The organism is Pseudomonas fluorescens (genome assembly GCF_902497995.1).
In the GTDB taxonomy this organism is placed as follows: domain Bacteria; phylum Pseudomonadota; class Gammaproteobacteria; order Pseudomonadales; family Pseudomonadaceae; genus Aquipseudomonas; species Aquipseudomonas fluorescens_BK.
Genome location: NZ_CABVII010000032.1, coordinates 1 through 57,671 on the forward strand (window position 1 = coordinate 1; position 57,671 = coordinate 57,671).

A 57,671-nucleotide genomic window follows, 5' to 3' on the forward strand; every position below is an offset into this window, starting at 1 on the left:
CTCCTACTGGCCTTCGAGGCCTGACTGTAATCGGCATGCCACGAGCTCTTCCAATTTTGGCCAGAAGCCGATGACGGCTTCCTCGAATAGGCCTAATACATAGATGCAACGGGGCGGCAGTTTTTTTTGAAAGCGGGTAGACAGTGGGGGCGAGTCCATACATAGGAGCTGGCTCGCCAGCGAAGGCGGCCTCGAGCCTTGCAGTGCCCATGACGACGCCTTCGCCAGCAAGCCGGCTTCCTACACAGGGTCAGAGTTTGTTCAGGGGGATTTTCAGGTAGGTGACGCCGTTGTCTTCTGGCGGCGGCAAATTCCCCGCCCGCACATTCACCTGGATCGCCGGCAGCAACAGCGTCGGCATGCCCAGACCGGCATCGCGCCGGTTGCGCATGGTGACGAACGCGGCTTCGTCGATGCCGTCATGGACGTGGATATTGCTTTTGCGTTGCTCGCCCACCGTCGTCATGCACCGGGATTCGCGGCCCCCGGTGGGGTAATCGTGGCAAACGTAAAGACTGACGCTGGCGGGGAAGGCCAGCAGTTTGTGGATCGACGCGAACATCTGGTTGGCGTTGCCGCCAGGAAAGTCGCAGCGCGCGGTGCCCACGTCCGGCATGAACAGCGTATCGCCCACCAGAATCTGCTCGCCATCGACCAGATAGGCCATGTCCGCTGGCGTGTGGCCGGGTACGTGCAGGGCCGTGGCCTTGAGGTTGCCGATCATGAATGACTCGTCCGGGGCGAACAGGTGATCGAACTGCGAACCGTCGACCGAAAATTCGGGCTCAAGGTTGAACAGGGTCTTGAACACGTCCTGAACCTTGCCGATGGATTGTCCGATCGCGATCTTGCCACCCAATTCCCGACGCAGGTAGGGCGCGGCGGACAGGTGATCGGCGTGGGCATGGGTTTCCAGCAGCCATTGCACCTGCAACTGATGTTCACGCACAAAGGCGATGATTTTATCCGCCTGGGTGGACGCGGTGCGTCCGGCTGCCGGGTCATAGTCGAGCACCGGATCGACGATCGCGCATTGACCGCCGCAGGCTTCGTAGATGACGTAGCTGTAGGTGGACGAGGCGGGGTCGAGGAAGGCTTCAATCAAGGCGGGCATAATGGTTTTTTCTTTGGGACAGATCATGAGGGTAGTTTCATTTCCCCTGGGTTGACCACCTGCGTATTAATTCTGTTGATGAAAAAAGCGCTACGGGCTCTATCCTGTCACTCAATCGATACCGGGCGTTCCCGGCTTTTTTTTCGCGGATCATGAGTGTTTTATGTTGCTGGCAGGTTTTTTTGGCGTGGTGATGGGCCTGGTCCTCGGATTGACTGGCGCCGGTGGCGGGATTCTTGCGGTGCCGGCCCTGGTGCTGGGGTTGGGTCTGACCATGACCCAGGCGGCACCGGTCGCGCTGTTTGCGGTGGGCAGTGCCGCGGCGGTCGGGGCCATCGATGGTTTGCGTCACGGTCTGGTGCGCTATCGCGCGGCATTGTTGATCGCCTTGTTGGGGGCGATTTTTTCGCCGGTGGGCATCTTCTTCGCCCATCAGTTGCCCGAAAGCGTCCTGATGATCCTGTTCAGCCTGCTGATGGTCATGGTCGCCTGGCGCATGCTGCGCCGTGAGCGCCAGGAGCCAGGGCCGAGCGACCATGGCCACGCCAACTGGGGCCAGAAGAACTGCATGCTCGATCAGCAGACCGGGCGCTTTTCCTGGACCGCCAAATGCACCGCGACCCTGGCGGCACTCGGTGCGGTGACCGGGGTCGTCTCCGGGTTGCTCGGGGTGGGCGGCGGGTTCCTGATCGTCCCGGCTTTCAAGCAACTGACCGACGTGCAGATGCGCGGGATCGTCGCCACGTCCCTGATGGTGATCAGCCTGATCTCGGCGATCGGGGTCATCGGTGCGTTTCACGCCGGGGTGCGAATCGACGGTTTGGGCGTGGCGTTCATCGTCGCCAGCATCGTCGGCATGGTCATTGGCCGCAAGCTGTGTGCGCGCGTGCCGGCCCGGGCCTTGCAGATAGGCTTTGCCAGCATCTGTGTGGTGGTTGCCGCCTACATGCTGTACAGAGCGGGCGCCTAGCGGGTACCGGTTCCTGTGGATGCCAGTCGGTTCCACAGGCGTACACCCTAAGTGGCGAGCCTTGCCGATTGCCGGTCTTACACCGAATTTGCCGGGCATTACCCGCCACTCCAAAGCACCCGACAACCGCCTCCAAGGCAGCGTATGACGCCGCCGGTCCGCTTTCGATAATCGCCTCCGACATCAAGTCCCCGTTGCGGAGCGCGCCATGCACAACAATAAGAACTTCAAGCATCGTTACTTGCCTGCCTTTTTCGCCAGCCTGTCGACCCTCGGCTTGAGTTCCATGGCCGAGGCCGAGATCATGCTGTACGACAAGGACCAGACCACGTTTTCCACCGACGGCTACATCAACGCCTTCTACGTCAACAGCGATGTCGACCGTGCCGGCGAGCAGTACGACCGTCGGCAGTCGCGGGTCAAGATGGGCTTTCTGCCCAACTACCTGGGTTTCAACATGGGCAAGCAGGTCGATGACCTCAAGCTCGGCGCCCGTGCCTCGTTCTGGGTGACCATCAACGACAGCGAAACCAACGGCACCGACACCGCCATCGACGTGCGCCAGTTCTACGGCACGGTGGCCAATCCGCAATGGGGCGAAGTGTTGATCGGCAAGGACTTCGGCCTGTTTGCCCGCTCCAACATCCTGCTCGATGAATTGCTCGCCGGTTATGGCCAGGTCAGCGATACCCTGGGGCTGGTGGACGGTGGCGGGGTGTCGTTCGGCAACATCGGCACGGGGTATCCCTATCCGTTCCCCACTTCGCAGATCACTTATCGCACCCCGGTGATGGACGGCCTGCGGGTGGCGGTGGGGATCATGGACCCGGTGGACACCAACGACAGCAGCCCGACGGGCAAGGCGTACCAGGAAAACCCACGGACCGAGAGCGAGATCACCTACCAGTTCGACCTCGCCGGAGCCAAGATTTATAGCTGGGTCAACGGCAGCTACCAGACTTCGGACAATACCGATTCGAGCGTTGAATCGATCACCTCCAAAGGCGTCGGCTACGGCGTGCAGGCGAAAATGGGCGGGTTGTCGCTGACCGGTTCGGGCTTTCAGGCCAAGGGCATCAACCCGTTTTTCACCAACAACGCGGGCGAACCGACCCTGCGTAACGTCGACAGCGACGGCTACTTGCTACAAGGCTCGTACAAGCTGTGCAAGAACCGCCTGGCGTTGTCCTATGGCAAGACCGAGGACGACGGCAATGGCGTGGTCGGCAGCGGCGCGGATTACGAGACCCGCGGCATAGCGCTGTTCCATGACGTCAACGACAACCTCAAGCTGGTGGCCGAGTACAACCAGTTCGAAATCAATGGCCATGACACCAGTGCGCAGAACGAAGACACCGATACCTTTGCGGTGGGGGCGGTGTTGACCTGGTAACCGCTGGCGACTTAGATCCCCTGTAGGAGCGAGGCTTGCCCGCGAAAGCGGTGTGTCAGTCGACATTGATGTTGAATGTGACGGCCTCTTCGCGGGCAAGCCTCGCTCCTACAGGGGATCTGCTGTGCGTTGGAGATATCGTTTGGCTCTCATCCCATCGAACCGCCAGACCGCTACCCAAGTAGCATAGGTAGCCCCCCACACCCTTCGTACACTCATCCCTCATACACACGCACCCGCGGGAGGCGACGATGCAGCAGGTCCAGAGTGAAGGTGTGGTCAGTGCCATGTCCCAGGCCACCGATGCCGGGCAGGCGGCCCAGGAGCTGGCGCGGCAGTTGTTGCATCCCCATCTGGGCTTCGTGCTGTTCTTCTGCTCCGCCGCGTACGATTTGCAGGCGCTGGGCCAGGCCTTGCAGCAAAGCTTCGGCGGCATTCGCCTGGTGGGCTGCACCAGCGCCGGGGAAATCACCCCCTTGGGCTACGGTCGCAACTGCGTGACCGCGGTGGGCTTCGATCATCGACATTTTTCCATCGACGCCGAACTGATCTGCGAGATGGAACGCTTCAGCCTGATCGACGCCCAGCAGATGGTCGAGCGCCTGGTCAGTGGCTGTCGCAGCAACACCTTGGCGCCGATCAAGGGCAACAGTTTTGCCTTGACCTTGCTCGATGGCCTGTCCAGCCGCGAAGAAATGGTCCTCGCCGCCTTGAGCGCGGCCCTGGGCGACATCCCGCATTTCGGCGGCTCGGCCGGTGATGACAACTACCTGACCCACACCCACGTCTATTTCAATGGCGAGTTTCACAGCGGCGCGGCGGTGGTGGTGCTGGTCAACACCTGGCTCGATTTCGAGGTCTTCACCACTCACCACATCCTGCCCCGGGCGGAAAAACTGGTCGTCACCGGGGCCGACAGCGCCTCGCGCCGGGTCTTCGAACTCAATGCCGAACCCGCCGCCGAGGAGTACGCCCGGCACATCGGCGTACCGGTGGCCGAACTCGATCACCGGATCTTCGCCGCGCACCCGTTGGCGGTGCGGATCAACGATCAGTATTACGTGCGGGCGATCCAGCAGGTGCATCCGGACCTGAGCCTGAGTTTCTACTGCGCGGTGGAAAACGGCATCGTCCTCACGGTCATGACCCCGGGCCCGATACTGCCCAATCTGCAAAACCTGTTCGAGGGATTGCAGGAGCGTCTCGGCCAGCTGTTGCTGACCATCGGCTGCGACTGTTTTCTCAGGCGCCTGGAGCTGGAAGACGGCGGGCACCTGGAGCAGATCGGCGGCTTTTTGCGTGACCAGCGGGTGATGGGTTTCAACACCTACGGAGAACAGTTCAATGGCATGCACATCAACCAGACCTTCACCGGGGTTGCCATTGCCCGAGGCCGGTCCCCTGGACAGCGCTGACCTGCGGGCCGAACTCGCGAGCCTGCGCCACGACAATCACAAGTTGCAGCGGATCAATAGTGCGCTGATCGAGCGCATCGAGTCCGGCATCACCCGCGGCAACGACCCCTACGCGGCGTTCCAGCATTCGGTGGTGCTGGCCGAACAGGTCCGTGAGCGCACCGACGCCTTGAACCAGGCCATGGCCGAACTCAAGTCCGGTAATCACCTGCTCAGCGAAGCGCGCTTGCGTGCCGAAACCGCGCATCAGCATTTGATCGATGCCATCGAGAGCATTTCCGACGCCTTCGTGCTGTTCGATGCCGATCAGCGGATCGTGCTGTTCAACAGCCGCTTCAAGGCGTTCTGGGGCAACAGCCGGGTGCGGATCATCGCCGGCATGCGCCTGGCCGAGGTCAAGCGGCTGATGTCCGCCACCGGGCTGTTCATCGAAGAACCCCGCGGGCATGCCGACGAGAACCTGCTCTATCGCCTGCCGGACGGCCGTTGGCTGCAAGTCAGCGAACGGCCGACCCAGGAAGGTGGACGGGTGATCCTGTTCACCGACATTACCGACGTCAAGCTCAGCGAGACCGTGCGTCGCGAACAGGCGGTGGCACAGAAATCCCATCTGCTGCAACGGGCGGTCGATAACCTGTCCCAGGGCGTGGCCATGGTCAACGCCGAGGGCATTCTCGAACTGTGGAACCGACGTTTTCTTGAGCTGAGCGGCCTGGCCCCGGTGGCGGCCCATCGGCCGTTCGCCGAAGTGATCGCCGACAGCGAGCTGAACCTGCTGACCCCGGCCAGTCGTGATGGCAACGGGCGCCCGGTGCAGGAATGCGAGCAGCGCCTGTACGATGGCCGGGTCCTGGAAATCCGCACCCATCCATTGCCCACCGGCGGCTTCGTCAACACCTTCACCGACATCACCGAGCGCTACCAACATGCCGAAGCCCTCAGCGAAAGCGAGCGCTGGATTCGCCTGATCACCGACCATGTGCCAGCGTTGATTGCTTACCTCAATGCCGATCTGGTCTATGAGTTCACCAACAAGGTCTATGAAGAGTGGTATTGCTGGCCCCGGGGCGTGATGCTCGGCCAGAGCCTGCGCGAAGTGCACAGCGAGCAGCATTACCAGCGCCTGGAAGCCTACGTGGCCCGGGCCCTGGCCGGTGAGAGCGTGACCTTCGAATTTGCCGAAATCAACATCAACAATCAGGAGCGCTACATGCTGCGCTCCTACGTGCCCAATCGTTTGGCCAGCGGCGAAGTGGTGGGGATTTTCGTATTGATCCGCGACATCACCGAACGCCGGCGCACCGCCGAGGCCTTGCACCAGGCCTATCAGAATCTTGAGTTGCGGGTGCGCGAACGCACGGTGGAATTGACCACCCTCAATGATCAGTTGCTGCGGGAAATCGACGAGCGTCGGCGGGTGGAATCACGCCTGCGCGAGGCCAAACTCGACGCCGAACAGGCCAACCTGTCGAAGACCAAGTTTCTGGCCGCCGTCAGCCACGACCTGTTGCAACCGTTGAATGCCGCACGGCTGTTTACCAGTGCGCTACTGGAGCGCCGCGAACCGGTGGCCAACGCGGTTCTGGTGCGCAATGTCAGCAATTCCCTGGAAGACGTGGAAAATCTGCTGGGTACCCTGGTGGACATTTCCAAGCTGGATGCCGGGGTGATCAAGGCCGACATCGCCCCGTTCGCCCTGAGCGAGCTGCTGGAAAACCTCGCGGCCGAGTACACCCAGGTCGCCCGCAGTGAAGGCCTGGAGCTGCATTTCATCAGGTGTTCGGCGCTGGTGCGCAGCGACATTCAACTGCTGGCGCGGATCCTGCGCAATCTGCTGAGCAATGCCATTCGCTACACCTACAGTGGTCGGGTGGTGCTCGGATGCCGGCGTCATCAGCAACGGCTGTCGATCCAAGTCTGGGACAGCGGCATGGGCATTGCGGAAAATCGACTGGAGGAAATTTTCCAGGAGTTCAAGCGCGGCGATGTGCAGCGGCCCGATCAGGATCGCGGCCTGGGCCTGGGGCTGGCAATCGTCGAGAAGATTGCCGGGATACTCGGACACCGGATTCACGTGCGTTCGTGGCCGGGCAAGGGCTCGATGTTTTCGGTCGAGGTGCCTTTGAGCGCCACGGCCCCCAAGGCGCCGCCGAGCCTGCTGATGAGCGAGCCGATGCTGGAGCGTTTGCGCGGGGCGCGGGTGTGGGTGCTGGACAACGACGCGGCCATTTGCGCCGGCATGCGTACGTTGCTGGAAGGCTGGGGTTGCCTGGTGGTGACGGCGCTGTCGGAACAGGATCTGGCGCGGCAAGTGGACAACTATCACGCCGAAGCGGATTTGCTGATTGCCGACTATCACCTGGATGATGACCGCAACGGTGTGGATGCCGTGGCCCGGATCAATGCCCGGCGTGGCTCGGCGATCCCGGCGCTGATGATCACCGCCAACTACAGCAACGAACTCAAGCAGCAGATCCGCGAACTGGGGCATACCCTGATGCACAAGCCGGTGCGGCCAATGAAGCTCAAGACGGCGATGAGTCATTTGCTCGGTAGGCCCTGATTTTTCTGGTGGCGGTACCGCCCCCTTCGCGAGCAAGCCCGCTCCCACATTTGATCTCGAATGCCCACAAAATTTGTGTTCACTGGAGATCAAATGTGGGAGCGGGCTTGCTCGCGAAGGGGCCGATTCGGTCTTCCGGTTGCGCTGAAATCAGCGCCGCAGATAAGACCCGAAATCAATATCCCCGGCACTCAGGATCGCCTGTACCCGATTGTGCACATTGAGTTTGCGCAGAATCGCCGAGACATGGGCCTTGACCGTGGTTTCGGCGATTTCCAGGGTGTAGGCGATCTGCTTGTTCGACTCACCCTTGGTCATGCGTTCCAGTACCAGCAACTGCTTGCGGGTCAAGGCCTGGAGCAATTCGGGCGGGAAGCTGGGGGTATCGTTCATCCGGCGATGGGTGCCGCTTTTCTGCGTGCGGATGATGTCCGGCGGCAGATAGACGTTGCCGTTGAGGATCTGCTGGATGGCCTCGGTCATCTGCACCCGTGGCGAGGATTTGGTGATGAACCCCACCGCGCCATAGGTGATGGCTTGCAGCACGATCTGTTTGTCCTGCTCGGCGGAGACGATCACCACCGGAATGGTCGGCGCCTCGTTGCGCAGGTTGATCAGGCCGTTGAGCCCGTGCATGCCGGGCATGTTCAGGTCGAGCAGAATCAGGTCCAGGTCGTCGTGGTCCTGGGTCAGCGCCAGGGCGCTGTCGAGGTCGGCGGTTTCCATCACCTCGCTACCTGGGAAACCATCGCTGATGACGTTATGAATGGCTTCGCGAAACAGCGGGTGATCGTCGGCAATCAGAATTTTGTACATAGCCTTTCACCTCATTATTTTTTGTTTAGGGTGGGGCAACAACACGCAAGGGTAAGGGTCAGGGAAAGGGCTCGGGTTGGGCCGGCGTCAAGGGCAGGTTCGGTCGCGCACGGACACCGACGGTCAATGTATTCAGAGTACCCGCCAAATGGTCCTGCCGGGCAGGGTCATGCACCCATTACATGCCAGTCGCGGTGCGATTGGAATGCGACGATAGACAGGTAAAGCAGTACTAAAGTAGTAATTTTACCCTGTTTCGTACACCGTTCTCATGATCAATGAAGATCAAATTGTGTGCGAGCCTGTTCCGGGCGGCGTTCCGACGAAGGCGGCGTGTCAGGCAACATTTCTCTGACTGGGCGGCCGCTTTCGCGAGCAGGCTCGCACACAGGGGGGGTATCCCACATGGATTTGTGTGGTCAGGTGGATTTGCGCAAGGCGGCGTGTTGCGGGTTGAAGGTGAGTACGGCGAGCAGCGTGAACACCAGCGTCAGCCCCACGCATACCGCCAGCGCCAATGGATTGAAGCGCTCGTACAAGACAAACCGCACCAGCTCCACCGCATGGCTGAACGGATTCAACGCGCACAACCCATACAACCACTCACTCGACTCGCGCATCTTCCACAGCGGATACAGCGCCGACGACAGGAAAAACAGCGGGAAGATCACGAAATTCATCACCCCGGCAAAGTTCTCCAGCTGGCGGATCGCGTTGGACAGCAGCAAACCCAGCGCGCTGAGCATCAACGCCACCAGCAACAGCGCCGGTAAAGCGAGCAACAGCCCCATGGCCGGCGGTTGCACACCGTACACCCAGGCGATCGCCAGAAAGGCATACACCTGCAGCAGTGAAATCAGTGAAGTCGCCAGCAGCTTGCTGCACAGCACAAAGATCCGGGGCAGGGGGCTGGTCAGCAGCACCCGCATGCTGCCCATTTCCCGGTCATAGACCATCGACAGTGAGCCTTGCATGCCGTTGAACAGCAGGATCATGCAGGCAAGGCCAGGGATGATGTAGACCTCATAGGGGATGTAGGTGTCGTAGGGCTCGATGATCGCGATCCCGAGTGCGGCGCGAAAGCCGGCAGCGAACACCAGCAGCCACAGCAACGGCCGCACCAGCGCGCTGAGAAAGCGCGTGCGCTGCAACACAAAGCGCAGCCATTCGCGCAGCACGATGCCGCTCAAACATTGCCAGTAAGCGTTCATAGCACGACTCCCGAAGTGGCACTGGTGGTCAGGCGCGCGAAGGCCGAACCGAGGTCGCCGCCGTGCTCCACGCTCAGGACATCGGCCTGCCCGCTGGCCACCAGCCGACCCTGGTGGAGAATCAGCAAGTCGTCGCTGGCTTGCACTTCATCCAGCAAGTGGGTGGTCCAGAGCACACTGATGTGCTGCTCGTGGCACAGGCTGCGAATGTGCTGGCTGAGCGCCAGGCGGCTGGCCGGGTCGAGGCCGGCGCTGGCCTCATCGAGCAGCAGCAGGCGCGGCTCATGCAGCAAGGCCCGGGCGATTTCCACCCGGCGCCGATGGCCGCCATTGAGTTCGCGCACCCGTTCGCGACGGCGTTCGGTCAGGGCCTGCCGGGCCAGTTCGGCATCGACTCGCAGGCCGGTCTGACGCCGCGACATCCCATGCAACGCGGCGTGATAGCGCAAGTTCTGTTCGACGCTGAGGTCCAGGTCCAGGGTGCTTTGCTGAAACACCACGCCCAATTGCTTGAGCGCCGGGCGCGCTGCGTCGCGCAAGGAACAACCGCCAACCCGGATGTCGCCACGTTGCACATCATAGAGCCGGGTGAGCAGCGCAATCAGCGTCGATTTGCCCGCGCCGTTGGGTCCCAGCAACGCAGCGAAACGCCCGGGTGCCAGGTTGAAACTCACCTGGCGCAACGCCTCCCGCGCGCCGTAGGAAAAACTCAGGTCACTGACTTCCAGGGCGCTCATGGGGTCACCACCACGCCCCACGGATAACGGCCGACCTTGACCGACTTGACCACCTTGAGGCGGTCGACATCGATCACCGACACATCGCCGCTGACGCCGTTGGTGGCCAGCAACTGCTTCTGATCCGGGGTAAACGCCATCTGCCAGACCCGTCGACCGACCAGCAGGTAATCAAGAATCTCGAAGGTCCTGGCGTCGATCACCGCCACATGATTGGCCGGGCCGAGGGCGACGAAACCGTACTTGCCGTCGGCGCTGAGCTTGATGCCCACCGGCTGGACTTTATCCGGGTGCACGCCCTTGATCTGGAAGGTCAGCGTCTTGAGGACCTGGCGGCTGGCGACGTCGAGAATGGTCACGGTACCGCCGATTTCCGCCGAGGCCCAGAGTTTGCTGCCGTCCGGGGTGAACTCGACGAAGCGCGGCCGCTGATCCACCAGGGTGCTGTCGGCCAGGGTCTGGGTGCCGGTATCGATCCAGTGCAGCATGTTGGTGGTTTCGCTGGTGTTCACCGCCCACTTGCCGTCGGGGCTGACGGCCATGCCTTCGGGTTCGACGCCGACGCTGATCTGGCTCAGCACTCTGGAGGTTTCGGTGTCGATCACTGTCACCAGCGCGTCGTCTTCGTTGGAGACATACAGCCAGCGATTGTTCGGGTGCAGGGCGAATTGCTCGGGGTCCTTGCCGGACGGCAGTTCCTTGATGATCTTGCGCGTGGCGACGTCCATCACCTGGACCCGGTCCGAGTCGCTGGCACAGATGTACAGCAGCTTGTTGTCGTGGGACAGCAGCAAACCGCGCGGACGCTGGCCGACGGCCAGGGTGTCGGTGACTTGCAGGGTCTGCAGGTCGATCAGGCTCAGGCTGTTGTCTTTTTCGTTGGACACCCAGGCGGTAGTGGCGGCGGCGTGCCCGGCGGCGAGCAGCAGGGCCCAAGAAAACAGGGAACGGCAAAGCAGGGAGCGGCGCATGGCAAGATTCCTGTTGTTGTGGTTATCGATTCAGGGAAAGCGGCAGCTGACCTCGGGCTTGTCATAGCCGAGGCTGTCCATTTCGTTGAAGGGGTGCAGGAACCCGTCCTGGGGCGACGTGCTGACCAGCGCCCGGGGTTGCACGATGGGGATTGGCTGGCGCAATTGGCCGTTCCACGGGCGATAACTGAGCTTGCGACCCTTGAAGCCGTCCAGCGGCAACTGATCGCTGATCTCAAGCGTACGGATCGCCATCGGCTCGACCTGGCGCAGTTTGCTCACGGCGCTGGCAATGCTGCGCACGGCGATCCAGGCGGCGAAATCGCGATCGTTCATCCAGCGTCCGGCCAGGGCTTCGAAGCGTTTCTGCAACTGCGCGGCGCCGTAGGTTTCCACGGTCTTGTGCCAGCCCACCGGGGTCAGTCCCTGGGTGCCGGCGACCGGCCGTGGATACCAGGTCTGGTACGGCACGTATTCGCCAAAGTCGCCGCGTTCATCGGCCACCAGCACCACATCGTATTCGGCAGTCTGGGTGAACAGCGGCATGTCGGCCTGGGCGCTGCGGCGCTGATCGTTATCGAAGCTCCAGGCTTTTTCCGCCACCAGTTTGAGGCCCAAGCGCTTGGCGGCTCGGCGCAGGGCGGCGGCATAGGCCTGGTCGTCCGCGGTCGGGCCCACGATCAGCAGCGCTCGCTGCCACTTGCGCACCACCAGAAATTGCGCCAGCGCGTCGGCCAGCATCGCCCGGCTTGGCAGGCTGTGCAGCACGTTTGGCAGGCAGTCGGTGGTGCGCAAGCTGTCGTCAGGACTGCCGGCATTGAACAGCAGGCTGTCGGGCAGGGCGGCACTCAGTTGACGCAGGCTGACGGCGGGCGCGTTCACCACGAACAACCGCAGACCTTGCTCGTGCTGGGCTTTCGCCGCTTCGAGCAACGCCTCGGGGTTGTCGACATTGACGCTGATCAGGTTGTAACTGTGCTGGAGAAAACGTCCGGTGCTGTTGCTGTCGGTGATCGCCAGTTCCGCGCCCCGCAGCCCGGCGTCGACCGGCTCGGGAATGACGTTCGACAGCAGTGGACCGGGGTCGGGGCGATAGCCCAGGTAGCCGATCTGTACCTGCAACGGCGCGTCCGCGGCCTGGCTTTGGGTGGCCAGCCCGGCAGCGCAGGCAATCGCCAGCAGGTAGATCAGGGCGTAAGGGGCAAGCTGGCGCATGGGGCACTCCTTTACAGGTACCGCCAGCATAGGAACCCTTGGCCGGGGATGAAATATGCAGAAAGTACCAGTCAGCCAGTACCAAGGTAGTAACTCGCCCCGGACGGCGCGGTTTTAGCATGGCAACAACGGCCATCACCCTGGAGGCGATCGATCATGCGAGTTCTCAAAGCGCTGCTCCTGCCGTTGCTGCTGATCCTTACCCTGATCGGTGTCGACAAGCTTCACGGCCCGCGCCCGGCGCCGTTGCTGGTGATGCCCGCGACACCGGGGCGCTAGGCGTGTCGGCTCTGTGGCCGATGGGCGTGCGCCACAAGCCCTACTACCAAGGTACTGGGCGGCGGCCACCAAAGCAGCATGGGGCTGGCGCGACCCCTGTCCCAAGATGGGTGCCATAGCCTCTTCAAAGAGGTTTTGCGTGCAATCTCGAGGGCATAACAATGACAACAAAACGCAACGCCTTGCTCGTTGCCGGACTGCTGGCCGGTTTTATCAGTGCAGGTTCCGCTTGGTCCCACGGTAACGTGGTGCCCCAGGCCGTCGCAACCCAGGGCCTGACCCCGATCAAGGACGCCGGCGTGCAGGTCGATGCCGACGGCTGGGCGGCGGTGAACCCGTACCGCACCACCCCGGAACACGACAAAGCGGTGGAAATCGGCTCTTCGGCCTACAACCAGAACTGCGCGGCCTGTCATGGCCTGGAAGCCAAATCCGGCGGTATCGCCCCCGACCTGCGCATGCTCGATGTCGGCGAGGCCGGTGATGAATGGTTCGTCGAACGGGTCCGCCACGGTGCGGTGCGGGACGGTCGGGTGTACATGCCGAAGATGGCCGACTACCTGAGCCAGGAAGCCTTGTGGGCGGTGCGCACTTACCTGGACAGCGTTCACGTCGAGGAATGACCCATGCGCCTGCTCGCCGTGTTGATCAGCGCTGTGCTGCTGTGCTGCCAGGCGGCGCAGGCGCAGGTCCGTACTTATGACCAGATGATCGCCGCCGGGGAGCTGAAAGTGGCGGTCTACAAGGACTTCGCCCCCTACAGTTTTGAAGACGCCGGCCAGCCGCGAGGGGTCGACGTCGAACTCGCCCAGGCGCTGGCCAAGGCACTTGGCGTGCGTCTGACGTTGATGTGGGCACCTGCGGGCGAGAAGCTCGACGATGACCTGCGCGATTACATCTGGCGCGCCAGCCAGTTGCACGACCTGCAACTGGCCGACCTGATGATGCGCGTGCCCTATGACCAGGACTACGCGCGCAAGCGCAACGAACAGGGCGAACTGGAAAACGGCCATGTGGTGATGTTCGGGCCGTATCAGAACGAACAATGGCAAGTCGCCTATGACCGGCGGCGGCTGGACAAGGTGGGCAGTGTCGCGGTGTTCGAGCACCACCCGATCGGCGTCGAAGTCGACAGCGTGCCCTCGTTCTACCTGACCTCGGTGTTCAACGGCATGCTCGCCGGCAAGACTCATCACTATCCCGGCGTGCCTCAGGCTTTCGCTGCCATGAAGGTCGGTGAAGTCGACGCGGTCATGGCCATGCGTGGCGAGATCGACTGGCAGGTTCACCAGGCAGCGGACCCGCAGGTGGTGCTGGCGGAAAACGCCTACCCGAACATGGGCAGGCAGCTCTGGGAGATCGGCATGGCCGTGCACGAAAGCAACCGTCAGTTGGCCTATGCCGTGGAAGAGGCGCTGGAAGCGTTGATTCGCGAGGGCTCGGTGAACGCCATTTATGCCCGGTACGGCCTGCGCTATGACGTGCCTGAGATGTATCGATAGGGAGCCACACAAATGACGCGTGCCGATTCCACCCCAAACAAATGACCAACACAGATCCAATGTGGGAGCGGGCTTGCTCGCGAAGGCGGTGTGTCAGGCAACATCAATGGTGACTGTGAGGGCCTCTTCGCGAGCAAGCCCGCTCCCACATTGGATCTGTGTCTGGCACAAAATTTGGTGTCCATTCCCTCCGACCCGGTACTAAGGAACTAGCAATCTCAGCACTGCGGGCAATTGTTGCCAGGGCGGAGGCGCCCAAGAATCTGCACCAGACCGGGAAATTTTCCCGGGTATAACAAAAACCGCAGAGGCAGCCGTCATGACCCAACCCGCACGTCGCCAACCTTTCGTCTTGAGCCTGTTGCTCAGTGCCATGCTGTTGTCCGGCAGCGCCCTGGCCGGCGTCACCGACCAGGACATTCTCCAGGACCCCAAAAACCCGGAGCAGATCGTCACCAACGGTCTGGGCGTACAGGGGCAGCGCTACAGCCCGCTCGACACCCTCAACGTCAATAACGTGAAGGACTTGCGGCCGGTATGGGCGTTCTCCTTCGGTGGGGAAAAACAACGCGGCCAGCAAGCACAGCCGATGATCAAGGACGGCGTGATGTACATGACCGGCTCCTACTCGCGGGTGTTCGCGGTGGATGCGCGGACCGGCAAGAAACTCTGGCAATACGATGCGCGCCTGCCCGATGACATCCGTCCGTGCTGCGACGTGATCAACCGCGGTGTCGCGCTGTACGGCGACCTGGTGATCTTCGGCACCCTCGACGCCAAGCTCGTGGCCTTGAACAAGGACACTGGCAAAGTCGTCTGGAGCAAGAAAGTCGCCGACCACAAGGAAGGCTATTCGATCAGCGCCGCGCCGCTGGTGATCAACGGCAAACTGATTACCGGCGTGGCCGGTGGCGAGTTCGGGGTGGTCGGCAAGATCGAAGCCTATGACCCGAAAAACGGCAATCTGTTGTGGAGCCGCCCCACCGTCGAAGGTCATATGGGCTACGTCTACAAGGACGGCAAAGCCGTGGAAAACGGCATCTCCGGCGGTGAAGCGGGCAAGACCTGGCCCGGCGATCTGTGGAAAACCGGTGGCGCAGCGCCCTGGCTTGGCGGTTACTACGACCCTGAAACCAATCTGCTGCTGTTCGGCACCGGCAACCCGGCCCCGTGGAACTCGCACCTGCGTCCTGGCGACAACCTCTACTCGTCGTCGCGCCTGGCGCTCAACCCGGACGACGGCACCATCAAGTGGCACTTCCAGAGCACGCCCCACGACGGCTGGGACTATGACGGCGTCAACGAACTGGTCTCGTTCAACTACAGCGAAGGCGGCAAAGAGATAAAAGCTGCCGCCACTGCCGACCGTAACGGGTTCTTCTACGTGCTGGACCGCACCAACGGCAAATTCATCCGCGGCTTCCCGTTCGTGGACAAGATCACCTGGGCTAGCGGTCTGGATAAAGAGGGCCGGCCGATCTACAACGAAGCCAGCCGCCCAGGGGCACCGGGCAGCGAAGCCAAAGGCAGTTCGGTGTTCGTCGCCCCGGCGTTCCTCGGCGCGAAAAACTGGATGCCGATGGCCTACAACAAGGACACCGGGCTGTTCTACGTGCCGTCCAACGAGTGGGGCATGGACATCTGGAACGAAGGCATCGCCTACAAGAAAGGCGCGGCGTTCCTCGGTGCCGGGTTCACCATCAAGCCGTTGAATGAAGACTACATCGGTGTGCTGCGGGCCATTGACCCGAAAACCGGCAAGGAGGTCTGGCGGCACAAGAACTTCGCGCCGCTGTGGGGCGGGGTGCTGACCACCAAGGGCAACCTGGTGTTCACCGGCACGCCGGAAGGCTTCCTGCAGGCGTTCAATGCCAGGACCGGTGAAAAAGTCTGGGAATTCCAGACCGGTTCCGGCGTGCTCGGCTCCCCCGTAACCTGGGAAATGGACGGTGAACAATACGTCTCGGTGCTCTCCGGCTGGGGCGGTGCGGTACCGCTATGGGGTGGCGAGGTGGCCAAGCGGATCAAGGATTTCAACCAGGGCGGGATGCTCTGGACCTTCAAGTTGCCCAAAGACCTCGTGGCCAAGCACTGATCCCAATTTCACCGCTTAACCCCTCTGTGGGAGCGGGCTTGCTCGCGAAAGCGGTACGTCAGTCATATCAATGTTGGATGTGCCGCCGCCTTCGCGAGCAAGCCCGCTCCCACAGGGGGACATTTGCCACATGAAGATTTGGGCAAACCTACGACCAAATAACGAGAATCCCCCTGCCAACGGCGCATTCGTCTGGCACGCGGGGCTCTCTACTATCGCTCAATCGCCTGTTTGCCCAACAGGCATCGACCCAGACAGAGGCCCACCATGATCTACGCACAACCCGGAACACCAGGCGCCGTCGTGACGTTCAAGGCGCGCTACGGCAACTTCATCGGCGGCGAATTCGTTCCGCCGGTCAACGGTGAGTACTTCACCAACTCCTCACCGGTCACCGGAGAAGTGATCGCCGAATTCCCGCGCTCCAGTGCCGCCGATATCGACAAAGCCCTCGACGCCGCCCATGCTGCCGCTGACGCATGGGGCAAGACCTCGGCCCAGGACCGCTCGCGGGTGCTGCTGAAAATCGCCGACCGCATCGAAGAGCATCTGGAAATCCTCGCCGTCACCGAAACCTGGGACAACGGCAAGGCCGTGCGCGAAACCCTGAACGCCGATGTACCCCTGGCCGCCGACCATTTCCGCTACTTCGCCGGCTGCATCCGCGCCCAGGAAGGCGGCGCCGCCGAGATCAACGAGCTGACCACCGCCTATCACTTCCACGAGCCCCTGGGCGTGGTCGGGCAGATCATCCCGTGGAACTTCCCGCTGCTGATGGCCGCCTGGAAGCTGGCGCCGGCCCTGGCCGCCGGCAACTGCGTGGTGCTCAAGCCCGCCGAGCAGACGCCGCTGTCGATCATGGTCTTCGCCGAGCTGATCGCCGACCTGCTGCCGGCCGGCGTGCTGAACATCGTCCAGGGTTTCGGACGCGAAGCCGGTGAGGCGCTGGCCACCAGCAAGCGCATCGCCAAGATTGCCTTCACCGGCTCGACCCCGATCGGTGCGCACATCATGAAATGCGCCGCCGAGAACATCATTCCCAGTACCGTGGAGCTGGGGGGCAAGTCGCCGAACATCTTCTTCGAAGACATCATGAACGCCGAGCCGCAGTTCATCGAGAAGGCCGCCGAAGGTTTGGTGCTGGCGTTCTTCAACCAGGGCGAAGTCTGCACCTGTCCATCGCGAGCGCTGGTGCAGGAGTCGATCTACGACGACTTCATGAAAGTGGTGATGAAGAAGATCGTCAAGATCAAGCGCGGCAACCCGTTGGACACCGAGACCATGGTCGGCGCCCAGGCGTCCGAGCAGCAGTACGACAAGATCCTCTCCTACCTGAAAATCGCCCAGGAGGAGGGTGCCGAGCTGCTTGCCGGCGGCGCGGCCGAGCGTCTTGAGGGCGACTTGTCGACCGGTTATTACATCCAGCCGACGCTGCTCAAGGGCCACAACAAGATGCGCGTGTTCCAGGAAGAAATCTTCGGCCCGGTGGTGGGTATCACGACCTTCAAGGACGAAGCCGAAGCCCTGGCCATTGCCAACGACAGCGAGTTCGGCCTCGGTGCGGGCCTGTGGACCCGCGACATCAACCGCGCCTACCGCATGGGCCGGGCGATCAAGGCCGGGCGAGTGTGGACCAACTGCTACCACCTGTACCCGGCGCACGCGGCGTTCGGTGGCTACAAGAAGTCCGGGGTCGGCCGTGAAAACCACAAGATGATGCTCGACCATTATCAGCAGACCAAAAACCTGTTGGTGAGCTACGACATCAATCCGCTGGGGTTCTTCTGATTCGACACAAATCCGAGTGATGGCTTTCGCGGGCAAGCCTCGCTCCTACAGATCACCGAATTTGCGTGATGGCTTTCGCGGGCAAGTCTCGCTCCTACAGATCACCGAATTTGCGTGATGGCTTTCGCGGGCAAGCCTTGCTCCTACAGATCACCGAATTTGTGTGATGGCTTTCGCGGGCAAGCCTCGCTCCTACAGATCACCGAATTTGTGTGATGGCTTTCGCGGGCAAGCCTCGCTCCTACAGATCACCGAATTTGTGTGATGGCTTTCGCGGGCAAGCCTCGCTCCTACAGATCACCTAAATCTGTAGGAGCGAGGCTTGCCCGCGAATGGCCGTGTCTGACACTCCGCAACACCCCCTACCAAGGCACGCTGCCACTTCATTCGAAAGTAGCATTCGGTCGTCTCCCACCCCGTGCATTAATGGCTTTACCGGAATCGTCCGGCACAAGAAGAGGAATGACCTATGTGGACTAAACCCACGTTTACCGATTTGCGCATTGGCTTCGAAGTGACGATGTATTTCGCCAACCGCTGATCGTCCGCCCGGCCAACCGTGGCATTGGCCGGGCCTGCCTCGGCCGAGCGGGCGCTGCTGGAGCGGCGGGGGATAGAGGTGGCTTATGACGGCATGAGTATTTGTGCTGTAGCTGATGGCCTCTTCGCGGGCAGGTCAGACACCGCAGAAACCCGGAGAACCGCAATGACCGACACCCCGATGACCCCCACCGAATTCGAGCAGGCCCTGCGCGCCAAGGGCGCCTACTACCACATCCACCACCCATTCCACCAAGCCATGTACGCCGGCCGCGCCAGTCGCGAGCAGATCCAGGGCTGGGTCGCCAATCGTTTCTACTACCAGGTGAACATTCCCCTGAAGGATGCCGCGATCCTCGCCAACTGCCCCGACCGCGAGGTACGCCGGGAATGGCTGCAGCGGATTCTCGACCACGACGGCGTGCCCGGCAGCGAAGGCGGCATCGAAGCCTGGCTACGCTTGGGCGAAGCGGTAGGCCTGGATCGCCAACAAATCCTTGCGCAAGAGCTGGTGCTGCCGGGCGTGCGCTTCGCCGTCGACGCCTATGTCAACTTCGCCCGCCGTGCCTGCTGGCAGGAAGCGGCCAGCAGCTCCCTGACCGAACTGTTCGCGCCACAGATCCACCAGTCCCGTCTCGACGCCTGGCCGACCCATTACCCGTGGATCGACGCCGCCGGCTACGACTATTTCCGCACTCGCCTGAGCCAGGCACGACGGGATGTCGAGCATGGCTTGCGCATCACCCTGGCGCACTACGTGACCGTCGAGGCCCAGCAACGCATGCTGCAGATTCTGCAGTTCAAGCTCGACGTGCTGTGGAGCATGCTTGACGCCATGAGCATGGCTTATGAGCTGGAGCGCCCGCCGTTTCACACGGTGACGACCGAGAACGTCTGGCATCGGGGGATCACCCTGTGAGCCTGCTCAAACGCGAGCACGCGCCGTCCCTGCGCCAGGGCTTTCGCCTGCAATGGGAGCCGCGTCAGGACTGTCACGTGCTGCTGTACCCCGAAGGCATGATCAAGCTCAACGTCAGCGCCGGGCAGATCCTCGACCTGGTGGACGGCCGGCGCAGCGTCGCGGCCATCATTGATCTGCTGTCGGCGAACTTCCCCGGCGTGCCGGGGATTGACGAGGATGTGTTGGCGTTCCTGGAGGTGGCCCATGCGCAATTCTGGATCGAATGACTCGCCTCCCGGGCCGCCGCTGTGGTTGCTGGCGGAGCTGACCTATCGTTGTCCGCTGCAATGCCCGTATTGCTCCAATCCGCTGGATTTTGCCCAATCAGGTGAAGAGCTGAGCACCGAAGAATGGATTCGCGTGTTTCGCGAAGCGAGGGACATGGGCGCCGCGCAACTGGGCTTTTCCGGCGGCGAGCCGTTGGTGCGACAAGACCTGGCCGAATTGATCAAGGCCGCCCGGGACATGGGCTACTACACCAATCTGATCACCTCCGGCATCGGCCTGACCGAGCAGAAAGTGCGCGACTTCAAGGTCGCCGGGCTGGACCATATCCAGATCAGCTTCCAGGCCGCCGACGAAGCGGTGAACAACATGCTCGCCGGCTCGCGCAAGGCGTTCGCCCAGAAGCTGGCGATGGCCCGGGCGGTGAAAGCCCAGGGCTATCCGATGGTGCTGAACTTCGTCACCCATCGACACAACATCGACGAGATCGCGAAGATTATCGACTTGTGCCTGGAACTGGAGGCGGATTTCGTCGAGTTGGCCACCTGTCAGTTTTACGGTTGGGCCGAACTCAACCGCGTCGGCTTGTTGCCGACCCGCGAGCAACTGCAGCATGCCGAGCGCATCACCAACGAGTATCGCCAGCGCCTGGAGGCCCAGGGCCACCCGTGCAAGCTGATCTTCGTCACCCCGGATTACTACGAAGAACGTCCCAAGACCTGCATGAACGGCTGGGCCAACCTGTTTCTCGACATCACCCCGGACGGTACGGCGTTGCCTTGCCACAGTGCCCGGCAGTTGCCGGTGCAGTTTCCCAACGTGCGCGAGCACAGCCTCTCGCACATCTGGACCGATTCTTTCGGTTTCAACCGCTTTCGTGGCGATGACTGGATGAAAGAACCGTGCCGCTCCTGCGACGAAAAGCACAAGGACCTGGGCGGCTGTCGCTGCCAGGCGTTCATGCTCACCGGCGACGCGGCCAATGCCGACCCGGTGTGCAGCAAGTCTGCGCACCATGGAGTGATCCTCACGGCCCGGGAGGAGGCCGAAGCGCCGGGGCAGGGCATGGAACACCTGACGTTGCGCAATGAAAAGGCGTCGCGGCTGATCTATCGCGGATGAGTGGCCATACACAGATCCCCTGTGGGAGCGGGCTTGCTCGCGAAGGCGGCGTTACATTCAACATTGATGTCGATTGACCCACCGCTTTCGCGAGCAAGCCCGCTCCCACAGGGGATATGCAGTGAATTCAGAGTCTGAGTACACCAGCCTGCTACCCCATTGGTCTGATTGCATTCGCAGCCGGATGCGTTAGTGTGGCTTTACCTTCCAAAACAATAAAAAACAGGCTTTCCAATGAGCCAGAGTCTCAGCCAGCTGCGTAAATTCGTTTCGCCTGAAATCATCTTTGGTGCCGGTTGCCGGCACAACGTGGGCAACTACGCCAAGACCTTCGGTGCCCGCAAGGTGCTGGTGGTCAGCGACCCCGGGGTGATTGCCGCCGGATGGGTGGCCGATGTCGAGGCCAGCCTGCAAGCCCAGGGCATCGATTATTTTTTGTACAGCGACGTCTCGCCCAACCCCCGGGTCGAAGAAGTCATGCTCGGCGCCGAGCTGTACCGGGAAAACCACTGCGACGTGATAGTCGCGGTCGGCGGCGGCAGCCCGATGGATTGCGGCAAGGGCATCGGCATCGTCGTCGCCCACGGGCGCAGCATCCTCGAGTTCGAGGGCGTGGACACCATCCGCGTCCCCAGCCCGCCGCTGATCCTGATTCCAACCACCGCCGGTACCTCGGCGGACGTCTCGCAATTCGTGATCATTTCCAATCAGCAGGAACGGATGAAATTCTCCATCGTCAGCAAGGCCGTGGTGCCGGACGTGTCGCTGATCGATCCGGAAACCACCCTGAGCATGGACCCGTTCCTGTCGGCCTGTACCGGCATCGACGCCCTGGTGCATGCCATCGAAGCCTTTGTCTCGACCGGCCACGGACCCTTGACCGATCCCCATGCCCTGGAAGCCATGCGCCTGATCAACGGCAACCTGGTGCAGATGATCGCCAACCCGAACGACATCGCCCTGCGCGAGAAGATCATGCTCGGCAGCATGCAGGCCGGGCTGGCATTCTCCAACGCGATCCTCGGTGCGGTGCACGCGATGTCCCACAGCCTCGGCGGCTTTCTCGACCTGCCACACGGGCTGTGCAACGCGGTACTGGTGGAACACGTGGTGGCCTTCAACTACAACTCGGCGCCTGAGCGGTTCAAGGTGATCGCCGAGACCTTCGGCATTGATTGCCGCGGCCTCAATCACCGGCAGATCTGCGGGCGCCTGGTGGAGCACCTGATCGCCCTCAAGCATGCGATCGGTTTCCACGAAACCCTTGGCTTGCACGGGGTCAGCATGGCGGACATTCCGTTCCTGTCGCAGCACGCCATGCACGACCCGTGCATCCTCACCAACCCGCGCGAGTCCAGTCAGCGTGATGTCGAGGTCGTCTATGGCGAAGCCCTCTGACGAGCAACAACGGGCGCTGGCCGGACTACTCGGATTAGGCAGCCATTCGGCGCGCAAGAGTCATTACCCGGAACTGGCCGCGCGCCTGGATGAGCTGGAAGCCGAGCGTAATCGCTACAAGTGGCTGTTCGAAAACGCAGTGCACGGGATCTTCCAGGCCAGCCTGCTCGAAGGCATGCGCGCCGCCAACCCGGCGTTGGCGCGGATGCTGGGCTATCAGGATCCGCAGGAGGTGTTGTTTTCACTGGCGGACCTGGCCAGCAACCTGTTTGTCGGCGGGGCGCGGGAGCTGGAAAACATCGGCGAGATGCTCAGGCACCAAGGCAGCCTGCATGGTTATGAAACCCAATTGCGGCGCAAGGACGGCAGCCGTCTCGACGTGCTGATGAACCTGCTGCTCAAACCCGATCAGGAAGAATTGGTCGAAGGTTTTGTCGCCGATATCACCGAACGCAAACTCGCTCAGCAGCGCCTGCAACAGCTCAATGACCAACTGGAGCAGCGGGTCACGGCGCGCACCGACGAATTGCTCGAAGCCAACCGCAACCTGCAGCTGCAAATCACCCAGCGCAAACAGATCGCCGAAGCCTTGCGCGATGCCCGGGACGCTGCCGAGGCGGCCAATCGCAGCAAGGACAAATACCTCGCCGCCGCCAGTCATGACCTGCTGCAGCCACTCAACGCCGCGCGTTTGCTGATCTCGACCTTGCGCGAGCGCAAACTGCCCGAGGTCGAACAGGTACTGGTGGAGCGAACTCACCAGGCCCTGGAAGGGGCCGAAGATTTGCTCACTGACTTGCTCGACATTTCCCGGCTCGATCAGGCAGCGGTCAAACCGGACGTCGCGCTGTATCGCCTCGACGAGTTGCTCGGACCGCTGGTGTCGGAATTCCGCTCGGTGGCCGAAGCCACCGGATTGGACCTGCGCGTGCACATGGGCGACTACGCCATCAATACCGACTTGCGCCTGATGACGCGGATCCTGCGCAACTTTCTCAGCAACGCCTGCCGTTACACCGACGCGGGGAGCATCCTGCTGGGCGCCCGGCGGCGCGGTGCGATGCTGCGCCTGGAGGTCTGGGACACCGGGCGCGGGATTGCCGCGGACCGCCTGGATTCGATCTTCCTCGAGTTCAACCAACTGGACGTCGGCCGCGCCGCCGACCGCAAGGGGGTAGGCCTGGGGCTGGCAATCGTCGAGCGCATCGCGAAAATTCTCGACTACAGGATTCAGGTGCATTCGCGGCCGGGCCGCGGGTCGATGTTCAGCATCGACGTGCCGATTTCCCATGAGATTCCGCTGCCGATCAGTCAGGCCGTGCCTCTGCCGGGGACGGGCAATCCATTGCCGGGGCGGCGTTTGCTGGTGCTGGACAACGAAGTCAGCATTCTCGAAAGCATGAGCGCGCTGCTCGGGCAGTGGGGCTGCGAAGTGGTGATCGCCACCGATGAAGCCTGCGCGCTGACGGCTTTGCAGGGCCAGGCCCCGGAACTGATCCTGGCCGACTACCACCTCGATCATGGCGTGGTGGGGTGTGAAGTGGTCAGGCATTTGCGTGAGCACTTCGGCCAGGCGATACCAGCGGTGATCATCACCGCGGACCGCACCGACCAGTGTCGCAGGGCCTTGCAAAAGCTCGAGGCACCGCTGCTGAACAAACCGGTGAAACCCGGCAAGTTGCGCGCCGTGCTGAGTCAGATGCTGGGCTAGCCGAGTGAGCTGTAGGAGCCAGGCTTGCCGGCGAAGGCGTATTCAGGAACGCCTTCGCTGTAGGAGCCAGGCTTGCCGGCGAAGGCGTGTTCAAGGACGCCTTCGCTGTAGGAGCCAGGCTTGCCGGCGAAGGCGTGTTCAAGGACGCCTTCGCTGTAGGAGCCAGGCTTGCCGGCGAAGGCGTATTCAGGAACGCCTTCGCTGTAGGAGCCAGGCTTGCCGGCGAAGGCGTGTTCAAGGACGCCTTCGCCGGCAAGCCTGGCTCCTACAGGTGAATGCGTTTTTCAATTCCTTATGTTTTTGCCAGGGTGTTTTACAACACCCAATGCGGCAACCACAGCGAAAGCGATATTCAAGGCGCAGCGGTGCAGCACAAAGGGTTGTCGCTAGTGGCTGAAAAGAGGCTCCGGCAATCCTTTCACACCGGGATCGAGGGCGAACACGCCGCCGGCCAGTGACTGTTCATCCTGGTCGTCAGCGGGGCGGATCGAGGTCACGAACAGCGTGTCCAGTCGACTGCCACCGAAGGCGCACATGGTCGGTTTCTTCACCGGAACGGCGAGGGAGCGATCCAGTCGGCCATCGGGGGTGAAACGATGAATCAGTCCGGCGTCGTTGGCACAGATCCAATAGCAACCGTCGGCATCCACGGCGGCACCGTCGGGGCGTCCGGGGAATTGCTGCATGTCGACGAACTGCCGACGGTTGGACGGCGTGCCGCTGTCGATGTCGTAATCGAAGGCCCAGATCTGCTGAACCAGGGGATGAGAGTCAGACAGATACATGGTGCTGCCATCCGGGCTGAAGCCCAGGCCATTGGGGACGATAAACCCAGAGAGTTGTTCACCGAGCGGCCCGCGTTGCCCGTGGGCGTAACGATACAGCGCGCCGTCGGCCGCATTGGCGCCCATGTTCAGCACCATGCTGCCGGCCCAGAAGCGCCCCTGACGGTCACAACGACCATCGTTCAGGCGCATGTCAGGGCGGGCATGTTCGACCTGGGCCAGCCGTTCACTGTCGAGGCTGCCGTCGTTGTGCGGCTGGAGGCGGAAGAATCCGCTTTCCATCCCGGCGACCCAACTGCCGTCACGGTGACGCACGATGCAGGCGAGCATTTCGGGCGCGGTCCAGGCCTGGACATGGCCGGTTTCGGCGCACCAGCGTTGCAGGCGCCCGGCGGGAATATCGACCCAGTACAGGGCGTTTTCCTCAGCGACCCAGACCGGGCTTTCACCGACCGCGTTACGGGCATCGACAATCAATTGGGCGTGCATGGCGACTCATTCCCTTGGGCTTTTTATTGATGGGATCGGTGCGGATTCAGTCGCCGAACGGGCCGGCCGCGCAGAAGGCGCCACCTTGATAGATGCGCGCCGGATCATCGGCGGCCGGCATCGGCTGGGCTTCGACTTTTTCGCGGAACACTTCCGAGCTGTCCTTGGGTTCATAGCCCAGGGCGGTCGCGAATCGGTTATCCCACCAGATCTCCTTGTTATCGGACATGCCGTACACCACGGAGTGGCCGACGCCAGGCGCGAGCAACGCACGTTCGAGCAAGTGCGTGAGGTCGCCGAAGCTCAGCCAGGTGCTCATCATTCGGCGGTTTTGCGGCTCCGGGAATGAAGAGCCGATGCGGATGCTGACGGTTTCGATGCCATAACGATCGAAGTAGAACGTGGCCATGTCTTCGCCGTAGGACTTGGACAAGCCGTAGTAGCTGTCCGGGCGGCGCGGGGAGTGGGCGTCGATGACTTGGTCCTGCCGGTAGAAGCCGATCACGTGGTTGGAGCTGGCAAAGATCACCCGCTTGACGCCATGCCGGCGCGCGGCTTCGTAGATGTGGAACACGCCGCAGATGTTGGCGCCGAGGATTTCTTCGAAGGAGCGCTCTACCGATACGCCGCCGAAGTGCAGGATGGCGTCCACGCCTTCGACCAGTCGATGCACGGCTTGCTTGTCGGAAAGGTCGCAGGTGACCACTTCTTCGCGATCATCGATGGCCGGAGCGATGTCGGCGATGTCCGACAGGCGAATCACATTGGCATAAGGCCGCAGACTTTCGCGCAGCACTTTACCGAGGCCACCGGCGGCACCGGTCAGCAGAAGGCGATTGAAAGGGGCATTGGGCGTGGTGGTCATGGCAGTTCCTGGACAGCAGCTATTATTGTTGGGTTTGTTGTAGGTTGTCGTACGACTTGATTAAAGTATCGTTAGGCTTCCCCGGTTTTGTCAACGCGACGTTGGTTGAAATTGACAGAGGGTCATTCATCGACCGGTACATCGCTCCCACATGGGTCGGGCTAATCCCGACGACAGAATGTGTGCCATCCGAAAAACGCCTTACAACAACGAAATCGGGTAGCTGATGAAAATCCGGTTTTCATCGAATTCGTTGCTACTGAAATCCCGACGGATGGTCGCGTTGCGCCATTTGACGTTGAGGTTCTGCAGTGCGCCGCTCTGCACGGTATAGGCCAGCTCCGATTCACGGCCCCATTCCTTGCCATCGGTGATCGCGCCGGTGTGCACGTTATCGCCACTGATGTAGCGGTTCATCATCGTCAGGCCGGGAATGCCGAGGGCGACGAAATTGTAGTCGTGGCGCAGCTGCCAGGATTTTTCCCTGGCGTTGTCGTAGCTCGAGTTGAAGCTATCGTTGGCCAGGGTGCCGCCGCTGGTGCCGTTGACCCGCATCCAGACATCGTCGCCGCTGAGCTTTTGCAGGCCGACATAGAAGGTGTTGCCACCGTATTTGGCCGAGAGCAGGGCGAACGCGGTTTTGTTGTCGAGGTCGCCGGCCAGGGCGCTGCCGTCTTCCTTGCCGATGAAGTAGCCGAGATTGGCGCCGAGGGTCCAGTCGCCGATGGGTTGGCTGTGGCTCAGGTTGAAATACTGCTGCTGATAGATGTCGCTGAGTTGTGCGTACCAGACACCGACCTGGGTGCGCTTTTCGTTGAACGCGAATTCACCGCCGCCGAAGTTGAACCGGTCGGAGGTGAAGGCAGCCTTGCCGTTCATGAACATGTCTTCCATGCTCGCGTCGTTGCGCGGGCTATTGGCACGGAACTGACCGCCGTAGAGCGTCAGGCCGCTGATCTCGGTGGACGTCACCTGGCCACCGCGCAAAGTCTGTGGCAGGGAGCGGCCGTCGTCGGAGCGCAGGATCGGCAGCACCGGCATCCATTCGCCGACCTTCACTTCGGTTTTCGAGATTTTGCCTTTCAGCGCCACACCCAGTCGCCCGAAATTGTCCGCAGGGCGGCCGTCGTCATGGATCGGCAACAGCTGAGTGCCGCCTGTGCCCTTGCCACCGTCGAGCTTCTGCGAGTACATGCCGAGTGCGTCTACGCCAAAACCGACAGGCCCCGGGGTGAACCCTGACTTGGCGTCGAGGATGAAGCTTTGCGTCCATTCTTCAGCCTTGCCCTGGGCGTTGGCGGGGTTGGTGAAGTTGCGGTTGAAGTAGGCGTTGCGCAGGTTCAGCGTGGCCTTGGCATCATCGACGAAGCCTTCGGCGTTGCCGGTCATGGGCAGGGCGAACGCCAGGGTGCTGAAGGTGATCAGGCTCAAGGTACGACGGCGTGCGAAGGCAGGACGAGGGGTGCTGACGGAGGAATTGTGGACGAGCTTGCTCACTGTGACGCTCCCGTTTACTTTTTTGTTTTTATTGTCGTCGTACGTCGTCGTACAACATGGGGGCGATTATTTGCGAGGATTTTGGGGATTGTCAATCAGAAGTTATACGATGACTTGATGACTTGATGACTTGATGACGTTGGTCGATTGTCAGTGAATCCTGTAGGAGCCAGGCTTGCCGGCGAAGGCGATTTCCCGGGCGCCTTCGCGGGCAAGCCTCGCTCCTACAGGAGGCTGATTTCAAGTCATGATCATCGGCGGCAGGGTACCGAGTAGCGAAACCGCCGCCACCGCCCCAATCCCCAGCAACCATTCCAGCATCACACTGGCACGCAACGCCGTCATGTGCTGCTCGCAATCCCTGACCCGCAACCGATTGAACAGCGCCAACCCCAGCATCGCGCCCACCAGCACCACCTTGATCAACAGAATCAAGGCAAACCCACTCAACAATGGCGTCGGCCAGAACGCCCCGGTCAATACCCGAACATTGATCAATCCGGTGATCAGCAACCCGGCGACCAAGGCAAAACCGACACCGCTGAAGCGTTGCAATATCGCTTTGACGGACTGCGCAGCCGGTTGGAGCAAGAGCATCACCAACAACAGCAAACCCCCGAGCCAGGCGCCAACGCAGGTCAGATGGATGATCTGGTTGAGGATCAGCAACCGGCCTTCGTTGCCATCGAGCATGGCGCCATGGCCCACCGGGGCCAATGTCGCCAGCAACAGACCGCTCAAGATTATCCGCCAGGGGAGGTTGCTGTGCAGCGGTGTCAGCAGCAACGCGACTAACAGCAGATTGAGCAGCAAATGCCAGCGCCAGACCTGGCCGAAAAACGTCTTGCCCAACACCAGCCCCAGGGTCGACGGATCGAATGCCGCCGCCCAGCTGCCGGCCATGCTGGCGGTGATCAGCAGCAACCAGCCGACGCCGCTGACCAACGCCACCACCGCAAGCCATCGGCTCCCCCGCGCCAGACGCCAATCCAGCATCGTTTCACGGCCCAGCAACAGAGGCATGAACACCCAGGCCCCAAACAGCATCAACACCACGGTGAAATGCAGGAAACGGCACAGCACCATCGCACTGATCATGAATTACTGGCCAACCTTGAAGCTGTAGGCGCCTGCGCTTTTGTGGGTATCGACCGACACCGCATGCCACTCGACTTTGTACGCCCCGGCCGCCAGCGGTGCTGCAGGGGTCACGACCAGGGTCTTTTTATCGCTGCCTTCGGTGGCCAGGCCTTTCACCGGAATTTTGGCGCCGTCCTTGCTGAGGGTAACTTTGGTAAAGGTCGCTTCGACGCCTTCGGAAAACACCAGGCGCAGTTCCGCCGGAGTACTCACCGTGCTGTCCGCGGCCGGGGTCTGGCTTTTCAAATGGGCATGGGCCAACACCGACGAAGCGGCGAGCAGCGAGCCGAGGAGGGCGGCGGTGGTCAGAGCGTTCTTGAGCAGCATCGTGGATACCTCAGAGGCAGGTTCGAAGAAGCGGGCAGTTTACCCGCCTGAGCGTGAAGTCGGGTGCAGGAAGATTGGTTTTCCCCTGTCGCCCCGAGGTAGAGCGGATGCTAGTCTTGAACAAAGCTGGTGTCAGGGAGCCCTCATGGGCAATCACAAGATCGAGATTCGCCGCAGTAACGTCGAGAAGATTCTGTTGGGGGCCGAAAAGGTCTTCGCCGAAAAAGGCTTCGGCAGCACCGCCATGGCCGACATCGCCGCCGAAGTGCAACTGCCGCGATCCAACCTGCATTACTACTTCAGCACCAAGAGCGAGCTGTACAGCGCAGTGCTGTTCGACCTGCTCGAAGTCTGGAAACAGGACGCCCTGTGCTTCGAGATGTTCGACGACCCACGAGTGGTGCTCAGCAGCTACATCCGCGCCAAGATGAACCACTCCCGCAGCCGGCCCTATGGCTCGAAAGTCTGGGCCAACGAAATCATCCACGGCGCCCCCACTTTGGGTGAAAAGCTGGACGCGAGCCTGTACGACTGGGCCAAGATGAAAGAAGCGAAAATCCGCCAGTGGGTGGAGGATAAACGCATCCTGCCAGTGGAACCTTCGAGCCTGCTGTACATGATCTGGGCTTCGACTCAGCATTACGCTGACTTTGATCATCAGGTGAATATTTTGAATGATCATCAGCCGTTGTCGGATATGCAGTTCGAGCGGGCGGTGCAGACGGTGACGGGGGTGATATTGCGCGGGATTGGGTTGGAGCCGTAGTCGTCGCCGTCGTAACCGGATAAAAATATCGCTGATCCTTCGGTGCAGATTACTGCCTGATTTCTTGAAGAGCTTTCTGTACGTAATATTCCTTCACACTGTTTTTTTTGATTTGCAGTAACAGTTCTCTCCCTTCATCGCCCGCGATTTTTCTGAGGGCATCGGTCTTGGCAGATTTGTAGCGTGTTCTATTAGCCAACAAATCTCCAGCTTGTTGCGTGGTAGCTACCGTCCTAAAGTCAGGAGAATTTTTTACATTATAGTCATATGAGGCTTCGAAATCCGTCGGGTGTTTCTGTCGCGATGACAGTGCGGCATCATCACTATTGCGCGCTAAGCCCGAAGGAAAATGGTTTTTAAAATTTACTAACTCAGAAGTTGAGGTCGAAGCTCTGGGCGCTGATCGTGAAACGGTATTGTCTGGTGCTTCTAGCAGACTCGCTAGCATTGGGTTGCGCTCTGCCAGGCTATTTCGGTTGATAGTGGTTGCTGTTCGTTTAATTATTTTAAGCGGGTTGGGAGATTTCATTGTCGTTGGGCTCAGAAGAGATGCCGTATGGCGGGCGATCCACTGAGCGAATTTGGTATTACCTGTTGGGTCGGAGAAGTTGATCGGATCCCCCCCGCAATAGGCATACGGATTAATTCCTCCTTTACCAAAAGGACTCAACTCATCCGGACTGTTAAAACGCATCAATACAGAATTAAAAGCCCGCGTACCCTGGCCCAACAAATAGTGCCCCGTAATCGCGTCGGGACATTCACCATTAAACCCAAGCATGCGACTCAGACCACTTTCTGCCGGATGGTGACCGTAGGCGGTATAGGCCAGTTGCTGCGGGTTTGTTTCCGCAAGGGTATGCAGTACCGAATGAGCTTGATCGGTTGCTAAAAGCTTGGTTTCGGTAATGCCAGCTGTACTTTGTTGCTGCGCCAACGGCTGGGCTTCATGGCGGAAGATGGTTCGTTGCGTCTGCTCTCCCAGCTCGGTATTCAGATGGTCCTCCTGGTAAAAACGCTGTGTGCTGGTGCGCTCCAGAAGTCCCACACCCATGAGGCGGTCCAGTGGGTCGTATTGATAGCGGCACAGGATCTTCAATGATGAGGTTGACATGGTGCGGTCCTTCGCTGGCAAATTGGGTGGGTGTCAGCTTCGAAGATATTGGGTGTTTCGTCTACTAGCAGAACTGATAGGTTGGAGAGCGTCGGGCGGGGATGGGGTTGGAGCTTTGAGAATTTCGGTGGGGCTGCCGGCCTCTTCGCGGGCAAGCCCGCTCCCACAGTGGTTGTATGTGTACACAAATTCCGTGTACACCAACGCACCCTGTGGGAGCGGCGGTGCGGCGATCCGACTTGCCCGCGATGGCGCCAGTTCAGGCACCTTTGAATTCAGGGGGCAACATGGTAGGGATTGCGCGGATCATGATCCCAATCCAGAAACGGCTTGCCGTTCTCCATCGGCACCATCTCAATGCAATCCTCCACCGGACAGGTGATCTGGCACAGGTTGCAGCCCACGCACTCCTCATCGATCACTTCATACTTATGCGTGCCGTCCGCCTGCTTGAAGCTGGCCACCGCCTGGTGCGAGGTGTCTTCGCAGGCGATATGACAGCGACCGCACCCGATGCAGGCCTCCTGGTCAATCTTCGCAATCACCTGATAGTTGATATCGAGGTACTTCCAGTCCGTGGTGTTGCTCACCGCACGTCCCGAAAAATCGGCGACGCTGGCATAACCCTGACTGTCCATCCAGCGTGACAAGCCATCCTTCATCTCGTCGACTATCCGGAAACCATGCAGCATCGCCGCCGTGCACACCTGCACCGCGCCGCTGCCCAGGGCGATGAATTCCGCCGCGTCGCGCCAGCTGCCAATCCCGCCGATGCCGCAGATCGGCAGGCCCTGGGTCTGTGGATCGCGGGCGATTTCGGCGACCATGTTCAACGCAATCGGCTTGACCGCCGACCCGCAATAGCCGCCGTGGGTGCTCTGGCTGCCGACCGCAGGATTGGCGACCATGCGTTCCAGGTTGACGCTGGTGATCGAGTTGATGGTATTGATCAGCGACACCGCATCGGCGCCGCCACGATGGGCGGCGCGGGCAGCGACGCGGATGTCGGTGATGTTCGGCGTAAGCTTGACGATCACCGGCAGCGAGCAGTAAGTCTTGCACCAGCGGGTGACTTGTTCGACATACTCCGGCACCTGGCCGACGGCCGCGCCCATGCCCCGTTCCGGCATGCCGTGGGGGCAGCCGAAGTTCAGTTCGATGCCGTCGGCGCCGGTGGCTTCCACCAATGGCAGGATGAATTTCCACGACTCTTCGACACAGGGCACCATCAACGAGACGATCAGCGCGCGGTCCGGCCAGTCTTTCTTGACCTGGGTGATTTCCCGCAAGTTGATCTCCAAGGTCCGATCGGTGATCAGCTCGATGTTGTTGAAGCCCATTACCTCACGGTTAGGCCCGAAGTGCGCCGAATAGCGCGATGACACGTTGACCGCCGCCGGGTCTTCTCCCAGGGTTTTCCAGACCACGCCACCCCAGCCGGCCTCGAAGGCGCGGACCACGTTGTAGGCCTTGTCGGTCGGCGGCGCGGAGGCCAGCCAGAACGGGTTGGGGGCTTTGATGCCGGCAAACACAATCGAAAGATCGGCCATTTACGCAGCCTCCACATTGAGCATGAGTTGAACGTTGATGGCTTCGGCAGCCAGTTTGCCGTGCTGCACGGCCTGCACGGTGAGGTCCTGATCGAGGCTGGTGCAATCGCCGCCGGCATACACCCCGGGGATGCTGGTGCGCAGCTGTTCATCCACCAGGATTCGCTCGCCCTGGCGCTTGAGTTCGCGGGCCAGCGGATCGGCGAGAGCGCTGGCGTCGAAGGCCTGGCCGATGGCTTTGAATATCGCGTCGGCGGCCAGTTCGAAGGTTTCGCCGGTGGTTTGCAGGCGACCTTCGACCAGGTGGGTGCGGGCGAAGCGCATGCCCCGCACCTGGCCTTGAGGGTCAACCAGCACTTCCTCGGGTTGGGCCCAGGTCAGCAGACGTACCTGATTGGCCTTGGCGATGTCTTGCTCGTGGCCGGTGGCGCCCATGTCCTCGACACCGCGGCGATACACCAGATTGACGTCGCGAGCACCGAGACGTGCCATTTGCACGGCCATGTCGATGGCGGTGTTGCCGGCACCGAGGACAATGCAGTGATCTGCCAGGGGAAGCAGGCTCAGGTCATCGGCCTGGCGCAGTTCGCGGATGTAGTCGGTGGCGGCGAGCAGACCGGGTGCGTCTTCGTGAGGCAACCCAAGTTGCTTGCTGGCCGCCAACCCGAGCCCGAGGAACACCGCATCGAATTGTTGATGCAGGTCGCTCAAGGTCAGGTTTTCTCCAAGCTTTTGCCCGTGACGGATGTCGATGCCACCGATCTGCAGCAGAAATTCCAGCTCCTTCTGCGCGTAATCGTCCACCAGTTTGTACTTGGCGATCCCGTATTCATTGAGGCCGCCAGCCTTTTCCCGTGCCTCGAAAATCACCACGTCATGCCCGTGCATGGCGCTGCGGTGCGCGCAGGACAATCCGGCGGGCCCGGCACCGACCACGGCGATGCGCTTGCCGGTGGCGGCCGCACGCTGGAACGGGTGTTCGCTGAAGTGTGCGTTGTCCACCGCATAACGTTGCAACAGGCCGATCAGCACCGGCGCGCATTCGTCGGCGTTGTTGCGCACACAGGCTTGCTGGCAGAGGATTTCCGTCGGGCAAACCCGGGCGCAACTACCGCCGAGGATATTGGCCGAGAGGATTTTCTGCGCGGCGCCCTGAACGTTTTCCTGGTGGATGTTGCGGATGAACGAGGGAATGTCGATGTCGCTCGGACAGGCATTGACGCAGGGTGCGTCGTAGCAATACAGACAGCGCGAGGCTTCCAGGTGGGCCTGGCGATCGTTGAGCGGCGGCGCCAGGTCGGTGAAATGACCGGCGAGGGTGGACGCATTCTCTTGGGGATGCGGGAGGTGGTTCAGGGTCTTGATCACGGTGTTGGCCTCACGGTTATTTGAGGTATTGCCTCTGGTGGGCATTGGTTTTTTTGTTGTCTGTGCCGGCCTCTTCGCGGGCAAGTCGGGTCGCCGCATCGCTCGCTCCTACAGGGGAATGCATTTCAAATGTAGGAGCGAGGCTTGCCCGCGATAGGCCGAAGGCCGCTTTCAGCGTTTCACCGCAACCGGCTTATTCAACTCCGCCCGCTTGCTCAGCAAATCAAACACCGCCGGATACGCCGGCCGTTCGACATACCGTCCGGCACCACGCTCGGCCCGCAAGTCGCCGTCGGCCCAGACCACCCGGCCCTGGCTGATGGTATGGCTCGGCACGCCGCGCACGATCTTGCCTTCGAAGATGTTGAAGTCGACCTGCTGATGATGGGTCTTCGCCGAAATCGTCCGCGTACCTTGCGGATCCCACAGCACCAGATCGGCATCGGCACCGACGCGAATCGCACCCTTGCGCGGGTAGAGGTTGAAGATCTTCGCGGTGTTGGTGGAGGTCAGCGCAACGAAGTGCTGCATCGACAAGCGGCCGGTGTTCACCCCTTCGTCCCAGAGCACTGCCATGCGGTCTTCGATCCCGGCGGTGCCGTTGGGGATCTTGCTGAAGTCGTCTCGGCCGGCGGCTTTTTGCTCGGCGCAGAAGCAGCAGTGGTCGGTGGCGGTGGTGTGCAGGTTGCCCGATTGCAAGCCGTGCCAAAGCGCCTCCTGATGACCGCGAGGACGGAAGGGCGGGCTCATCACGTAACCGGCAGCGGTCTGCCAGTCCGGGTGTTGGTAGACGCTGTCGTCCAGCAGCAGGTGTCCGGCCAGCACTTCGCCGTAAACTGGCTGGCCCTTGCTGCGGGCGTAGGTGATTTCGTCGAGGGCTTCCCTGGTCGAGACATGCACCAGGTACAGGGGGGTGCCCAGGGTTTCGGCGATACGGATCGCCCGGCTCGCCGCTTCGCCTTCAACCTGCGAAGGACGTGACAGCGGATGCGCTTCGGGGCCGGTCATGCCCTGGGCCATCAACTTGCGTTGCAGGTGATAGACCAGCTCGCCGTTCTCCGCGTGCACGGTCGGCACCGCGCCCAACTCCAGGCAGCGCTCGAAACTCGCCACCAGCGTGTCGTCAGCTGCCATGATCGCGTTCTTGTAGGCCATGAAGTGCTTGAAACTGTTAACGCCATGCTGGCTGACCAGCTCAGCCATTTCTTCGCGAACCTGCTCGCTCCACCAGGTGATCGCGACATGGAAGCCATAATCCGATGCCGACTTCTCGGCCCAGCCGCGCCATTGATGGAACGCTTCCATCAACGACTGCTGCGGATTGGGAATCACGAAATCGATGATCGACGTGGTGCCACCGGCAAGTCCCGCCGCCGTACCGCTGAAAAAGTCTTCGCTGGCCACGGTGCCCATGAAGGGCAGTTGCATGTGCGTGTGCGGGTCGATGCCGCCTGGCATCAGGTATTGGCCGCTGCCGTCGAGCACTTCGGCGCCCGCCGGAACATCGAGATTGTCACCGATGGCCTTGATCACGCCGTCGGCGCAATAGACGTCGGCACGATAACTTTCATCATGGGTAATAAGGGTGGCGCCACGGATCAACAGAGACATTCCGAGTTCCTCACAGGCAATGACCGACTGGTGCCGGTTCTAAATGTTTTATATGAAACGGACACCAACAGGTTTATTCCTGTCAGTGCTGTCAGGAATAGACGCTAGCTGCAATTATGGGATTGGGCAAGAATATTTTTATAAGCTTATATATTTTTTAACATGTTGATATTTAAAGATAAAATTACAAATTCACTGAAATGGTGAGGCACCTCACCATTTTGACGCACTTGACAGGTTCCGAAAATGAACGAGATTTCTATGTGAAATCAGCCGCTTGAGGGATGGTCTATGGTTGATGCACTACCGTGAATAAAACAGGTGCACCAGATTGAGTCCCGACTGTTCCAGGACGACTTGTCAGATAGTCAGCCCCGATGGCATGACAAGTAAACGGGGATTCATATTTTGATAATCAAAACTGATGTACATCAGTTGTTTACAAAGTTTTTATGGAACTGCCCGATGCGCAGACGGGGTGCCCGGCACGGTTATTGAAGCCATCAGCCCTGATGAGCAAAAAATAATTCAAAGAACAGTGGAGCGGCCATGCAACAGATCAGATCGCAAGTGACCGAGCGCGACGGCTTGTTCGAGCTCGAAGCCGGCAGCGATGTCCTCGACAGTCCCCGTTATAACCACGACATGGCGCCGACCAAGGTGCGCGAGCGAACCTGGAACAAATGGCACATCACCGCCTTGTGGGTCGGCATGGCGATCTGCGTGCCGACCTACACCCTCGGCGGGGTCCTCACCGCCTACTTCGGGCTGAGCGTGGGCGAGGCGCTGCTGGCGATTCTGTTTGCCAACATCATCGTCCTGATCCCGCTGACGCTCAATGCCTTCCCTGGCACCAAATACGGTATCCCGTTTCCGGTGTTGCTGCGTTCGTCCTTCGGCATTCTCGGCTCCAACATTCCGTGCCTGATCCGCGCGTTGGTGGCCTGTGGCTGGTTCGGCATCCAGACGATGTTCGGCGGGCTGGCGATCCACCTGTTTCTGGGTTCGGTGCTCGAGGGCTGGAAGTCGCTGGGCGGCACCGGCGAAGTCATCGGTTTCATGGTGTTCTGGGTGCTGAACCTGTGGGTGGTGATTCGTGGCGCCGAATCGATCAAATGGCTGGAAACCCTGTCGGCACCGCTGTTGGTGCTGGTCGGCGTGGGGCTACTGGTGTGGGCGATGCCGAATGTGTCGATGACCGAGTTGCTGGCGATCCCGCCCAAGCGTCCGGAAGGGGCTGGTGTGGCCAGTTACTTCGCTGCCGGGCTGACTGCCATGGTCGGATTCTGGGCCACCTTGTCCCTGAACATCCCGGACTTCAGCCGCTATGCGAAAAGCCAGAAAGACCAGATTGTCGGGCAGATCATCGGCTTGCCCCTGACCATGTTCCTGTTCGCCTCCCTCGGTGTGGTGATGACGGCCGCTTCGGTGAAACTGGTGGGCGTCACCGTCTCCGATCCGGTCACCCTGATCGGCCATATCCAGAGCCCGGTGTGGGTTGCGCTGGCCATGGCGCTGATCATCATCGCCACGCTGTCGACCAACACCGCAGCCAACATCGTTTCGCCGACCAACGACTTCCAGAACATTGCGCCCAAGGTGATCAACCGGACCAAGGCGGTGATGCTCACCGGACTGGTCGGGCTGGTGCTGATGGGGCATGAATTGCTGAAAAAGCTTGGGCTGATCGTTTCCGATTTAAGCCTGGAAACGGTCTATTCCAACTGGTTGCTGGGTTACTCCAGTTTGCTGGGTCCGATCGCCGGGATCATGGTGGTGGACTATTTCCTGATCAAGAAGCAGCAACTGGATCTGGCCGGGCTGTATCGGGATGACGTTTACCCGGCGTGGAACTGGTTCGGGTTTATCGCCTTCGGTGTGCCGGTGGTGTTGACGTTGTTGTCGCTCGGGAGTGATGCGTTCAGCTGGTTTTACAGCTATGGCTGGTTTACCGGATCGGCACTGGGCGGGTTGATTTATTACGGGTTGAGTGCGATGCGGCCGAGTCCGACTGCCGTGAAATCTGCGGTGTGAGGAATGGCCCCTTCGCGAGCAAGCCCGCTCCCACATTTGATCGGGTTTCCACAACATTTGTGTGCGACATGAATCCCTGTGGGAGCGGGCTTGCTCGCGAAGGCGGTCTCATAAACGACAAAGAATTGCCTGAAGAAACTTATAACAATCGCCTGAGGAGATCATCATGAACGCTGCCGTAGACGTTCTGCAGTCCACCCATCAGCACATCAACCGCGACCGCCTGTGGCAGTCGCTCATGGAACTGGCCAAACTCGGCGCCACGGTCAAGGGCGGTGTCTGCCGCCTGGCCCTGACCGACCTCGACCGCCAGGCCCGGGATATTTTCGTGCGCTGGTGCGAGGAGGCCGGCTGCACCGTCAGCATCGACGCCGTCGGCAACATATTCGCCCGCCGTCCCGGGCGCAATCCGGACTTGCCCCCCGTCATGACCGGCAGCCACATCGATACTCAACCCACCGGCGGCAAGTTCGATGGTTGTTTCGGCGTGCTGGCCGGGGTCGAAGTCTTGCGCACCCTCAATGACCTGGGTGTGGAAACCGAAGCGCCGCTGGAAGTGGTGGTCTGGACCAACGAAGAAGGCTCGCGCTTTGCTCCCTGCATGATGGGTTCCGGGGTGTTCGCGGAAAAATTCACCCTTGAAGAAACCCTGGCCAAGGTCGACGCGGAAGGCATTACCGTCGGCGAAGCGCTGAATGCCATCGGCTACGCCGGCCCGCGCAAGGTCAGCGGTCACGCCGTCGGCGCCTATTTCGAAGCGCACATCGAGCAAGGCCCGATCCTTGAAGACGAACACAAGACCATCGGGGTCGTCATGGGGGCTCTTGGGCAGAAATGGTTCGACCTGAAACTGCGCGGCGTCGAAGCCCACGCCGGCCCGACCCCGATGCACCTGCGCAAGGACGCCCTGGTGGGCGCGTCGATCATCGTCGGCGCCGTCAACCGTGCCGCCCTCGGCCACCAACCCCATGCCTGTGGCACCGTCGGTTGCCTGCAAGCCTACCCTGGCTCACGCAACGTCATCCCCGGTGAAGTGCGCATGACTCTCGACTTCCGTCATCTGGAACCGGCGCGCCTGGATTCGATGATCGCCGAAGTCCGCGCGGTGATTGAGACTACCTGCGAGGCCCACGGCCTGACCTTCGAACTGACGCCCACCGCCGATTTTCCGCCGCTGTACTTCGACAAAGGTTGCGTCGAAGCGGTACGCGGTGCCGCCCAAGGGCTGGGGTTGTCGTACATGGACATCGTCAGCGGGGCAGGGCATGACGCAATCTTCCTCGCCGAACTTGGGCCGGCCGGGATGATCTTCGTTCCTTGCGAAGGCGGCATCAGCCACAACGAAATCGAGAACGCCGCGCCGGATGATTTGGCGGCCGGGTGTGCGGTGTTGTTGCGGGCGATGCTGGCAGCGTCCGCCGCCATCGCATCTGGAAAACTGGCGGCCTGAAAAGCGACGGATCCTCCCGAACGCGACCTGGGGCAGCTCCTTGACCGGGTACACCGGTAATCACGCGGATGTCCGCAACCGGCGTCGGAGCTGTTCCCGGCATGCTCGGTGAACAGCATCTGCACGATCAGGCCCGCCAGCGGTCGTAATCTTCACAGGGCCGCGCGTAAACGCGCCGTCACACCCGTGGAGATGCAATGAGCCAGGACGTCCTGACCACCGAAACCAATCGCCGGCAGTTGCAGCAGATCATCGCGGGGCTGTCCGACGGGGTGATTCTGCTGGAGCTCGACCAGACCATTCTCTGGGCCAACGAGGCCGCGCTGGCCATGCACGGTGTCAGCCGGATGGGTGACCTGGGCGGCGATGCCAGGGAATACACCAGGCGCTTCGCCTTGCGCTATCGCAATCATCATCCGGTCCCGGTCGACCATTACCCGATCAGCCGCGTGGCGCGCGGCGAGACGTTCGACGACGTGCTGGTCGAGGTGATGCCGACCGGCGACGAAGAGCGCACCTGGGTTCACAATGTGCGCAGCATGCTGCTGACCGACAATGCCGGCGAACCGGAGTCGCTGGTGTTGATCATGGACGATGTCACCGAGTGGGCCAGCGCCGAGCAGCGTTTCGAAAAGACCTTCAACGCCAATCCGGCTCCCGCGGTGATCTGTCGTCTCAGCGATTTGCGCTTCATCAAAGTCAACTCCGGCTTCCTCGAGATGACCGGCTATGCCCGCGATCAGGTTATCGGGACCACGACCTATGAACTGGACGTGCTGGAAGGTGCCGAAAACAAGGACCTTGCCAAACAGCGATTGCGCGAAGGAACGACCATTGCACAAATGTCGGCGCAGCTGCGATTGCCCGACGGTGCCTGCAAACAGGTGATTGTCGCCGGCCAACCCCTTGAGCTCAACGACGAAGCCTGCATGCTGTTTTCCTTCGTCGACATGGAGCCGCGGCACAAGGCCGAAATCGCCCTGCGCCAGAGTGAGGAGCGTTTCGCCAAGGCGTTTCACCTGACCCCGGTGCCGATCCTGGTGTGTGGCGCCCATGATCAGGTAGTGATGGAGGTCAATAAGGCCTTTCTCGATACCTTTGCGTATTCCAATGAAGAGGTACTGGGCAAGACCCTCGCGCAGATCGATTTCATCCATGACAAAGGCGCTCGTACGAAGTTGTTCGCGGCGCTGGAGAAAACCGCAAGCCTGGACCGGATCGACGTGCGTATGCGTAAAAAAGGCGCCGAGGAGATCGACTGCGCAGTCTCCGCCGACACCGTGAACATCCAGGACAGCCCATGCTATTTGTTGGTGTTGATGGATATCACCGAGCGCAAGCGCACGGAGCTGGAGTTGGTGTCGGCCATCGAAGAGGTCATGAAAGACGCCTCGTGGTTCAGCCGCACGCTGATTGAAAAACTGGCCAACGTGAAGCATGTCAACTCGCCGAAATTGCCCAGCGTGTCCTTCACTGACCTGACTGCCCGTGAGCGCGATGTGCTCGGCCTGATTTGCGCAGGCCTGGCCGACAAGGAAATCGCCGCGCGGCTGAAACTGGCTCCTAATACCGTGCGCAATCACGTGTCGACGGTGTATTCCAAACTCGATGTGCACAGTCGCAGCGAGGCGATTGTCTGGGCCCGCGACCGTGGGTTGTTCTAGGGGGAGGGGCGAGTCAAGGGTTGGCGCCAAGGTGCAAATGCACTATACCTTGAGATGCAAATGGATGTTCTGGCGGGGTGCCGCAGTTCTTAGTCTGTAAGGGTGCGATAGAGGTCTTTGGACCGCTATCGCGCCCCCTTCGAAACAGCTCAAGGAACAGCCACATGCTTCGCCCATTCAAAACAGCGTCGGTCGACGGGGCCATCAACCAGCCCAGCGGTGAATCCCAATGATTCATCTGACGCAATTGCGCGCGCAACTGGAGCAGCAGTTTTCTCCTCGCGCTTGTGAGTGCAGCGTGTCGGGTGACAACTCGGTGACTGTGAAGCTCTATCACCCGGTATCCGGGCAGGTGGACCTGGTGGTCAGTGGGCTGAATGTGACGAACCTCAGATCACCGGAGGACGTGGCAGCTTTGGTTGAAGAGCTGCGGTATGAACTTGAGAGCACTACCTTGCATCGTCCCGAAACTTAGTGAACCTGCCTTTTCTGTTGCCGGCCCGTGGACTTTCCAGCGTTGTTTCGTTGTCACACAAATGTGTACATCACTTATCGCGGGCCAACCTATGAAAAGTCTTGGGAAACGCGTTTTTTCGCCACTGCCGCTTGCACTCTGCGCGGCGATACTCGGTGGTTGTGCCAGTCCTGCGCCGCCACCCCCCCTTGCTCCGCCGCCAGCACCTGTGCGTACCTGCCAGACCACTGAAAACATTGATGTGCAAGGCGACATGCGCGCGGAAGGGCAGGTGACCCGAAACACCACGCTGACCCGTTGCATCACTCAGTAACGGCGGATCAGCCTGTACATACCGCCAGCGGCTCCGTGCTGCTGGCGGGCGACCACTGAGGGGTCGTTCAGACATCCTCTATCCTGACCCAGCGCGACTCTCGCGCCGCGACGCGAATCGCCGTTGCCAGGCGTTCGACTTCCCACGCCTGCTCGAAATCCGTGCCGCCTTGACCGAGCCCGGCCAGTGCCATGACCAGATCATGCACTTCCAGGGTCTTGAGTTCGTTGTAGCCCAGTTGATGCCCCGCCGCCGGGCTGAACGCCGCGTAACCCGGCAAATTCGGCCCCGCCAGCAAGCGTTGGAAGCCGTCCTGCCCCGCGCGATAGAGACGCAGTTCATTCAACCGCTCTTGATCGAATGCCAACGTCCCGTGAGTGCCGCTGATTTCAAAACTCAGGTGATTCTTGTAGCCGTGCTTGAGCCAACTGCTGCTGAAGGTCCCACGCGCACCGTTGGCAAACCGCAGCAGGGCGTGGACCTGATCATCGACCGCGATGGTGCGCTGTTCCTGGCTGCCCGGTGTGGCGGGACGTTGCCCGTGCACGGTCTGGGTGTCGGCGCACACCGACTCGACATCGCCCACCAGATACCGGGCCATGGCCAGCAGGTGACTGCCCAGGTCCGCCAGCGCGCCGCCGGCGTGCCCGGCGTCGCAACGCCAGGACCAGGGTGATGCAGGATCGGCCATGAAGTCTTCGCTGAACTCACCCTGGAAACTGATGATATGCCCCAGTTCGCCGTTTTCGATCAGTTCCCGCGCCAGGCCGATGATCGGGTTGTGTTGATAGTTGTAGCCCACCCGGGTGACCACGCCTGCCGCTTTGGCCGCCAGGCGCATGGCATTGGCCTGTTCGAGATTGACCGCCAGCGGCTTTTCGCAATACACCGCTTTGCCGGCGCTGAGGGCGGCCATGGCCATGGGGTAGTGCAGGTGGTTGGGCGTGGTGATGGCGATCAGGTTGACCTTGGGATCGTCGATCAATGACTGCCAGTCGCTGTGGGCTGTTTCGAACCCCCAGGCGTCGGCGCAGTGGCGGGCGCGCTGTGAATCGGCGTCGGCCAGGGCGGCGAGTTTGAGCTTCAGGGGGAGTTCGAACACCGCACTGGCGTTACGAAACGCCAAGGCATGGGCGCGGCCCATGAAGCCTGTGCCGATGAGACCGATACCGAGTTCGCGCATAGCCGGGGTCCTTTTGGATTGTTGTTTTCAGGAAGGCTATTAATGGAATAAAAATTCCCATAATGCAATATGTGGAATAAATATTCACTTCGCACGAATATCGGTGTAGCTGCCGCACGTACTAAAAAGGCAGCCCTGAGGCTAATGTCAGTCAGTTAAGCTGCAGAACCTGTGGGAGCGGGCTTGCTCGCGAAAGCGGTGGATCAGGCGACATCAATGTTGACTGTGCCGCCGTCTTCGCGAGCAAGTCGGAACGCCGCATCGCCGCTCCCACAGGGATTTCGCTTAACTGACTGGCATTGGCCCTGAGGCTGCCTCTGGTCATGCGCAAAATCGAATCAGGACAGGAAACCACCGTCCACGTTCAACGACACACCGGTGGTGTAGCTGGACGCATCGCTGGCCAGGTAAAGCACGGCTCCCGCCATCTCACTCGGATCCGCCACACGCTTGAGCGGAATCTGCTGCAACGCAGTGTTCAAAATCGCCTCATTCTTCACCAGCGCCGAAGCAAACTTTGTGTCAGTCAAACCTGGCAGCAGGGCATTGCAGCGAATGCCGAACTGCGCGCATTCCTTGGCAAATACCTTGGTCATGTTGATCACCGCGGCCTTGGTCATCGAGTAGATGCCCTGGAAAATCCCCGGCGAGATGCCGTTGATCGAAGCCACGTTAATGATGCTGCCGCCGCCGTTTTCGCGCATCAGCTTGCCGGCTTCCACCGACATGAAGAAGTAGCCGCGGATGTTGACGTCCACGGTTTTCTGAAAGGCGCCGAGGTCAGTGTCCAGTACGTTGCAGAATTGCGGGTTGGTGGCGGCGTTGTTGACCAGGATGTCCAGGCGCCCGAATTGTTCCTTGATGCCGGCGAAGACCTCGCTGATCTGTTCCATTTCACCGATATGGCAAGCGACGGCGGTGGCTTTGCCGCCGGCGGCGATGATGGCGTCGGCCACGTGCTGGCAACCGTCGAGCTTGCGGCTCGAGACGATGACGTGGGCGCCTTGCTGGGCCAGCAACTTGGCGATGGCTTCACCGATACCGCGACTGGCACCGGAAACGAAAGCGATCTTGCCGTCGAGATCGAACAACTGGGTCTTGGACATGGGTTTTCCTTGTTAGGGTGGCCTGATGTGCAATCAAATAAACGCGTTATCGCTGTTCGTAGGAGCCAGGCTTGCCGGCGAAGGCGCTCTTAAGTACGCCTTCGCCGGCAAGCCTGGCTCTTACAAGTCCGTATTGTTATCAGAGGCTGGATTTGGCAATGACCTGCAAGCTCATCTGCTCCAGCAGTTTGTTCATGTGAATGAACTGCGCGAAGCGTTTGTCCTGGGTCTGACCATGGAAGAAACGGTAGTAGATCTGTTGCACGATGCCGGCCAGGCGAAACAGGCCGTAGGTGTAGTAGAAGTCGAAGTTGTCGATCTGGATGCCTGAGCGCTGGCCGTAGTAATCGACGAATTCGCGGCGGGTCAGCATGCCTGGCGCGTGGCTCGGTTGGCGGCGCATCGACTGCACCGGTGCCGGGTCGTCGGCTTCGATCCAGTAGGCGAGGGTGTTGCCCAGGTCCATCAACGGGTCACCGAGGGTGGTCAGTTCCCAGTCGAGCACGCCAATGATCTGCATCGGATTGTTCGGGTCGAGGATCACGTTATCGAAGCGGTAATCGTTGTGCACGATGCTCGACGTTGGGTGATCGGCCGGCATTTTGTCATTGAGCCAGGCCTTGACCGCTTGCCACTGCGGTGCGTCCGGGGTCAGGGCTTTTTCGTAGCGCTCGCTCCAGCCTTTGATCTGCCGCGCGACGTAACCTTCAGGTTTACCGAGGTCGCCCAAGCCATGGGCTTTGTAATCGACCTGATGCAGTTCGACGAACTTGTCGATAAAGCTTTTGCACAGGGCTTCGGTCTTTGCCGAATCCAGGCCCAGCTCCGGCGGCAGTTCCGCGCGCAGGATGATGCCCTTGACCCGTTCCATCACATAGAACTCGGCGCCGATCACCGATTCATCGGTGCAGTGCACATAGGCTTTGGGACAGTACGGGAAGCCGTCCCGGAGCTGATTGAGAATCCGGAACTCGCGGCCCATGTCGTGGGCAGACTTGGCCTTGTGGCCGAACGGCGGCCGACGCAGGACGAATTCCTGTTCGGGGTATTCCAGCAAGTAGGTGAGGTTGGACGCACCGCCGGGAAACTGGCTGATGGCAGGCTGGCCACTGAGGCCGGGAATACGCACCTTGAGGTATGGATCGATCAGGCTGGCATCGAGTTCTTCGCCGGAGCGGATACGGGTGGACTGGTCAGTAAGCGCCATGCTTATCCCTTCTGCTTATTCTGGAGGCCTGAGACTATTGGCTAATCTAATGCGCACACCCGACACCCACAACCACGAACAGCCCTTATAGGTGAGCGTGTTGCCGGGCAATCATTGGTTCTGATACAGCTGTTTGAATGACAGCCTATTGCACTGCCTTGGTCCGGGTTGCCGGCAGATCGATAGGAGTGAGTACCGGGTCTCCGGAGAAGAACGCCACCAGATTGCGACCCACCAGCTCAACGGTTCCCTGGGTTGCCTCAGGAGACAAACCGGCGACGTGCGGCGTCAGGATCACGTTGGCCAACGCCTTGAATGCATCCGGCACACGGGGTTCGGCATCGAAGACATCCAGCGCGGCACCGGCAATTCGTCGCTGTTCCAACGCGCTGATCAGATCCGCGGTGACGATGACACTGGCCCGGGCGATGTTGACGACGAAGCCTTTGGGCCCCAAGGCATCGAGCACTTGTTTGTTGATCAGGTGTTTGGTGCCCAGGCCGCCGGGGGTGGCGACAATCAGAAAGTCCGACGCACGCGCCAGCTCGGTGGGCGTCGAGCAGAAACTGTAGGGTACGTCGCTGCGATGCTGGCGATTGTGGTAGCTCACCGTCATGTCGAAGCCGTGAGTCGCGCGTTTGGCAATGGCCATGCCGACAGCGCCGAGGCCAAGGATGCCCAGGCGTTTGCCCGCCAGGGAAGGGCGCATGATTTTTGGCCATTCGCCGCGGCGCACGGCGGCGTCGCAGCGGGGAATGTCGCGCACCAGTGCCAGGAGCATGGCCATGGCATGGTCGGCGACCGATGACGCGTTGACCCCGGCGCCGTTGGTGACCGTGATGCCCCGGTCGGACGCGGCTTGCAGGTCGACCTGTTCGTAGCCGGCGCCGATCACGCAGATAATCTTGAGATTGGGCAGGGCGGCGATTTCATCGGCATACAGCCCTAATGGACCGCGAGTCAGCACCGCATCGATCTGACCGCCCTGCCGGGTGATGGCCGCAGCGCGCTCGGCGGGCGTCGGGGCCAGAATCAGGTGGAAGCCCTGATGCTCGAGAATCGGCAGGTAATCATTGATGGTTTCAACCAGTACCAGAACGGTTGCGGGCATTACTCTGCTCCTGTGATCGTGACGTGTCGGGCGTGAAAAACATTTTCAGGGTGCTGATTCCCAAGCGGATTGGCAATGGTCGCCAATCGCAGAGACGGTGTTTTTTAGTCTGGACCGCTTCCTGAAAGAAGCAAACTCGTGGTTCAGGGCAGACGGAGCCGATGTCACGTCACCGGGCAGCACACTGCAAATACAGTGTGCTGCCGCAGCGTCACTGGGCAGTTCGCTGCTTTAGTACTCTGTCTCGTTCCGCCAGTGCAATCGCTTTGGCATCATAGGTCGGATAGAACTCGGTCCTGAAACTTCCCCATGCTGTTCTTTCAAATGCAAGATTTACTTCTACCAGGCGGGAGGCCGGGAAACGCAATGTGACGATTTGGCCGATACCCATCACGGTATTCCAACTGACGACCTCTACCCCCTCAGGTGGAAAGGCCTCGTAGTATCCTTGCTTTTCAAGTTGGGTCTTCAGTTCAGGCAAAGATCGTGATTGATCGTGCTTTAAAAAGACGGTCAGCATGATGGCGTTATCTGGCGTGGCAACGGCATTTTTTGCGGGGGAGGGCGTAGTGGATTGCGCGTTGGCAACGGAGAAAGCCGAGGAGATGAGTAGCGTAGATACCAGTAATGTTTTGAGAGTTTTTTGCATGTGGAATCTCCCTGTTTTTATAGGTAGTAAGGTGTGTTTGAAGCGACCGCGTTATATTGGCATCATGAATGGAATCGTTAGGTGCTGCAGGGCTGAACGGTTTCAGTGGATATCGGTATCTGGCTTGATGGCGGATTTTGTAACTACTGCTCCGGTGTAGGGAGCATGAACGACATAGATGCGTACCGGCGGGTTATTCTCTTTCATGTCACGGGGCACTTCGCGAGAATAGGTGAACTCATTGGTGTTCAACGTTTCCAATCGTCTGGTGATGGCTTTGGTTGGTCCGACATCGGGCACTAAAACGTGGGTTTTTTTATCGCCCGTGACAAAAAAATAACCGCCACCTCCATTGTTGTATTTTGATTCTCCCGTGTCGGTGTAAAAGAACTCATAGCGATTGCGTTCGGGGTCCCATGTCGATATTCCGACCACCCCGGGATAATTCTCTTTTACATCCGTTTGTGGATCGCCCTCTATAGACCTTGGTGGTCAGCCACCGAGGAGAGGAGGCCATGTCCCGAATATCGGCAGTGGCAGGGGCTTGTTGCGCGAAGCTGCTGAGCGGGCACAACAATGCCGCGGCAAACAGGAGTGTAGACGTAATATTATTTTTTTGCATACGGATAACTCCATGGTTGATGGGGGAGTCGCGCGCTATTAATCATTCCGATTCAATGCTTGAAAAATATAATCTGGAAATGTGGGTTGTTCAATGGTGGGTAGTTGCTTGTAACAATTCAGGCTTCTAGTGTTTAAGAAACAGTTTGTCGTACTTGTTTATCGATGTGTTGTCTGTAGGAGTTTTCCTGTGTGTAAGTATTGCAAGAGCAGTATCGTTTTTTCAGTGACCACTCCTGTCAGCTAAAACAGGCAAGCGCAGATCAGATGGCGTACTGGGCAACTCCGTTGCCGAACGACCAGTTCTCTTTTTTCACTTCTACCAGATTGATGAACACATCTTCCAGTCGAACCGCCAGTTGCGCATGCAAACTGTCAACGATGGTTTTATAGAGCAGCTTTTTCTGTTCGACGGTGCGACCTTCGCTCAGCGTGATTTGAATCACCACCAGGTTGTCGGTGCGGTTGATACCCAGGTACCCGGGATCGAAGATGAAATGCTGTTCATCGTGCTCGGCGAGAATCTGGAAATTATCGTTCTCCGGCACGCCAATGGCGCTGTGCATGGCGGCGTAGATCAATTGCCCGACACGTTTGGCGTAACCGGGGTCTTGATGCTTCCTGATGTCGACGCGAACGAGTGGCATGGCATGACTCCACAAGTGAGGGCCGCGGGAGGACAGCTGAGTTGAACATACATCAGGTTGAAAACCTGGCCAATGGGTTGTTTAAGCAACCTGTTTTATTCGGACGCAAGGGGGCCATCGATCTGGTTGGGAGCGAGCCTGCTCACGAAAGCAGTGGGACAGGCGCAATCCGCTGAATGTGCCGCCGCCTTCGCGAGCAGGCTCGCACACAGGGGTACATCTGCGTCTGTCATCCGATCCGCACCACCGCTCCTCAGCTAAGTCTTTGCTTCTGTTCATTAATCCCGGACAATCGCGCCCCTGTTTCGGTCAGGGCGCTGCCTGTCGGTTTTTTCCGACTCGTCCTGACCGGGTAGCAAATGACCGGAATGCGGAGATCCCACCGGATGAATGATCAGGCCAATAGCGTCGACGAACGCTATGTAGCGGCGACACCAGCAAGCCTTACCCGCTGGAATCGCCATGACACCACCTGGATGCTGGGCCTGTTTGGCACAGCTATCGGGGCTGGCACGCTGTTTTTGCCGATCAATGCAGGTCTGGGCGGCTTCTGGCCGTTGCTGATCCTGGCAGTGTTGGCGTTCCCTATGACGTTTTACGCACACCGTGGCCTGACCCGTTTTGTACTGTCCGGACGCGAAGGCGCGGACATCACCGAAGTGGTGGAAGAGCACTTCGGGATCAAGGCCGGCGCGCTGATCACCTTGCTCTACTTCTTTGCGATCTTCCCGATCCTGCTGATCTACAGTGTGGCCCTGACCAACACCGTGGGCAGTTTTCTCGAGCATCAACTGCACATAATGCCGCCACCGCGCGCCGTATTGTCGCTGGTGCTGATCCTTGGCCTGCTGGCCGTGGTGCGTTGCGGCGAGCAAGCGATCATCAAGGCCATGAGCCTGATGGTCTATCCGTTCATCGTGGCCCTGCTGTTTCTCGCGGTGTTCCTGATTCCGCACTGGAACGGCGGCATCCTGGCCACCGCGTCCACGCTGCCTGAACCTTCGGCGTTGTTGCACACCTTGTGGCTGGCGATTCCGGTGATGGTGTTTTCGTTCAACCACTCGCCGATCATCTCGGCGTTTGCGGTGGACCAGAAACGTCGTTACGGCGATCACGCCCAGGAGCGCAGTTCGCAGATCCTGTCCCGGGCCCACGCCTTGATGGTGGTGATGGTGCTGTTTTTCGTGTTCAGCTGCGTGCTGACCCTGTCGCCGGCGCAACTGGCCGAGGCCAAGGCGCAGAACCTGTCGATCCTGTCGTACCTGGCTAACCACTTCAGCAATCCGACCATCGCCTTTGCGGCGCCGTTGATTGCGTTCGTGGCGATTTCCAAGTCGTTCCTCGGCCACTACATTGGTGCCAGCGAAGGCTTGAAGGGGCTGATCGTCAAGAGCGGCAAGCGTCCGGCGCCGAAGACGCTGGATCGCATGACCGCGGCCTTCATGTTGGTAGTGTGCTGGATTGTTGCCACCCTGAATCCGAGCATTCTCGGGATGATCGAAACCCTGGGTGGTCCGGTCATTGCGGCGATTCTGTTTTTGATGCCGATGTACGCGATCCGCAAGGTGCCGGCGATGGCGCGCTATCGTGGTCAAGCCTCTAATGTCTTCGTGACGGCGGTAGGCCTGGTGGCGATTTCGGCGTTGATCTATTCCCTGAGTGCTTGAGAGACCTTCCAGCACGCTGAATACCCCCGTAGGAGCGAGGCTTGCCCGCGAAGAACGATAACGCGGTCCAGCAGTTTATCCGCGTGATGACCTTCGCGGGCAAGCCTCGCTCCTACAAGGGCTCGGGTACAGGCATAAAAAAACGCCGCACATCTCACGATGGGCGGCGTTTTTTATTGCGTTGCAGCCTTAGGCTTGAACGACCGGGATGTTGGCGTTCGCAGCCGCTTCACGGAACTCGGCGATCTGGTCGAAGGACAGGTAGCGGTAGACATCGGCCGCCATGCTGTCGATCTTGCCCGCGTATTCCATGTACTCCTCGACGGTCGGCAGGCGACCCAGGATGGAAGCCACGGATGCCAGCTCGGCCGAAGCCAGGTAGACGTTCGCGCCGTCACCCAGACGGTTAGGGAAGTTACGGGTCGACGTCGACACAACAGTCGAGTTCGGCTCAACACGTGCCTGGTTACCCATGCACAGCGAGCAACCCGGCATTTCCATGCGAGCGCCAGCCTTGCCGTAGATGCCGTAGTAGCCTTCTTCGGTCAACTGGTGGGCGTCCATCTTGGTCGGCGGCGACAGCCACAGACGGGTTGGCAGCTGACCCTTGACCTGTTCCAGCAACTTGCCGGCCGCGCGGAAGTGACCGATGTTGGTCATGCACGAACCGATGAACACTTCGTCGATCTTCTCGCCAGCAACGCTGGACAGCAGACGGGCGTCGTCCGGGTCGTTCGGCGCGCAGAGCACAGGCTCCTTGATGTCGGCCAGGTCGATTTCGATGACTTCAGCGTATTCGGCGTCAGCGTCGGCAACCATCAACTCTGGGTTGGCGATCCAGGCTTCCATCGCTTGAGCACGACGTTCCAGAGTACGTGCATCGCCGTAGCCTTCGCCGATCATCCAGCGCAGCAGGGTGATGTTGGAGCTCAGGTACTCGGTGATCGACTCTTTCGACAGCTTGATGGTGCAACCGGCAGCCGAACGTTCGGCCGAGGCGTCGGACAGCTCGAAAGCCTGCTCGATGCTCAGGTTGTCCAGGCCTTCGATTTCCAGGATGCGGCCGGAGAAGGCGTTCTTCTTGCCTTTCTTCTCGACGGTCAGCAGGCCAGCCTGAATCGCGAAGTAAGGAATGGCGTGAACCAGGTCACGCAGGGTAACGCCCGGTTGCATCTTGCCTTTGAAGCGCACCAGGATCGATTCCGGCATGTCCAGCGGCATCACGCCGGTGGCAGCAGCGAACGCAACCAGGCCCGAACCGGCCGGGAACGAAATGCCCATCGGGAAACGGGTGTGGGAGTCACCACCGGTGCCGACGGTGTCCGGCAGCAGCATGCGGTTCAGCCAGCTGTGGATGATGCCGTCGCCCGGACGCAGGGAAACGCCGCCGCGGGTCATCATGAAGTCTGGCAGGGTGTGGTGGGTGGTCACGTCGATCGGCTTTGGATAAGCCGCGGTGTGGCAGAACGACTGCATCACCAGATCGGCCGAGAAGCCCAGGCACGCCAGGTCTTTCAGTTCGTCGCGGGTCATGGGACCGGTGGTGTCCTGGGAACCGACGGTGGTCATCTTCGGTTCGCAGTAGGTGCCTGGACGCACACCGGCTACGCCGCACGCCTTGCCGACCATTTTTTGCGCCAGGGTGAAACCCTTGGTGCTTTCGATCGGGGCATCCGGTTTCTTGAACAGGTCGAACGCTGGCAGGCCCAGTTCGGCGCGAGCCTTGTCGGTCAGGCCACGGCCGATGATCAGCGGAATACGACCGCCGGCACGGACTTCGTCCAACAGCACCGGGGTCTTCATTTCGAAGGTGGTCAGGACTTCGTCGGTGCCGTGCTTGCAGACTTTGCCAGCATGCGGGTACAGGTCGATGACATCGCCCATGTTCATGTTGGTGACGTCGAATTCGATCGGCAGGGCGCCGGCATCTTCCATGGTGTTGTAGAAGATCGGAGCGATCTTGCTGCCGAAGCAGAAGCCGCCGGCACGCTTGTTCGGCACGTAGGGAACGTCGTCGCCGAAGAACCACAGCACCGAGTTGGTGGCCGATTTACGCGAAGAACCGGTACCGACCACGTCGCCAACGTAGGCGATCGGGAAGCCGGAGTTGCGCATTTCTTCGATCTGCTTCATCGGACCGATGGAGCCTTGTACGTCCGGCACAATGCCTTCGCGGGCCATTTTCAGCATGGCCAGGGCGTGCAGCGGGATGTCCGGGCGGGACCAGGCATCCGGGGCAGGGGACAGGTCGTCGGTGTTGGTTTCGCCGGTGACCTTGAACACCCGCAGGCTGATCTTGTCGGCCAGTACAGGGCGGTTCTTGAACCACTCGCCGTCAGCCCAGGATTGCAGTACGCCTTTGGCGTGAACGTTGCCGTTCTTGGCTTTTTCCGCCACGTCGTGGAACGCGTCGAACATCAGCAGGGTGTGCTTGAGTTCTTCGGCCGCCACTGGCGCCAGTTCGGCGTCGTCCAGCAGGTTGACCAGGGTCACGATGTTGTAGCCGCCCTGCATGGTGCCGAGCAGTTCAACAGCGCGTTTCTTGTCGATCAGAGGGGATTGGGCTTCGCCTTTGGCGATGGCGGAGAGGAAGCCGGCCTTTACATAGGCAGCTTCGTCCACTCCAGGCGGAACGCGATTGGTGATCAGGTCAACGAGGAAAGCTTCTTCGCCAGCCGGGGGATTCTTCAGCAGCTCGACCAGGCCTGCAGTTTGTTCGGCGTTAAGCGGCTGGGGAACGATACCCAGTGCTGCGCGCTCTTCGATATGTTTGCGGTAGGCTTCAAGCACAGTTATTACCCTCATCAGTGGTCCCATCTGGGTGTCCGGGACGCTCATCCCGAAATGGCCGTACTCATGCGCTGCGTGGCGTTGTGGGCCACTTAGCCAGAATTACAGACCATTCCTTACAGAAGCTGCTTTCAAAGTTTTACGCCTGCAGAACGGGAGCTGATGAGGGTTGGCGTTGGGCTTTTCCCCGCTGGAAAAACCCTTCGCCAACACCGCTCTGAAGGAACGACTGTGCTCGTGACGCTTTGAAAACAGCTTCTAACGGACATTGGCGCCTTAAAAGGCTGGCTGATTCTACGGGAAAAAAAAATTAAAGGTAAGTTAGGGCCTGAATTTTGAGGGGTGATGAATGTTAGACAAAGGGCTAACATGCCCACCTGTTCTGCTTTCCCGTGTTCTCCCTATGCCCAATCAGACCATCAAGACCCCCTGCGTCGGCCTTTGCTCCACTGTTTACGGTGATCTGGTGTGCCGTGGCTGCAAGCGTTTCCACCATGAAGTGATCAACTGGAATGGTTACAACGAGCAAGAAAAACGCGCGGTGTGGCTGCGGCTCGAGCAGTTGCTGTCCCAGGTGATGGCCAGCAAGCTGGAGGTTTTCGATCCCCAGCGCCTGCGATTGCAGCTGGAGCAGCGCAAGATCCGTTTTGTGCCGCACCAGTCGGAGTATTGCTGGGCTTATCAGTTGATTGCCCGGGGCGCGCGGGTGATCAACAATCTGGAAGCCTACGGGATGGTGCTGATGCCGGAGTTTCGCGACTGGAACCTGCCGGAGCTGCGTGATGCCATTGATCGGGAGTTCTTTTTGCTCTCCGAGGCGCATTACCAGCGCTACATCGCACCGGGGTTCCTCAGGGACGCGTTCGGCGGCTAAACCTTAGAAGCTTCGCGAGCAAGCCCGCTCCCACATTGAATCTCCATTGGACACGAAATTGTCAACGACTTAGATCAAATGTGGGAGCGGGCTTGCTCCGGGCGGCGTTCCGACGAAGGCGTCCTGACCGGCACCGAAAATCTCAATGCTGGGTCACAATCTCCTCCAGATGATCCATGACCGTGTCCGGCTTCAGCACCAGCACATCGCTCTCCACCGCATCCAGCACTACTTCCGCCGTATTCCCGATCAATGCCCCGGACAACCCGGACCGTGCCACGGTGCCGATCACCGTCACCGACGCACCCAGCGTGTGCACCATATACGGAATCAACACATCCGCCGGGCCTTCCGCGATATGCAGGTGCTCGTCATCGATGTCGAACTCGGCCTGAAAGACCTTGCACTGCTCGCGATAGCGGGCCTCGATGGTTTCGCTGAGTTGCAACGTCGGGTCGGCCGCCGACAGCATGGGCGACGGATGGGCACTGACCACATGCAAATGGGCTCTGGCCAGGCTGGCGATGTCATAACCGTGATCGACGATGCTGGCGTGCAAGGTGCGGTGTTCGCCATCGGTATTGCCGACGTCGATCGCCGCCAGAATGACCCCGCCAGTCCAGGGTTTCGAGGTTTTGACCAACAGTACCGGGCTTGGACAGGAGCGCAGCAGTTTCCAGTCTGCCGGGGTCAGCAAGGCCTTTTTCAACGGGCTGTCGGGGTAATGCTGTTTGATCACCAGCCCGCAGCCTTCCGCCTGCTGCACGTCGACGATGGTTTCATGCAGGCTTTCATTCCAGGCCTGCTCGGTGGTGACGCTGAAACCGTCCTCCAACAGGGCGGCCTTGAGTACGCCCAGCATGGCGCTGTGGTCATGCTTGCGGTCACAGACCAACAGGTGCAGATGGGCCTGGGTCACACCGGCAATCAATTTGGCCCGTTTGAGCGCCAGGCTTTCCGAGTGTTCGGGTTCGAGGACCACCAGGATGCTGCGAATGGCTTGCATGATCGGGATCTCCAGGAAGGTAAAGATACGCGTTGGACAACTATAGTTGCTGGCCGGGCATTCGGGACTTGATGCATATCAACGGTCGCGGCTGGTGGTCTGGCGGCAGGCCGGTATAATCGGCGCCCTTCGTTTTGAACCTCTTATCCGTGAGCCCCATGATCCTTCCCGACATTCACCAGTTTCTCGGCTGCCGAACCCCCGACGGCTGGGTCCAGGCCGCGCTGGCCGACCAGGAAACCCTGCTGATCGATCACAAGAACTGCGAATTCAAGGCCGCCAGCACGGCACTGAGCCTGATTGCCAAATATCACTCCCATGTCGATCTGATCAACCTGATGTCGCGCCTGGCCCGGGAAGAGCTGGTGCACCACGAACAGGTCATGCGGCTGATGAAAAAGCGCAAGATCGAACTGCGTCAGCTGTCTGCCGGGCGTTATGCCTCGGGTCTGCGCAAAGTGGTGCGCAACCATGAGCCGGTCAAACTGGTGGACACCCTGGTGGTCGGTGCGTTTATCGAGGCCCGCAGCTGCGAGCGTTTCGAAGCACTGGTGCCGCATCTGGATGAAGAGCTGGGCAAGTTCTACTTCGGCCTGCTGAAAAGCGAGGCGCGGCATTTTCAGGGTTACCTGAAACTGGCCTACCAGTACGGGGACGCCAAGGACATTGCCCAGGTGATCGACAAGGTCCGTGCCGCCGAGCAGGCGTTGATCGAGTCGCCGGATGTGGAGTTCCGGTTCCACAGTGGTGTGCCAACGCCTGCAGTCAACTGATTGACATTGAAATCAACCCCGCCAGCCGCGGTCAGGCTGGCGGGGTCGATCATCAAGAATGGCTCAAGAGCAATGTGCACACTGTGAGCCATTCAAGGCAAAGCCAGCAGGTCAGAGCGAACATCTGAGGCGCGGTCGCTTAGATCGTTGTTTCTACTGCACAGCGTCAAGGGAAGTTTCTCGGCTTCAAAAGTAATAGGTTCAAAGGTTCTAGCATAGTCTTCGATCGGTATTTTATTACAGTCTGTCTCGTTGGTCGGGCCTGTGTAATAAAGCGTGCCAAAATACTGTGGTACTGAATAACGCCATTTAACCTGATAATTCCAGTCGGCGCTCAATGTGATAGTCGGCTCCGGCATTCGCACCGGCGTTCTCTCGATAAGTTGTGCAGGGGTGACCCAGGCGCTTTTCATCAACTCGATACTGGGTCTGTGATCCGCAGACTCGACACCTATGATGCAGAGAAAGTACATGCCCGGCTCTCTGCTTATAGGTGCATTGATAACAGCGTCAGACGCCTCAATGGGAGCGCTGTAGTCATGGGGAGACGAACAGTGCGTGACGTCACGTGTGGTTTTGAATCGGTAGTAGGGTGTGCTCAGGGAGAATGTTGCCTGTAAAACCGGATCCGGACTGTCTTCATCCTGGGGCATCGCCACGTATTGCGTAGGCCACGTCGTGTCGGTCACCTGGAACGTACGGTGAAGGGTACAGGCGTTTGAGGCACCGGTGAAAACGCCATCGCTGAAGCAGCTGGATAAATAATCCACTGGATGACTGTAGTGCGTATCGGAGGACCACTGGGGCTGCCCGTTTTTCACTTCGCATGGGGCATCGTCAAAACATTGCTGGTCAATCGTCGCGCCATGGGTACTCGTTGCCATCACACTGAGGATATGCCCGCTTTGTCGGTCCAATACGGGGCTTCCCGAAGAGCCGGATCGTATTTCCCGGCAACGATTTTTCAAGGTGTCGAGATATGAGCGGTCGCCTTCAACCAGGGCAGCGCCCGTGGGTTCCTGGGAGCAGGCCGCCAACCGCAGCCCTGACTCCGGGAGCTCGTTGGGCACGCCGACAATCAGCACATCGGCCGACACCTTTGGCCATGCCGATGCCAGCTGGAGTGGAGTCACTCCATCTTCGAGCACTGTGGCTAGAGCAGCATCCAACGCGATGATCGCAAGATCGGTATGCTGATAATCCTTCCAGACCGTTTTGTCGATTTTGTAGTTTTTGTAAGCGTGCGGCGTATCGTTGAAGTAATTGAACTTCACGGTTTGTTCAAACGGCTCGGCGGCCTGGAGTTCACTGGCGTTGAATGCACAATGTGCAGCGGTGAGCAAGTAAGCCGGACCGACCGCATTATTGTCTTTGTCCCGTGTATCCAGCAGGCTTGCGGTGCAGGCGGGGGCATCATCCCGGAATATCTTGCCAATGCCATTCCAGTGACTGTAGTTGTTGTTTTGATTTTTTAGCAATATCGAATTGGACTCGTTGGCCAGTCCTTCGCCGAGATCGGCGGCAGCAATGCATGTCGATAAAAATAGTGTTCCAACCAATGGGCATAATGTTTTAAAATGTGTGTTGTTCATAACCATTCCTTGGTTAATTTCCGATGTTGACGCTAGAGGGTGACTTCATAGCTAAAACGCGGGTGTGCGCAAACCAGACAGTAAGAGCTTCGACTTTACGCGGCAAGGTTCAAAATCAAGCGAAGGGGGATGAATGATTTCGGTCCTTTACAGAACTGGAGCAGTATTGCGCCTGGCAACGACGCCACTGTGCGTTCATCGCTGCTGCTGTAGTCAGGCGCGCCCGCTTCAGCGGCTCAAACCCAGGCGTTCATGCCATTCGGCGATCGACTCTTCGGGATAGCCATCGAACTGCTTATCGCCAGGACGCACGTCGACTTCCACCCACGGCGCCCTGGAATCGAGCAACAAGTGCGTGTGTTCCAGCGGCACCGGCAGCGGGGTGTCGATGGCTGACGCGAACGGGTGGATCAACGCCGGCCACTCGGGGCTGAACAACCACAGGCCGGAGCCGCAAAGCGAGCAGAAATGCCGCTCGGCGGTACTGCGGTGGGCGCGCGTGGCGCCTTCTTCCTTGAGTCGCGCGTGGTAAATCGCAATATGTTTGCGGCCACGCACTTTCAGGCTGGCGGCATCACCCGCAATATTGATCGAATAACCGCCCCCGCCCTGAGTCTTGCGGCAGATCGAGCAGTAGCAACGCTGGTACGGGTAGGGGTGGGCACTGGTCAAACTGAATGACACCTCGCCGCAATGACAGGAACCTTCGAGTTGCATGAGAACCTCCGACGATATGAGTGCGCGTTGGTTTCAATTCATTTTTGGTTCGTTGATAGTACTTTGCCCAAAACGCTCATCATGTTGGGCCTGTCAGTCTGAACATGGCTGATCAGCGCAATCTCTCGGTCATACCGGTCGATGCCTACCCAATCCACAGCGCACTTATGGCCCCAATGTTCAAAGCCAGACCAATACGGCACAAGGCTCACGCCAAGACCTTCGGTTACGAGCATGGCAATTGTCTCCAGTGC

The 57,671-nt window shown here is 60.0% G+C and carries 50 protein-coding genes and 1 pseudogene (1 of these 51 running past the window's edge); 24 read left to right on the top strand and 27 right to left on the bottom strand.

Annotated features, from left to right (window positions below; translation table 11 throughout):
* Window positions 1-250 precede the first annotated feature (250 nt).
* A complete protein-coding gene (locus F8N80_RS27355; protein ID WP_150744573.1) occupies window positions 251-1,114 on the bottom strand; it encodes an MBL fold metallo-hydrolase in 864 nt (287 codons plus the stop codon).
* 163 nt (window positions 1,115-1,277) lie between these two features.
* Here F8N80_RS27355 and F8N80_RS27360 point away from each other — a divergent pair, with 163 nt between their 5' ends.
* From F8N80_RS27360 to nahK, 4 genes are all read left to right on the top strand, one after another.
* Entirely contained in the window at window positions 1,278-2,084 is an 807-nt protein-coding gene (locus F8N80_RS27360) for a sulfite exporter TauE/SafE family protein (RefSeq protein ID WP_150785112.1), read from the top strand.
* A 208-nt stretch (window positions 2,085-2,292) separates the two neighbouring features.
* Window positions 2,293-3,477: a porin gene (locus F8N80_RS27365; RefSeq protein WP_150785113.1), complete on the top strand. Its 1,185-nt coding sequence runs from the start codon at window positions 2,293-2,295 to the stop codon at window positions 3,475-3,477.
* Window positions 3,478-3,728: 251 nt separating this feature from the next.
* Entirely contained in the window at window positions 3,729-4,892 is a 1,164-nt protein-coding gene (gene nosP / locus F8N80_RS27375; protein WP_150744570.1) for a nitric oxide-sensing protein NosP, read from the top strand.
* Window positions 4,861-7,455, top strand: coding sequence for a hybrid sensor histidine kinase/response regulator NahK/ErcS' (nahK, locus tag F8N80_RS27380; RefSeq protein WP_150785137.1), 2,595 nt, complete (start codon window positions 4,861-4,863; stop codon window positions 7,453-7,455). Before nosP ends, nahK begins: the two co-directional genes overlap by 32 nt.
* A 150-nt stretch (window positions 7,456-7,605) precedes the next feature.
* Here nahK and F8N80_RS27385 read toward each other — a convergent pair whose 3' ends face one another.
* The 5 genes from F8N80_RS27385 to F8N80_RS27405 all read right to left on the bottom strand — a co-directional run bounded on the left by F8N80_RS27385 (window position 7,606) and on the right by F8N80_RS27405 (window position 12,405).
* On the bottom strand, window positions 7,606-8,271 hold the full coding sequence (locus F8N80_RS27385) for a response regulator transcription factor (protein WP_084320911.1): 666 nt from the start codon (window positions 8,269-8,271) through the stop codon (window positions 7,606-7,608).
* A 419-nt stretch (window positions 8,272-8,690) separates the two neighbouring features.
* Complete coding sequence (locus F8N80_RS27390; protein ID WP_150785114.1) at window positions 8,691-9,482, bottom strand: ABC transporter permease; 792 nt, start codon at window positions 9,480-9,482, stop codon at window positions 8,691-8,693.
* Window positions 9,479-10,219 carry an ATP-binding cassette domain-containing protein gene (locus tag F8N80_RS27395; RefSeq protein WP_150785115.1) on the bottom strand — a complete coding sequence of 247 codons (741 nt, stop codon included), beginning with the start codon at window positions 10,217-10,219 and terminating at the stop codon, window positions 9,479-9,481. The genes F8N80_RS27390 and F8N80_RS27395 overlap by 4 nt, the downstream gene beginning before the upstream one ends.
* On the bottom strand, window positions 10,216-11,190 hold the full coding sequence (locus tag F8N80_RS27400) for a YVTN family beta-propeller repeat protein (protein ID WP_150744567.1): 975 nt from the start codon (window positions 11,188-11,190) through the stop codon (window positions 10,216-10,218). Before F8N80_RS27400 ends, F8N80_RS27395 begins: the two co-directional genes overlap by 4 nt.
* Before the next feature lie 30 nt (window positions 11,191-11,220).
* On the bottom strand, window positions 11,221-12,405 hold the full coding sequence (locus F8N80_RS27405) for an ABC transporter substrate-binding protein (protein ID WP_150785116.1): 1,185 nt from the start codon (window positions 12,403-12,405) through the stop codon (window positions 11,221-11,223).
* 156 nt (window positions 12,406-12,561) lie between these two features.
* On the opposite strand from F8N80_RS27405, the gene F8N80_RS31930 reads away from it, so the two are divergent.
* The 12 genes from F8N80_RS31930 (at window position 12,562) to F8N80_RS27465 (ending at window position 24,301) form a co-directional block, all read left to right on the top strand.
* A complete protein-coding gene (locus tag F8N80_RS31930; RefSeq protein WP_263596669.1) occupies window positions 12,562-12,684 on the top strand; it encodes a hypothetical protein in 123 nt (40 codons plus the stop codon).
* A 161-nt stretch (window positions 12,685-12,845) separates the two neighbouring features.
* Entirely contained in the window at window positions 12,846-13,307 is a 462-nt protein-coding gene (pedF, locus tag F8N80_RS27410) for a cytochrome c-550 PedF (RefSeq protein WP_150785117.1), read from the top strand.
* Between the two features lie 3 nt (window positions 13,308-13,310).
* Complete coding sequence (locus F8N80_RS27415) at window positions 13,311-14,186, top strand: substrate-binding periplasmic protein (RefSeq protein WP_150785118.1); 876 nt, start codon at window positions 13,311-13,313, stop codon at window positions 14,184-14,186.
* 319 nt (window positions 14,187-14,505) lie between these two features.
* Complete coding sequence (locus F8N80_RS27425; protein ID WP_150785120.1) at window positions 14,506-16,281, top strand: PQQ-dependent methanol/ethanol family dehydrogenase; 1,776 nt, start codon at window positions 14,506-14,508, stop codon at window positions 16,279-16,281.
* 267 nt (window positions 16,282-16,548) lie between these two features.
* The gene (gene exaC, locus F8N80_RS27430; RefSeq protein ID WP_150785121.1) at window positions 16,549-18,069 is read left to right on the top strand and encodes an acetaldehyde dehydrogenase ExaC; all 1,521 of its coding nucleotides are present in this window, start codon (window positions 16,549-16,551) and stop codon (window positions 18,067-18,069) included.
* Window positions 18,070-18,538: 469 nt separating this feature from the next.
* Window positions 18,539-18,610 carry a pyrroloquinoline quinone precursor peptide PqqA gene (gene pqqA, locus F8N80_RS27435; protein ID WP_080672057.1) on the top strand — a complete coding sequence of 24 codons (72 nt, stop codon included), beginning with the start codon at window positions 18,539-18,541 and terminating at the stop codon, window positions 18,608-18,610.
* 165 nt (window positions 18,611-18,775) lie between these two features.
* Window positions 18,776-19,528, top strand: coding sequence for a pyrroloquinoline-quinone synthase PqqC (pqqC, locus tag F8N80_RS27440; protein WP_150785122.1), 753 nt, complete (start codon window positions 18,776-18,778; stop codon window positions 19,526-19,528).
* A complete protein-coding gene (pqqD, locus tag F8N80_RS27445) occupies window positions 19,525-19,797 on the top strand; it encodes a pyrroloquinoline quinone biosynthesis peptide chaperone PqqD (protein ID WP_150744560.1) in 273 nt (90 codons plus the stop codon). Before pqqC ends, pqqD begins: the two co-directional genes overlap by 4 nt.
* Window positions 19,775-20,917 (top strand): pyrroloquinoline quinone biosynthesis protein PqqE, encoded by a 1,143-nt coding sequence (gene pqqE, locus F8N80_RS27450; RefSeq protein WP_150744559.1) that lies wholly within the window; start codon window positions 19,775-19,777, stop codon window positions 20,915-20,917. The genes pqqD and pqqE overlap by 23 nt, the downstream gene beginning before the upstream one ends.
* A 234-nt stretch (window positions 20,918-21,151) precedes the next feature.
* Window positions 21,152-22,315 carry an alcohol dehydrogenase-like regulatory protein ErcA gene (ercA, locus tag F8N80_RS27455; protein WP_150744558.1) on the top strand — a complete coding sequence of 388 codons (1,164 nt, stop codon included), beginning with the start codon at window positions 21,152-21,154 and terminating at the stop codon, window positions 22,313-22,315.
* Window positions 22,299-24,026 (top strand): hybrid sensor histidine kinase/response regulator, encoded by a 1,728-nt coding sequence (locus F8N80_RS27460; protein ID WP_150744557.1) that lies wholly within the window; start codon window positions 22,299-22,301, stop codon window positions 24,024-24,026. The genes ercA and F8N80_RS27460 overlap by 17 nt, the downstream gene beginning before the upstream one ends.
* An 86-nt stretch (window positions 24,027-24,112) precedes the next feature.
* Complete coding sequence (locus tag F8N80_RS27465; RefSeq protein WP_150785123.1) at window positions 24,113-24,301, top strand: hypothetical protein; 189 nt, start codon at window positions 24,113-24,115, stop codon at window positions 24,299-24,301.
* A 111-nt stretch (window positions 24,302-24,412) separates the two neighbouring features.
* Here F8N80_RS27465 and F8N80_RS27470 read toward each other — a convergent pair whose 3' ends face one another.
* The 5 genes from F8N80_RS27470 to copC all read right to left on the bottom strand — a co-directional run bounded on the left by F8N80_RS27470 (window position 24,413) and on the right by copC (window position 29,129).
* Window positions 24,413-25,300: an SMP-30/gluconolactonase/LRE family protein gene (locus F8N80_RS27470; RefSeq protein ID WP_150744556.1), complete on the bottom strand. Its 888-nt coding sequence runs from the start codon at window positions 25,298-25,300 to the stop codon at window positions 24,413-24,415.
* Window positions 25,301-25,346: 46 nt separating this feature from the next.
* A complete protein-coding gene (locus tag F8N80_RS27475; protein ID WP_150744555.1) occupies window positions 25,347-26,165 on the bottom strand; it encodes an NAD-dependent epimerase/dehydratase family protein in 819 nt (272 codons plus the stop codon).
* Window positions 26,166-26,366: 201 nt separating this feature from the next.
* Window positions 26,367-27,662, bottom strand: coding sequence for an OprD family porin (locus tag F8N80_RS27480; RefSeq protein WP_150785124.1), 1,296 nt, complete (start codon window positions 27,660-27,662; stop codon window positions 26,367-26,369).
* Between the two features lie 240 nt (window positions 27,663-27,902).
* Complete coding sequence (gene copD / locus F8N80_RS27485) at window positions 27,903-28,760, bottom strand: copper homeostasis membrane protein CopD (RefSeq protein WP_150785125.1); 858 nt, start codon at window positions 28,758-28,760, stop codon at window positions 27,903-27,905.
* Window positions 28,761-28,763: 3 nt separating this feature from the next.
* Window positions 28,764-29,129, bottom strand: a complete 366-nt coding sequence (gene copC, locus F8N80_RS27490) for a copper homeostasis periplasmic binding protein CopC (RefSeq protein ID WP_150744552.1) — start codon at window positions 29,127-29,129, stop codon at window positions 28,764-28,766.
* A 145-nt stretch (window positions 29,130-29,274) separates the two neighbouring features.
* Here copC and F8N80_RS27495 point away from each other — a divergent pair, with 145 nt between their 5' ends.
* Entirely contained in the window at window positions 29,275-29,895 is a 621-nt protein-coding gene (locus F8N80_RS27495) for a TetR/AcrR family transcriptional regulator (RefSeq protein WP_150744551.1), read from the top strand.
* Window positions 29,896-29,944: 49 nt separating this feature from the next.
* Here F8N80_RS27495 and F8N80_RS27500 read toward each other — a convergent pair whose 3' ends face one another.
* From F8N80_RS27500 to hydA, 4 genes are all read right to left on the bottom strand, one after another.
* Complete coding sequence (locus tag F8N80_RS27500; RefSeq protein ID WP_150785126.1) at window positions 29,945-31,009, bottom strand: RHS repeat-associated core domain-containing protein; 1,065 nt, start codon at window positions 31,007-31,009, stop codon at window positions 29,945-29,947.
* Between the two features lie 275 nt (window positions 31,010-31,284).
* Entirely contained in the window at window positions 31,285-32,559 is a 1,275-nt protein-coding gene (gene preA / locus F8N80_RS27505; RefSeq protein ID WP_150744549.1) for an NAD-dependent dihydropyrimidine dehydrogenase subunit PreA, read from the bottom strand.
* A complete protein-coding gene (locus tag F8N80_RS27510) occupies window positions 32,560-33,927 on the bottom strand; it encodes an NAD(P)-dependent oxidoreductase (RefSeq protein ID WP_150744634.1) in 1,368 nt (455 codons plus the stop codon). It lies immediately after the preceding gene.
* A gap of 171 nt (window positions 33,928-34,098) precedes the next feature.
* Window positions 34,099-35,538, bottom strand: coding sequence for a dihydropyrimidinase (gene hydA / locus F8N80_RS27515; RefSeq protein WP_150744548.1), 1,440 nt, complete (start codon window positions 35,536-35,538; stop codon window positions 34,099-34,101).
* A gap of 549 nt (window positions 35,539-36,087) precedes the next feature.
* Here hydA and F8N80_RS27520 point away from each other — a divergent pair.
* The 4 genes from F8N80_RS27520 to F8N80_RS27535 all read left to right on the top strand — a co-directional run bounded on the left by F8N80_RS27520 (window position 36,088) and on the right by F8N80_RS27535 (window position 41,161).
* Entirely contained in the window at window positions 36,088-37,572 is a 1,485-nt protein-coding gene (locus F8N80_RS27520) for an NCS1 family nucleobase:cation symporter-1 (RefSeq protein WP_150785127.1), read from the top strand.
* 166 nt (window positions 37,573-37,738) lie between these two features.
* Window positions 37,739-39,022, top strand: a complete 1,284-nt coding sequence (locus F8N80_RS27525) for a Zn-dependent hydrolase (RefSeq protein WP_150744546.1) — start codon at window positions 37,739-37,741, stop codon at window positions 39,020-39,022.
* Between the two features lie 197 nt (window positions 39,023-39,219).
* Window positions 39,220-40,686 carry a helix-turn-helix transcriptional regulator gene (locus tag F8N80_RS27530; RefSeq protein WP_150744545.1) on the top strand — a complete coding sequence of 489 codons (1,467 nt, stop codon included), beginning with the start codon at window positions 39,220-39,222 and terminating at the stop codon, window positions 40,684-40,686.
* A 229-nt stretch (window positions 40,687-40,915) separates the two neighbouring features.
* Window positions 40,916-41,161: a DUF1652 domain-containing protein gene (locus F8N80_RS27535; RefSeq protein WP_150744544.1), complete on the top strand. Its 246-nt coding sequence runs from the start codon at window positions 40,916-40,918 to the stop codon at window positions 41,159-41,161.
* Between the two features lie 380 nt (window positions 41,162-41,541).
* Here F8N80_RS27535 and F8N80_RS27540 read toward each other — a convergent pair whose 3' ends face one another.
* The 7 genes and pseudogenes from F8N80_RS27540 to F8N80_RS27570 all read right to left on the bottom strand — a co-directional run bounded on the left by F8N80_RS27540 (window position 41,542) and on the right by F8N80_RS27570 (window position 47,998).
* Complete coding sequence (locus F8N80_RS27540; protein WP_150744543.1) at window positions 41,542-42,657, bottom strand: Gfo/Idh/MocA family protein; 1,116 nt, start codon at window positions 42,655-42,657, stop codon at window positions 41,542-41,544.
* 338 nt (window positions 42,658-42,995) lie between these two features.
* On the bottom strand, window positions 42,996-43,763 hold the full coding sequence (locus tag F8N80_RS27545) for an SDR family oxidoreductase (protein ID WP_150744542.1): 768 nt from the start codon (window positions 43,761-43,763) through the stop codon (window positions 42,996-42,998).
* A 139-nt stretch (window positions 43,764-43,902) separates the two neighbouring features.
* On the bottom strand, window positions 43,903-44,970 hold the full coding sequence (locus F8N80_RS27550) for a phosphotransferase family protein (RefSeq protein WP_150744541.1): 1,068 nt from the start codon (window positions 44,968-44,970) through the stop codon (window positions 43,903-43,905).
* A 145-nt stretch (window positions 44,971-45,115) separates the two neighbouring features.
* Window positions 45,116-46,081 carry a 2-hydroxyacid dehydrogenase gene (locus F8N80_RS27555; protein ID WP_150744540.1) on the bottom strand — a complete coding sequence of 322 codons (966 nt, stop codon included), beginning with the start codon at window positions 46,079-46,081 and terminating at the stop codon, window positions 45,116-45,118.
* Between the two features lie 211 nt (window positions 46,082-46,292).
* The gene (locus F8N80_RS27560) at window positions 46,293-46,730 is read right to left on the bottom strand and encodes a hypothetical protein (RefSeq protein WP_150785128.1); all 438 of its coding nucleotides are present in this window, start codon (window positions 46,728-46,730) and stop codon (window positions 46,293-46,295) included.
* A 102-nt stretch (window positions 46,731-46,832) separates the two neighbouring features.
* Window positions 46,833-47,352, bottom strand: a pseudogene (locus F8N80_RS27565) (DUF4822 domain-containing protein).
* Window positions 47,353-47,614: 262 nt separating this feature from the next.
* Window positions 47,615-47,998, bottom strand: a complete 384-nt coding sequence (locus tag F8N80_RS27570; RefSeq protein WP_150744537.1) for a tautomerase family protein — start codon at window positions 47,996-47,998, stop codon at window positions 47,615-47,617.
* A gap of 386 nt (window positions 47,999-48,384) precedes the next feature.
* Here F8N80_RS27570 and F8N80_RS27575 point away from each other — a divergent pair, with 386 nt between their 5' ends.
* Window positions 48,385-49,665: a serine/threonine transporter gene (locus F8N80_RS27575; protein ID WP_150785129.1), complete on the top strand. Its 1,281-nt coding sequence runs from the start codon at window positions 48,385-48,387 to the stop codon at window positions 49,663-49,665.
* A gap of 189 nt (window positions 49,666-49,854) precedes the next feature.
* On the opposite strand, the gene acnB is transcribed toward F8N80_RS27575, so the two are convergent.
* Window positions 49,855-52,455, bottom strand: coding sequence for a bifunctional aconitate hydratase 2/2-methylisocitrate dehydratase (gene acnB / locus F8N80_RS27580; RefSeq protein ID WP_150785138.1), 2,601 nt, complete (start codon window positions 52,453-52,455; stop codon window positions 49,855-49,857).
* A 403-nt stretch (window positions 52,456-52,858) separates the two neighbouring features.
* Between acnB and F8N80_RS27585 the strand changes: the two genes are divergently transcribed.
* Window positions 52,859-53,329 (top strand): DUF1289 domain-containing protein, encoded by a 471-nt coding sequence (locus F8N80_RS27585; RefSeq protein ID WP_150744535.1) that lies wholly within the window; start codon window positions 52,859-52,861, stop codon window positions 53,327-53,329.
* Between the two features lie 142 nt (window positions 53,330-53,471).
* Here F8N80_RS27585 and F8N80_RS27590 read toward each other — a convergent pair whose 3' ends face one another.
* Window positions 53,472-54,335: a universal stress protein gene (locus F8N80_RS27590; RefSeq protein ID WP_150744534.1), complete on the bottom strand. Its 864-nt coding sequence runs from the start codon at window positions 54,333-54,335 to the stop codon at window positions 53,472-53,474.
* 158 nt (window positions 54,336-54,493) lie between these two features.
* Between F8N80_RS27590 and F8N80_RS27595 the strand changes: the two genes are divergently transcribed.
* Complete coding sequence (locus F8N80_RS27595; protein ID WP_150785130.1) at window positions 54,494-55,108, top strand: tRNA-(ms[2]io[6]A)-hydroxylase; 615 nt, start codon at window positions 54,494-54,496, stop codon at window positions 55,106-55,108.
* A 92-nt stretch (window positions 55,109-55,200) separates the two neighbouring features.
* Here F8N80_RS27595 and F8N80_RS27600 read toward each other — a convergent pair whose 3' ends face one another.
* The 3 genes from F8N80_RS27600 to F8N80_RS27610 all read right to left on the bottom strand — a co-directional run.
* Window positions 55,201-56,700 carry a trypsin-like peptidase domain-containing protein gene (locus F8N80_RS27600; RefSeq protein ID WP_191632997.1) on the bottom strand — a complete coding sequence of 500 codons (1,500 nt, stop codon included), beginning with the start codon at window positions 56,698-56,700 and terminating at the stop codon, window positions 55,201-55,203.
* Between the two features lie 228 nt (window positions 56,701-56,928).
* A complete protein-coding gene (locus F8N80_RS27605) occupies window positions 56,929-57,417 on the bottom strand; it encodes a GFA family protein (RefSeq protein ID WP_150785132.1) in 489 nt (162 codons plus the stop codon).
* 38 nt (window positions 57,418-57,455) lie between these two features.
* Window positions 57,456-57,671, bottom strand: the final stretch of a protein-coding gene (locus F8N80_RS27610; RefSeq protein WP_150785133.1) for a LysR family transcriptional regulator. Its footprint extends 651 nt past the window's final position; 216 of the gene's 867 nt are visible here — the last part of the coding sequence; its start codon lies beyond the right edge, outside the window — the gene reads right to left on this strand; its stop codon occupies window positions 57,456-57,458.

Bases quoted from the DNA above. Each gene is read 5' to 3' on its own strand.
- F8N80_RS27355 (WP_150744573.1), bottom strand. From the start codon at position 1,114: ATGCCCGCCTTGATTGAAGCCTTCCTCGACCCCGCCTCGTCCACCTAC.
- F8N80_RS27360 (WP_150785112.1), top strand. From the start codon at position 1,278: ATGTTGCTGGCAGGTTTTTTTGGCGTGGTGATGGGCCTGGTCCTCGGA.
- F8N80_RS27365 (WP_150785113.1), top strand. From the start codon at position 2,293: ATGCACAACAATAAGAACTTCAAGCATCGTTACTTGCCTGCCTTTTTC.
- nosP (WP_150744570.1), top strand. From the start codon at position 3,729: ATGCAGCAGGTCCAGAGTGAAGGTGTGGTCAGTGCCATGTCCCAGGCC.
- F8N80_RS27385 (WP_084320911.1), bottom strand. From the start codon at position 8,271: ATGTACAAAATTCTGATTGCCGACGATCACCCGCTGTTTCGCGAAGCC.
- F8N80_RS27390 (WP_150785114.1), bottom strand. From the start codon at position 9,482: ATGAACGCTTACTGGCAATGTTTGAGCGGCATCGTGCTGCGCGAATGG.
- F8N80_RS27395 (WP_150785115.1), bottom strand. From the start codon at position 10,219: ATGAGCGCCCTGGAAGTCAGTGACCTGAGTTTTTCCTACGGCGCGCGG.
- F8N80_RS27400 (WP_150744567.1), bottom strand. From the start codon at position 11,190: ATGCGCCGCTCCCTGCTTTGCCGTTCCCTGTTTTCTTGGGCCCTGCTG.
- F8N80_RS27405 (WP_150785116.1), bottom strand. From the start codon at position 12,405: ATGCGCCAGCTTGCCCCTTACGCCCTGATCTACCTGCTGGCGATTGCC.
- F8N80_RS31930 (WP_263596669.1), top strand. From the start codon at position 12,562: ATGCGAGTTCTCAAAGCGCTGCTCCTGCCGTTGCTGCTGATCCTTACC.
- pedF (WP_150785117.1), top strand. From the start codon at position 12,846: ATGACAACAAAACGCAACGCCTTGCTCGTTGCCGGACTGCTGGCCGGT.
- F8N80_RS27415 (WP_150785118.1), top strand. From the start codon at position 13,311: ATGCGCCTGCTCGCCGTGTTGATCAGCGCTGTGCTGCTGTGCTGCCAG.
- F8N80_RS27425 (WP_150785120.1), top strand. From the start codon at position 14,506: ATGACCCAACCCGCACGTCGCCAACCTTTCGTCTTGAGCCTGTTGCTC.
- exaC (WP_150785121.1), top strand. From the start codon at position 16,549: ATGATCTACGCACAACCCGGAACACCAGGCGCCGTCGTGACGTTCAAG.
- pqqC (WP_150785122.1), top strand. From the start codon at position 18,776: ATGACCGACACCCCGATGACCCCCACCGAATTCGAGCAGGCCCTGCGC.
- pqqE (WP_150744559.1), top strand. From the start codon at position 19,775: ATGCGCAATTCTGGATCGAATGACTCGCCTCCCGGGCCGCCGCTGTGG.
- ercA (WP_150744558.1), top strand. From the start codon at position 21,152: ATGAGCCAGAGTCTCAGCCAGCTGCGTAAATTCGTTTCGCCTGAAATC.
- F8N80_RS27460 (WP_150744557.1), top strand. From the start codon at position 22,299: ATGGCGAAGCCCTCTGACGAGCAACAACGGGCGCTGGCCGGACTACTC.
- F8N80_RS27470 (WP_150744556.1), bottom strand. From the start codon at position 25,300: ATGCACGCCCAATTGATTGTCGATGCCCGTAACGCGGTCGGTGAAAGC.
- F8N80_RS27475 (WP_150744555.1), bottom strand. From the start codon at position 26,165: ATGACCACCACGCCCAATGCCCCTTTCAATCGCCTTCTGCTGACCGGT.
- copD (WP_150785125.1), bottom strand. From the start codon at position 28,760: ATGATCAGTGCGATGGTGCTGTGCCGTTTCCTGCATTTCACCGTGGTG.
- copC (WP_150744552.1), bottom strand. From the start codon at position 29,129: ATGCTGCTCAAGAACGCTCTGACCACCGCCGCCCTCCTCGGCTCGCTG.
- F8N80_RS27495 (WP_150744551.1), top strand. From the start codon at position 29,275: ATGGGCAATCACAAGATCGAGATTCGCCGCAGTAACGTCGAGAAGATT.
- F8N80_RS27500 (WP_150785126.1), bottom strand. From the start codon at position 31,009: ATGTCAACCTCATCATTGAAGATCCTGTGCCGCTATCAATACGACCCA.
- preA (WP_150744549.1), bottom strand. From the start codon at position 32,559: ATGGCCGATCTTTCGATTGTGTTTGCCGGCATCAAAGCCCCCAACCCG.
- hydA (WP_150744548.1), bottom strand. From the start codon at position 35,538: ATGTCTCTGTTGATCCGTGGCGCCACCCTTATTACCCATGATGAAAGT.
- F8N80_RS27520 (WP_150785127.1), top strand. From the start codon at position 36,088: ATGCAACAGATCAGATCGCAAGTGACCGAGCGCGACGGCTTGTTCGAG.
- F8N80_RS27525 (WP_150744546.1), top strand. From the start codon at position 37,739: ATGAACGCTGCCGTAGACGTTCTGCAGTCCACCCATCAGCACATCAAC.
- F8N80_RS27530 (WP_150744545.1), top strand. From the start codon at position 39,220: ATGAGCCAGGACGTCCTGACCACCGAAACCAATCGCCGGCAGTTGCAG.
- F8N80_RS27535 (WP_150744544.1), top strand. From the start codon at position 40,916: ATGATTCATCTGACGCAATTGCGCGCGCAACTGGAGCAGCAGTTTTCT.
- F8N80_RS27540 (WP_150744543.1), bottom strand. From the start codon at position 42,657: ATGCGCGAACTCGGTATCGGTCTCATCGGCACAGGCTTCATGGGCCGC.
- F8N80_RS27545 (WP_150744542.1), bottom strand. From the start codon at position 43,763: ATGTCCAAGACCCAGTTGTTCGATCTCGACGGCAAGATCGCTTTCGTT.
- F8N80_RS27550 (WP_150744541.1), bottom strand. From the start codon at position 44,970: ATGGCGCTTACTGACCAGTCCACCCGTATCCGCTCCGGCGAAGAACTC.
- F8N80_RS27555 (WP_150744540.1), bottom strand. From the start codon at position 46,081: ATGCCCGCAACCGTTCTGGTACTGGTTGAAACCATCAATGATTACCTG.
- F8N80_RS27560 (WP_150785128.1), bottom strand. From the start codon at position 46,730: ATGCAAAAAACTCTCAAAACATTACTGGTATCTACGCTACTCATCTCC.
- F8N80_RS27570 (WP_150744537.1), bottom strand. From the start codon at position 47,998: ATGCCACTCGTTCGCGTCGACATCAGGAAGCATCAAGACCCCGGTTAC.
- F8N80_RS27575 (WP_150785129.1), top strand. From the start codon at position 48,385: ATGAATGATCAGGCCAATAGCGTCGACGAACGCTATGTAGCGGCGACA.
- F8N80_RS27585 (WP_150744535.1), top strand. From the start codon at position 52,859: ATGCCCAATCAGACCATCAAGACCCCCTGCGTCGGCCTTTGCTCCACT.
- F8N80_RS27590 (WP_150744534.1), bottom strand. From the start codon at position 54,335: ATGCAAGCCATTCGCAGCATCCTGGTGGTCCTCGAACCCGAACACTCG.
- F8N80_RS27595 (WP_150785130.1), top strand. From the start codon at position 54,494: ATGATCCTTCCCGACATTCACCAGTTTCTCGGCTGCCGAACCCCCGAC.
- F8N80_RS27600 (WP_191632997.1), bottom strand. From the start codon at position 56,700: ATGAACAACACACATTTTAAAACATTATGCCCATTGGTTGGAACACTA.
- F8N80_RS27605 (WP_150785132.1), bottom strand. From the start codon at position 57,417: ATGCAACTCGAAGGTTCCTGTCATTGCGGCGAGGTGTCATTCAGTTTG.